Source organism: Celeribacter sp., assembly GCF_048266405.1.
In the GTDB taxonomy this organism is placed as follows: domain Bacteria; phylum Pseudomonadota; class Alphaproteobacteria; order Rhodobacterales; family Rhodobacteraceae; genus Celeribacter.
The window spans coordinates 1-43,046 of record NZ_JBLWZO010000018.1 but is presented as its reverse complement, the minus strand read 5'-3'; the positions used below and the strand labels follow the sequence as shown (position 1 = coordinate 43,046).

At 54.3% G+C, this 43,046-nt stretch carries 44 protein-coding genes and 1 tRNA gene; 20 read left to right on the top strand and 25 right to left on the bottom strand.

Features of this window, described 5'->3' with window-relative positions:
* Positions 1-27: 27 nt before the first annotated feature.
* Positions 28-104: transfer RNA gene (locus ACN0TS_RS17585), tRNA-Met, on the top strand.
* A gap of 486 nt (positions 105-590) precedes the next feature.
* Here ACN0TS_RS17585 and ACN0TS_RS17580 read toward each other — a convergent pair.
* The 11 genes from ACN0TS_RS17580 to ACN0TS_RS17530 all read right to left on the bottom strand — a co-directional run bounded on the left by ACN0TS_RS17580 (position 591) and on the right by ACN0TS_RS17530 (position 10,322).
* Positions 591-1,202 carry an RloB family protein gene (locus tag ACN0TS_RS17580; RefSeq protein WP_417260634.1) on the bottom strand — a complete coding sequence of 204 codons (612 nt, stop codon included), beginning with the start codon at positions 1,200-1,202 and terminating at the stop codon, positions 591-593.
* Positions 1,199-2,494, bottom strand: a complete 1,296-nt coding sequence (locus ACN0TS_RS17575) for an AAA family ATPase (protein ID WP_417260633.1) — start codon at positions 2,492-2,494, stop codon at positions 1,199-1,201. Before ACN0TS_RS17575 ends, ACN0TS_RS17580 begins: the two co-directional genes overlap by 4 nt.
* Before the next feature lie 393 nt (positions 2,495-2,887).
* Positions 2,888-4,036: a hypothetical protein gene (locus ACN0TS_RS17570; RefSeq protein WP_417260632.1), complete on the bottom strand. Its 1,149-nt coding sequence runs from the start codon at positions 4,034-4,036 to the stop codon at positions 2,888-2,890.
* A 186-nt stretch (positions 4,037-4,222) separates the two neighbouring features.
* Positions 4,223-4,456 (bottom strand): hypothetical protein, encoded by a 234-nt coding sequence (locus ACN0TS_RS17565; RefSeq protein ID WP_417260631.1) that lies wholly within the window; start codon positions 4,454-4,456, stop codon positions 4,223-4,225.
* 135 nt (positions 4,457-4,591) lie between these two features.
* Positions 4,592-4,840 (bottom strand): helix-turn-helix transcriptional regulator, encoded by a 249-nt coding sequence (locus tag ACN0TS_RS17560; RefSeq protein WP_417260630.1) that lies wholly within the window; start codon positions 4,838-4,840, stop codon positions 4,592-4,594.
* Between the two features lie 84 nt (positions 4,841-4,924).
* Complete coding sequence (locus tag ACN0TS_RS17555) at positions 4,925-5,650, bottom strand: hypothetical protein (protein WP_417260629.1); 726 nt, start codon at positions 5,648-5,650, stop codon at positions 4,925-4,927.
* Positions 5,651-5,851: 201 nt separating this feature from the next.
* Positions 5,852-7,039 carry a tyrosine-type recombinase/integrase gene (locus ACN0TS_RS17550; RefSeq protein ID WP_417260628.1) on the bottom strand — a complete coding sequence of 396 codons (1,188 nt, stop codon included), beginning with the start codon at positions 7,037-7,039 and terminating at the stop codon, positions 5,852-5,854.
* A gap of 178 nt (positions 7,040-7,217) precedes the next feature.
* A complete protein-coding gene (locus ACN0TS_RS17545) occupies positions 7,218-8,915 on the bottom strand; it encodes a recombinase family protein (protein ID WP_417260627.1) in 1,698 nt (565 codons plus the stop codon).
* Entirely contained in the window at positions 8,912-9,127 is a 216-nt protein-coding gene (locus ACN0TS_RS17540) for a hypothetical protein (RefSeq protein WP_417260626.1), read from the bottom strand. Before ACN0TS_RS17540 ends, ACN0TS_RS17545 begins: the two co-directional genes overlap by 4 nt.
* 192 nt (positions 9,128-9,319) lie before the next feature.
* Complete coding sequence (locus ACN0TS_RS17535) at positions 9,320-9,763, bottom strand: hypothetical protein (protein ID WP_417260625.1); 444 nt, start codon at positions 9,761-9,763, stop codon at positions 9,320-9,322.
* Positions 9,764-9,818: 55 nt separating this feature from the next.
* On the bottom strand, positions 9,819-10,322 hold the full coding sequence (locus ACN0TS_RS17530; protein WP_417260624.1) for a type II toxin-antitoxin system PemK/MazF family toxin: 504 nt from the start codon (positions 10,320-10,322) through the stop codon (positions 9,819-9,821).
* A gap of 219 nt (positions 10,323-10,541) precedes the next feature.
* Here ACN0TS_RS17530 and ACN0TS_RS17525 point away from each other — a divergent pair, with 219 nt between their 5' ends.
* Together ACN0TS_RS17525 and ACN0TS_RS17520 are read left to right on the top strand one after the other, a co-directional pair.
* Positions 10,542-10,889, top strand: a complete 348-nt coding sequence (locus ACN0TS_RS17525; RefSeq protein ID WP_417260623.1) for a thermonuclease family protein — start codon at positions 10,542-10,544, stop codon at positions 10,887-10,889.
* Between the two features lie 474 nt (positions 10,890-11,363).
* On the top strand, positions 11,364-11,720 hold the full coding sequence (locus ACN0TS_RS17520) for a TA system antitoxin ParD family protein (RefSeq protein ID WP_417260622.1): 357 nt from the start codon (positions 11,364-11,366) through the stop codon (positions 11,718-11,720).
* A 411-nt stretch (positions 11,721-12,131) separates the two neighbouring features.
* On the opposite strand, the gene ACN0TS_RS17515 is transcribed toward ACN0TS_RS17520, so the two are convergent.
* Positions 12,132-12,767 (bottom strand): cation transporter, encoded by a 636-nt coding sequence (locus ACN0TS_RS17515; RefSeq protein WP_417260621.1) that lies wholly within the window; start codon positions 12,765-12,767, stop codon positions 12,132-12,134.
* 73 nt (positions 12,768-12,840) lie between these two features.
* On the opposite strand from ACN0TS_RS17515, the gene ACN0TS_RS17510 reads away from it, so the two are divergent.
* A complete protein-coding gene (locus ACN0TS_RS17510) occupies positions 12,841-13,257 on the top strand; it encodes a MerR family transcriptional regulator (RefSeq protein ID WP_417260620.1) in 417 nt (138 codons plus the stop codon).
* 233 nt (positions 13,258-13,490) lie between these two features.
* On the opposite strand, the gene ACN0TS_RS17505 is transcribed toward ACN0TS_RS17510, so the two are convergent.
* From ACN0TS_RS17505 to ACN0TS_RS17495, 3 genes are all read right to left on the bottom strand, one after another.
* Positions 13,491-14,768, bottom strand: coding sequence for a hypothetical protein (locus ACN0TS_RS17505; protein ID WP_417260619.1), 1,278 nt, complete (start codon positions 14,766-14,768; stop codon positions 13,491-13,493).
* 493 nt (positions 14,769-15,261) lie between these two features.
* Positions 15,262-15,564 (bottom strand): helix-turn-helix domain-containing protein, encoded by a 303-nt coding sequence (locus ACN0TS_RS17500; RefSeq protein WP_417260618.1) that lies wholly within the window; start codon positions 15,562-15,564, stop codon positions 15,262-15,264.
* The gene (locus ACN0TS_RS17495) at positions 15,561-15,686 is read right to left on the bottom strand and encodes a hypothetical protein (protein ID WP_417260617.1); all 126 of its coding nucleotides are present in this window, start codon (positions 15,684-15,686) and stop codon (positions 15,561-15,563) included. The genes ACN0TS_RS17500 and ACN0TS_RS17495 overlap by 4 nt, the downstream gene beginning before the upstream one ends.
* 820 nt (positions 15,687-16,506) lie before the next feature.
* On the opposite strand from ACN0TS_RS17495, the gene ACN0TS_RS17490 reads away from it, so the two are divergent.
* Positions 16,507-17,460, top strand: a complete 954-nt coding sequence (locus ACN0TS_RS17490) for an HNH endonuclease (protein WP_417260616.1) — start codon at positions 16,507-16,509, stop codon at positions 17,458-17,460.
* A gap of 205 nt (positions 17,461-17,665) precedes the next feature.
* Here the strand turns inward: ACN0TS_RS17490 and ACN0TS_RS17485 are convergent, their stop codons facing one another.
* Both ACN0TS_RS17485 and ACN0TS_RS17480 read right to left on the bottom strand, forming a co-directional pair.
* On the bottom strand, positions 17,666-18,814 hold the full coding sequence (locus ACN0TS_RS17485) for a hypothetical protein (protein WP_417260615.1): 1,149 nt from the start codon (positions 18,812-18,814) through the stop codon (positions 17,666-17,668).
* A 312-nt stretch (positions 18,815-19,126) separates the two neighbouring features.
* Positions 19,127-19,492, bottom strand: coding sequence for a hypothetical protein (locus tag ACN0TS_RS17480; RefSeq protein WP_417260614.1), 366 nt, complete (start codon positions 19,490-19,492; stop codon positions 19,127-19,129).
* A 612-nt stretch (positions 19,493-20,104) separates the two neighbouring features.
* On the opposite strand from ACN0TS_RS17480, the gene ACN0TS_RS17475 reads away from it, so the two are divergent.
* The 3 genes from ACN0TS_RS17475 to ACN0TS_RS17465 all read left to right on the top strand — a co-directional run bounded on the left by ACN0TS_RS17475 (position 20,105) and on the right by ACN0TS_RS17465 (position 22,833).
* Positions 20,105-20,617 carry a hypothetical protein gene (locus tag ACN0TS_RS17475; protein ID WP_417260613.1) on the top strand — a complete coding sequence of 171 codons (513 nt, stop codon included), beginning with the start codon at positions 20,105-20,107 and terminating at the stop codon, positions 20,615-20,617.
* Positions 20,618-20,913: 296 nt separating this feature from the next.
* On the top strand, positions 20,914-22,254 hold the full coding sequence (locus ACN0TS_RS17470; protein ID WP_417260612.1) for a plasmid recombination protein: 1,341 nt from the start codon (positions 20,914-20,916) through the stop codon (positions 22,252-22,254).
* A 114-nt stretch (positions 22,255-22,368) separates the two neighbouring features.
* Positions 22,369-22,833, top strand: coding sequence for a hypothetical protein (locus ACN0TS_RS17465; RefSeq protein ID WP_417260611.1), 465 nt, complete (start codon positions 22,369-22,371; stop codon positions 22,831-22,833).
* 3 nt (positions 22,834-22,836) lie between these two features.
* On the opposite strand, the gene ACN0TS_RS17460 is transcribed toward ACN0TS_RS17465, so the two are convergent.
* From ACN0TS_RS17460 to ACN0TS_RS17435, 6 genes are all read right to left on the bottom strand, one after another.
* Positions 22,837-23,202, bottom strand: coding sequence for a hypothetical protein (locus ACN0TS_RS17460; protein WP_417260610.1), 366 nt, complete (start codon positions 23,200-23,202; stop codon positions 22,837-22,839).
* Between the two features lie 61 nt (positions 23,203-23,263).
* Positions 23,264-24,193 carry an SMP-30/gluconolactonase/LRE family protein gene (locus tag ACN0TS_RS17455; RefSeq protein ID WP_417260609.1) on the bottom strand — a complete coding sequence of 310 codons (930 nt, stop codon included), beginning with the start codon at positions 24,191-24,193 and terminating at the stop codon, positions 23,264-23,266.
* On the bottom strand, positions 24,190-25,128 hold the full coding sequence (locus tag ACN0TS_RS17450; protein ID WP_417260608.1) for an ABC transporter permease: 939 nt from the start codon (positions 25,126-25,128) through the stop codon (positions 24,190-24,192). Before ACN0TS_RS17450 ends, ACN0TS_RS17455 begins: the two co-directional genes overlap by 4 nt.
* A 5-nt stretch (positions 25,129-25,133) precedes the next feature.
* The gene (locus ACN0TS_RS17445) at positions 25,134-26,069 is read right to left on the bottom strand and encodes an ABC transporter permease (protein ID WP_417260607.1); all 936 of its coding nucleotides are present in this window, start codon (positions 26,067-26,069) and stop codon (positions 25,134-25,136) included.
* Positions 26,066-27,505, bottom strand: a complete 1,440-nt coding sequence (locus ACN0TS_RS17440) for a sugar ABC transporter ATP-binding protein (protein ID WP_417260606.1) — start codon at positions 27,503-27,505, stop codon at positions 26,066-26,068. The genes ACN0TS_RS17445 and ACN0TS_RS17440 overlap by 4 nt, the downstream gene beginning before the upstream one ends.
* Before the next feature lie 6 nt (positions 27,506-27,511).
* A complete protein-coding gene (locus tag ACN0TS_RS17435) occupies positions 27,512-28,516 on the bottom strand; it encodes an ABC transporter substrate-binding protein (RefSeq protein WP_417260605.1) in 1,005 nt (334 codons plus the stop codon).
* A gap of 234 nt (positions 28,517-28,750) precedes the next feature.
* Between ACN0TS_RS17435 and ACN0TS_RS17430 the strand changes: the two genes are divergently transcribed.
* From ACN0TS_RS17430 to ACN0TS_RS17400, 7 genes are all read left to right on the top strand, one after another.
* Positions 28,751-29,989 carry an ATP-binding protein gene (locus tag ACN0TS_RS17430; RefSeq protein WP_417260604.1) on the top strand — a complete coding sequence of 413 codons (1,239 nt, stop codon included), beginning with the start codon at positions 28,751-28,753 and terminating at the stop codon, positions 29,987-29,989.
* A complete protein-coding gene (locus ACN0TS_RS17425; RefSeq protein ID WP_417260603.1) occupies positions 29,986-30,705 on the top strand; it encodes a response regulator in 720 nt (239 codons plus the stop codon). The genes ACN0TS_RS17430 and ACN0TS_RS17425 overlap by 4 nt, the downstream gene beginning before the upstream one ends.
* 330 nt (positions 30,706-31,035) lie before the next feature.
* Positions 31,036-31,410, top strand: a complete 375-nt coding sequence (locus ACN0TS_RS17420) for a hypothetical protein (RefSeq protein WP_417260602.1) — start codon at positions 31,036-31,038, stop codon at positions 31,408-31,410.
* Positions 31,411-31,884: 474 nt separating this feature from the next.
* Positions 31,885-32,748: a hypothetical protein gene (locus tag ACN0TS_RS17415; protein WP_417260601.1), complete on the top strand. Its 864-nt coding sequence runs from the start codon at positions 31,885-31,887 to the stop codon at positions 32,746-32,748.
* 139 nt (positions 32,749-32,887) lie between these two features.
* Complete coding sequence (locus ACN0TS_RS17410; protein ID WP_417260600.1) at positions 32,888-33,139, top strand: helix-turn-helix transcriptional regulator; 252 nt, start codon at positions 32,888-32,890, stop codon at positions 33,137-33,139.
* Position 33,140: 1 nt separating this feature from the next.
* Positions 33,141-34,442: a type II toxin-antitoxin system HipA family toxin gene (locus ACN0TS_RS17405; protein WP_417260599.1), complete on the top strand. Its 1,302-nt coding sequence runs from the start codon at positions 33,141-33,143 to the stop codon at positions 34,440-34,442.
* 283 nt (positions 34,443-34,725) lie between these two features.
* Positions 34,726-34,908 carry a hypothetical protein gene (locus ACN0TS_RS17400; RefSeq protein WP_417260598.1) on the top strand — a complete coding sequence of 61 codons (183 nt, stop codon included), beginning with the start codon at positions 34,726-34,728 and terminating at the stop codon, positions 34,906-34,908.
* Between the two features lie 469 nt (positions 34,909-35,377).
* Here ACN0TS_RS17400 and ACN0TS_RS17395 read toward each other — a convergent pair whose 3' ends face one another.
* Positions 35,378-37,600, bottom strand: coding sequence for a choice-of-anchor F family protein (locus ACN0TS_RS17395; RefSeq protein WP_417260597.1), 2,223 nt, complete (start codon positions 37,598-37,600; stop codon positions 35,378-35,380).
* A 459-nt stretch (positions 37,601-38,059) separates the two neighbouring features.
* On the opposite strand from ACN0TS_RS17395, the gene ACN0TS_RS17390 reads away from it, so the two are divergent.
* Positions 38,060-38,998 (top strand): IS110 family transposase, encoded by a 939-nt coding sequence (locus ACN0TS_RS17390; RefSeq protein ID WP_417260596.1) that lies wholly within the window; start codon positions 38,060-38,062, stop codon positions 38,996-38,998.
* 64 nt (positions 38,999-39,062) lie between these two features.
* On the opposite strand, the gene ACN0TS_RS17385 is transcribed toward ACN0TS_RS17390, so the two are convergent.
* Positions 39,063-39,644 carry a hypothetical protein gene (locus ACN0TS_RS17385; protein ID WP_417260595.1) on the bottom strand — a complete coding sequence of 194 codons (582 nt, stop codon included), beginning with the start codon at positions 39,642-39,644 and terminating at the stop codon, positions 39,063-39,065.
* A gap of 115 nt (positions 39,645-39,759) precedes the next feature.
* Here ACN0TS_RS17385 and ACN0TS_RS17380 point away from each other — a divergent pair, with 115 nt between their 5' ends.
* The 4 genes from ACN0TS_RS17380 to ACN0TS_RS17365 all read left to right on the top strand — a co-directional run.
* On the top strand, positions 39,760-40,224 hold the full coding sequence (locus ACN0TS_RS17380; RefSeq protein ID WP_417260594.1) for a hypothetical protein: 465 nt from the start codon (positions 39,760-39,762) through the stop codon (positions 40,222-40,224).
* Between the two features lie 40 nt (positions 40,225-40,264).
* Positions 40,265-41,140 (top strand): ArdC family protein, encoded by an 876-nt coding sequence (locus ACN0TS_RS17375; protein WP_417260593.1) that lies wholly within the window; start codon positions 40,265-40,267, stop codon positions 41,138-41,140.
* A gap of 418 nt (positions 41,141-41,558) precedes the next feature.
* The gene (locus ACN0TS_RS17370; RefSeq protein WP_417260592.1) at positions 41,559-42,149 is read left to right on the top strand and encodes a hypothetical protein; all 591 of its coding nucleotides are present in this window, start codon (positions 41,559-41,561) and stop codon (positions 42,147-42,149) included.
* Positions 42,136-43,046, top strand: a 911-nt coding sequence (locus tag ACN0TS_RS17365) for a relaxase/mobilization nuclease domain-containing protein (protein ID WP_417260591.1), incomplete at its 3' end; no start/stop codon positions are given. The genes ACN0TS_RS17370 and ACN0TS_RS17365, both read left to right, overlap by 14 nt.

Sequence of the window (43,046 nt, the reverse complement as noted above, 5' to 3'; positions counted from 1 at the left end):
AAATAATATCCGGTTAAACAACCCTGTCGCGGGATGGAGCAGCCCGGTAGCTCGTCAGGCTCATAACCTGAAGGTCGTAGGTTCAAATCCTACTCCCGCAACCAAAATAATACAATAATATCAAATACTTACACGCCGCCTCTGGGTGGCCGTTTGCGTTGCGATTCCGCCACTGGAAGCACCGTGGAAGCATAAAGGGCGAACTCAAACGTGTGGCGAAAGGGCAACTTTGGGCGTGCCGCTAACGGCCCATACCGGACTTTCGTGCGGGGAGCGGCGGATGGCCGGTGCCCAGCCTGTCCACGACATTCGTTCAAGGCGCAGCATGGCGCCTTAAAAGGACCTAAAGTGCGAGAAAGCGACATTGGCCACGCCCGGGCGCCTGTCATGCCGATCTAGCTGCCCTTGAAGCGCAGTTGGTCTTTTAAGCTGTAACTCCCCGCTTTCCTGAAAGGCCTTCGTGTTTGATTTTTCTTCTGACGCTTCAAGAAACGAGTTCCTTTGGAAAAATGCTGCACTAGAGACAGAAGGGAATTATAAGTTCACTTCTTTAGAATTTATTCTTCAAAGTCTCCAGTCAGCTATACGAGTCATTTCTTTCTGATCTCTTTGGTCAGTAAATGCACTGTAGTAAGAGGCGCTGCGCCTCCATCTTCCTCCCGCCTCTTTAATAATTTTTCCGCCCTACTTTCCGCATCTTGATACCTTGGTATGAGGCTCGAAAAATCAGGCGTTTTGCCGCCATCCTTGGCGTATCCTGAGCATGTAGATTCACAATATTTTTGTGTTAGATCCCTATGTTCGTCTTTATCGTAACTCTCGAAATGGAGAATCAGCCAGACCTCGAAGCACGGATTCGAATATGCGACGTGAATCCCCAGTGCGGTGCACCTTTCCTGAACCATCGGTATGTCGTCATGATCATCTTCGTCAAAGACTACCCATACCTGGTCCTCATTCCCATTTTCTTTGATATAGCTGCGCTTATTTAACTCTCCGATTTTCTCCTCTGCATGCCGTAAAAGCGTCTTTGGCACACCCTTAGCTGGCTCGCAGATTAACTCGACCACCGCGGAGTTCACGGCCAACTCATAAGCCTTAAAATATAGAGGCTCGGTGTTTTTCCCCTCGCAAAACAAGAAAAATTTTTTCTTCCTACCTCTCGTGCCGACTGCTCTCTTCAGACTTCTTTGTCGCCTCATTCCATTTCCCCCGAGGAAGATGTGATGAAAACTTCAGCTGGAAGTTTAGGAGGTGTCGCCCCATAGCGTCCTTGCAAGTATGATTTCTCTATAGCCTCTTCCCGTCTGGCCTTGATCTCCGAAAGGGCAAAGTACTCTGATTCTCCAGTTATATTCTTCTCGGCGAACCAAATCTCATCACGCCTCAGGTTCGAGGTGTTCAAAAGGTTTGTATCGTGTGTCGTAGCGATTAGCTGCGCACCCTTCATGTTGATTCTGGGATCAACGAACAGCATCAGAATCGCCTCAACTGCGAAGGTATGAAGGCTGGCATCAATCTCATCGATAACCGCGATGTCGCCCTCATCCAAAACCTTAAAGATGTAGTTCATCATTAGCAGGAGGCGTCTAGTTCCAGCACTTTCTTGCTTGCCAGCGAAGTAAATAGACGCCCCATCTTTGGATCGGTGCCCGAGGCGCACTTCGTATTCCTTATCGTCTATTTCAGGTAATTCTTGGGATGGCTCCAGACCCTGATAAGCTGCGAGAATCTTTACAACTTCACCCACTACTTTCTTTTGCTCTTCGGGTATATCGTTTGCGTCCACCCTAAAATCACAAACACCGCTTCCAATAGCTTCTAAGAATTTAATGGCGCGAAGGTCAACTTCACCATTAGAGAAACTTTGATTGATGATCGTGGATGCCACAGATATTCTATTCAGAGAGAAGATATCCTCGAAGAAGTTAGAAACGGCGCCAAGTTCCTCATGGGAATTTTGAGATGCAACGGACAGAAAAAGAGAGGTTTTAGTGAGAAATGTTGCAAGTATTTTTTTGGCACCGCGCATTCCGGATCCAAAATCTATATTTTTTCCATCTCTCTCAAATAGCTTCCTTCGACGCCCCTCGGGATAGGCATAAAGCCACTCAGAAACTACTGCCTCTGCATCATGCGAGAAGCCATAGTCGTATCGAACTTTGTCCCTGAGAAAGCTCACCTCAAATTCAGTGGGCTTTTCGGCGTATGCAGGATCAAGGAGGTAGGGTGAGAAACTGATACCTTTGTTTCTCACTTTCTCTTGGTGAGAAACTTGTACCAAGAACTTCATATGCATGAATGCATCCAGGATATTGCTTTTTCCTGAAGCGTTGGCCCCGTATATTATAGCGCATGGCAGAACACCGTTTTGCCCGCCTGGATACTCAATTTCTCTTGGCGCGTGTGGACCACGCAGAGATGTCCCGACCATAGAAAGAGTCTGAGGATCCCGAATGGACTTAAAGTTTGTTACAGTAAAGGTGAGAAGCATGGATGAACCTCTGACGGCAGGCATGTAGCCTTTGAGTTATATTTTTGCAGAAAATCTGCAAATATTCTCTCAAGATGCTACGCGACTGTGAAGGAAGTGTCAAAGCCACTTCTGAAGCTTATGACCGTCTACCCGTGCGCGCATGGCTGCAGCTTGCGCGCAACCTGCCCAAGGAACAACGGGTTCCTGTGAGGCCAAGCGTGAAGCCGCATGTAGTGCAAAAGTCAGCTTAGAGTGTGTTCGTATCGGTCAATCAGCGAGCTCGGCTCGACTATCCGCAGAGGATCCGTGGGCAACGGGTGACGTAGTTCAGTGCGCCAACGACGGGTCCGCTTCCTGCGCATCGCGGTCATTCATGAGATGCGCAGCGAAAGTCGGCTCTCCGCCCATACTTCACGTCCACCGATACTTCCCGCCGGCCTTCTGCAACCTCTCCTCCAACGTCTTCGGATGTTCCTCGCTGTTGCGGCGCAAGGATTCGATGTGCTGGTCCATAAAGTCGTAGAACTCATCCGGCGGCACGTCTGAGATCGCCGCACGGGTGACGAACAAGCCCAAAAGCTGCTGATCCAGCTCCCGCATTTTGGCGGTGCGGTTGGCAAAGATCACGTCTGAGGGCTGCACGCCGATGCAATGCACGGACAGGTCTTGCATGATCGTGTCTTCAACGAGCCGCCATAGCTCGTGTACGGGCCAACGGGAGCGGTTGCTGTCATTTGTCGGGACGCAGTAGCGCATACGCTCCAAGGCATCCCGATAGGCGTCTCCGACTCTCTCCCGCACATCCGCCCAAGTGTGCATTTCAAAGCGGCCCCGGAGTTGTTCGCGCCCAAGCCGCAGCTCAAAGCGCCAGACTTGGCTTGTCAGGCGGTCTGAGAGGTCCAGCGGGTCTTGTCCGCATGCGGTGCGCTCCGCGTTCCAAATCGCAAGCCAGCCGTCCTTGGCCTTTTGAATGATCTCCCCGCGCTTGTCATAGATCCCCAGTTGGCGGTTATCGATATTTCCCGCGCGAAGCCCGGTCACGCGGCTCCCTGTGGCCTGTGTTACCGTTTCATCAACGCCTGTGTATTCTATGACCTTTGTGCCGGGTGGGGCGACAAGGGCAATGCGTTCTGGCTCAAACCACGGGGCCAGTATATCCACGGCGAAGTCTACACGGGAGACGCGCAGTTGGTGTTCTCCGTAGGGGATCGCCATGGCGGCCATAACCTCCCTAAAATGCTGTTCCGCATAATCGAGACCGCCCGTGGCAAGTCCAAGCGCCCGAAAGTCTACCGTGATGCCCGGATTGTTCGGGATGCGGTCTTCGGGGTCTTGGAACATCCAGACCGCGCCAAGCTCGCCTGTGTGGGTGTTGAATGTGCGCCCGCCCTTTTGGGTGACGGACAAAAGCACATCGCCAAAACGCAATTCAATGTCATGGCCGAACTCTTTGGCTTGGGCTTTCGCCAGCGCGAGCTCTTTGCGCAGTTCTGGCGTGATCTCGGATTTTATGTTGAACCTGAGGTCGTCAAAACCGCTATGGAGAATTTGTGCTGTCATCTACTCTCAACTTCGCTTTTGTAGTCGTGGAGGGGGGTGTTACATGACCCCCCTTTGCCTATCGGCTAATAGTTGGTGTTTCATTTGAGTGAACCGGATGAAGCGGGATGCGCTTTGTGCCTCCGGCGGGGCAGCTTTTGTTTTGGGGCCGGGCAGGGATGCCCGGCTCCGATCTTATGGGATGTTCTAGGCGCGCTGTGTGGCGTCTTTCGACATTTGGCGTGCAATCCAGATTTCCGCGCGTTCTGCACATTTGGCGGCGTTCAACAGATCGCCTTGGGCAAAGCTCGGTGTGGATTGCCAATCCCCTTGGCCGTTCTTGTAAGCGCGGGACAGATCGACGGAATAGAAACCGTCATTGTCCCAGATGGTTGCGGTGATAAGGCCCAGTTTGATTTTATGGGCGGGAGTTTTTGACATCGTGTCAGTTCCTTGTGAAAAGTTGAAAACGAAACGGGCGCGAGAACCTTTTGCCCCGCGCCCGCAAGAGCCTTCCGGCCCCAAAATCCCGTATGGCGCTGCCAGCCCCATACGGGCAAAACTCAAGTGAGAGGTTTAGGCGGCGCTGTATTGGCTGGTATTGCCGTGGCGGCGGGCCTCGCCCCATTCGAGAAGGTCGCGGCGGCGATAGCGCACGGAGCGCCCCGATTTGTAGAACTTCGGGCCATAGCCCGTGACGCGCCATTTCTGGATGGTGCGCACGCTCTGGCACAGAAAGTCAGCGGCTTTCTTCTCGTCGATAAACCCGTCCAGATAGTCCGTGGCCGGGCGATTATTGTCGTTTGCAGCGCACTGCTTAGTCATTGGATATGCTCCTTTAATATTGAATTTCATGGAGCAAACCTAACAACCCTCATCTGCGCCTTACGAGCGAAAGCGCTGGACGAATTATTGCTCGTTTTCGGAAACAATTCGTCCAGTAGATTTTTGCCTCGCAATGCAATCTTTCATTTCTCTTAAAATTCTGGAGCTTGGGTAATCGGGTTCGATGATATGAAACGCGCCAACACAGAAAATCGCAGCGGGCGTGATGGGGTCATTTGCCTCTGTGGCGTCGCGTGTGAAGGGGGCGTCTGTTGTGCGTGCCCAAAGGTCTTTGATGTTGGCAATCCAAAGGCGCAAACCGTGGTCGCGGTTTTGACCCCGTGGTTGGTTTGGCAAGTTCTCTATGGTTGTCATGAAAGCCAACTCCATGCCGCCTATGAGCCGTTCTAGGTCTGTTAAATCCAACGTAATAGCTTGGTCTGGGTCTAATAAGGGCACAAGCAAGCTGGGGCTGTCTGCTGGCGCGGTCTGCGTTATTGCGCGCGCGGCGTCGGTGTCGGCTTGTCGGGACAAGCCGTCGCGGATTTCCATCCGGGCTTCACTCGAAAGACCGGCCAACGAGGCTCGAAAGTTTTGTAAGCGTTTTTGGGTCGCGGTGAGTTCCCGTTTTAAGGCGCTGTTCCGGGGGCCACCTTTAAGTTTTGCTGCTTCCCAGCGGTAGACTGCCGCGCAGTGATCCAATTCTTGCCGGAAGGCTTCGTGATCCGTCGGGGCAAGTTCGGAGGCTTGGCATAGGCGCATGGTGTCGGCTGGGGAATAGGTCGGCTTGTAAAATTTTGAAAACGGCATGGGGCGACGCCTAATTTAATAATGTGGTTGAGCAACGGCTCATATAGCTACGTATCCTACCTAGGGAATTCACCCCCCCCGTAACGATACGTATCGTTACGTAGGGAAGGCAAAATGCCTCATAGGGATACGTATTTATATAGCTATCTAGGAGCGGAAAATCCCTAGGTAGATACATAACTACAGGCGTAAATCGTCGTGTTACTTTATTACCCTCAATGGGGCTGCTGCCTGAGGTCCACCAGAGACCAAAGCACTTAGGCGATTTGCGTTTTCTTCGGCGGCACGTCTTACCGGATCATCCGCCAAATGCGCGTAACGCATTGTCGTTTGAATTTGCGTATGTCCCAAAAGCCGCCCGACCATTTGGATTGGCATCCCAGATGATACGGCATTCGACGCATAGGTATGGCGCAGGTCGTGGATGCGCACATCGTTCAGACCTGCCCGCTCACGAATACGCCGCCACGGGTGTTGCAGGTCCGTGATGTGGCTGTTCTCCAACTTGCCTTCGATCACATAGGGATTGCCGGGCGTGCGGGGCAGGGCGGAGAGAACCGCCCGCGCAGCCGCAGGGAGCGGTATGCGCCGTGCGCCCGTCTTAGTGTCGGGTAGCTCCATTCCTGCATCGGTGATAAATCCCCATTGGAGTGTTTGTATCTCTTTGAGACGGCATCCGGTCAGGATTAAAAGGCGAAAGGCCGCGACCACATGCACGCTCTCCGAGCCGTCCAGTTCGACGGCGGAAAGCACCTCTCCGAGCCGTTGCAGCTCATATTGGCTTAGATAGCGCTCCCGCTTTTCTTCGCGATATTTGGGCACATGGCGGCACGGGTTTGACCCATCCGGGCGCAATCCCCAAATCTCTGCCATGTTGAACATCTTGGACAGCACTTGAAGCGTGCGGTTCGCTTGGTAGGGCGTCTGGCGATATTTGTGGTGCAGGGCGGCAATGTCTTTGCGTTCCACATCGATCACTTTGAAGCTGCCAATGGCGGGTTTGATGAACAACTCCAGCGCCCGGCGATATTCCTTTTGCGTTGTCGGTTTGCAGCGTTCTTCGGCATGTTCCTTGAAGAACCGATCACACAAAGACGCGACCGTGGGTGCGCGGCGTTCCTGCGCAATCTCTTCGGCGGGGTTCTCGCCCATGGCGACTTGCCCCATGACGTCCTTTGCCAAGCGCCGCGCTTCGTCCACCGTGATTTTGCCATGCCGCCCAAGGGAGACGCGCCGGGTGCGCCCACCTTTGCGATATTGCGCTTGATAGGTCTTGGCCCCGGACGGCATGACCCGCACGCCAAACCCTGCAATCTGGCTATCCCAGACGAAGTAATCTTTGGCCTCAGGTTTGAGGGCATCAATGGCGCGTTTGGTCAATTTTGGCATCTAACTATCTCTCTTACTAGCAACCTCGTGGAAGCACTGTGGAAGCAACTGGAAGCAAACCACGGCGTAAGAGATAGAAAGAGAAAGTTTGTCGCGTCAAATTAAAAACAACGATTACAATAAGATAGGGTAGGTGGGCGCATTCGGTCGCAACCCGTGCAAACTGGCAGGAGCCGCCTCATAACCTGAAGGTCGTAGGTTCAAATCCTACTCCCGCAACCAACTTTAGCGAACAATCACTAATATCCAAGCTCGCCTCTCCGGCGGGCTTTGTTTTGTTTAGCAACTCCAATAACTTACCACGAAGTTCAAGCGCGTGATGCTTCGCATCCTCGTCCCAGCTTACAACAACCGTGTCGATCAGATCGTGCAGTTCATCACTCGCGCGGCTCGCGACACCTTCGTTTGATAGTGTCTCAACGAGATCATCAACATGTGCGCGGTAGAGCGCGGGAAGGTCTTCGGGCAAGTCGAAGGTTTGAGGCACTATCGCATCTCGTTTGCTGCGTGCTTCTGCCAGTTCTGCATCGATCTTGTTGAGTTGCGCGATGACTGCGGATGAATAGTCTCCGTTCTCGACGGCCTTCAACAGATTTGCATGTCGCGTCTCCAATTGGCGCACCTGATGCGATTGTTGTTTGATCTGTTCATCGTATGCCTTTTGTTCAGCTTTCTTGTGCGCGAGAAACATCTCCCGGAATTCTTCATAGGCTTCATCCTGCATAAGGCCTGTTTTGAGGCCCGACAGGATTGCGGTCGCTGCGTCTGCTTCCTTTATTCCGGGCATTCCAGTGCAGACGGAAGGTCCCTTCTCTTTGGCGTTGGCGCAGTAGTAGCGGCGGGTCTTGCCACTGCCTGCAACAGTCAGGTTGCCGCCGCATTGCCCGCAGGTCAGCAGACCGGAGAGAAGATACTTCCGCCGGCGCATTCCTTGCGCAATAGACAATCCGTTTGGATCGGTTGCGGTCTTTTTGCTGCGCAGGCGCTGTTGGGACCGTTGCCGCTCTTTCACTGCGTCCCAGAGACCTTGTTCAATAATCCGCAGGTCGGGCACCTCGAAAACAGACCACATCTCGGGCGGGTTCGGTTTTGAAACCCGCTTTCCCGTCTCCGGGTGTTTGGAATAGCGCAGCCGGTTCCAAACTCGGCGCCCGATGTAGAGCTCGTTGTTGAGAATACCTGTGCCACGTTCTCGGTTGCCGTTGATGGTTGTCTGGCGCCAGTGGCCCGAACTTTTGTTCCGTCCGCGTGGGGCAGGTATGCCTTCGGCATTGAGGGCTGTGGCGATTTGGAGTGGCGATTTGCCGGACGCGTATTCCTTAAAGATCCGCTCGACCACGGCGGCCTCAGTCATATTGATCTCCAACTCGCCCTTGATGATATCTCCGGCGTCGTTGCGACGCGTGCGATACCCGTACGACAGACCTCCTGCGCTTTTGCCCGCTTCGACTTTACTGATGAGGCCGCGGTGCGTTTTGTGAGAAAGATCTTCAAGGAAGACCTGAGCAAAAGTACCTAATACGCCTATGTCGAAGATACCGAGTTTGCCGCGGTTAAGCTGGTGGAGTTCGCAGCCGGCGAAAGCAGCGGTTTTATAGAACGACATCAAGAATTCCAGATCCCGTCCCAAGCGATCGAGATGCTCGAACAGCACAATGTCGATTTGTCGGGACTTGACCGCTGTCATCAGGGCCTCATAGCCGGGGCGTCCTTTTGTTGCGCCACTTAGTGCCGTATCTTTGAATACTTGAACCACTGTCCAACCTTGGTGTTCGGCATATTTGCGGCACTCCCGTTCCTGATCTTCCGCTGACTTCGGGTTCTGCATGTCAGTCGAATAGCGGGCATAGATGGCAACGCGCATTTGATCGGTCATACAGAGTCTCCGTAAGCTGAAAAACTGAGGTCGGCTTGGGCGAGATATAAAACCATTTTGAGAAAATTATGGAAGGGGGGTCTTAATCTTGTCCAAATACTGGATAGAATTGGAGGTACTGAATCCGGCGTTTCTTCCTTCGTCTTGCCTTCCTGGGCGGTTCGTTTGGCAGCAACTTCGGCAATCAGGGTGATCAGGTTTGTGAGGGGCATGTGTATCTCCTTCGGCTGCGGACACTAAAAACCGGCAGACCGCCGAGATTTTGGCCCTCGTTTGTGATCGTTGAGCCCGTGCGGGGATGACCTGCACGGGCGTTTGTATGTTGTGCGGGCGCGCCGACATCTGTTGCAGCAGAAGGGTCGTCGGCGCGCCCTGACGCGGGTGTTCCGGCCCGCGTGTTCTGATCAGGCTGCGGTGTTGCGCAGCCCTTCCAATGCCTTCTCTGCTCGCAGGTAGTCGCGCACGCAAGAGAGGCTGGTGTAGAGTTCGACGATAACGGCGAGAGCGTTGGAAAGACGGTCTGCCTCTGGCGTCAGTCTCTCCTTCTCCCAGCTCGTCTCGTTCGAGACGTTCTCGGGGCTGTGATCGTAGTAGGTCTCGACGTAGGTGCCCTCGGCGATCTGCGCGTCGAGGACGCTCATCAGGTCTTCCAGCATTGCCAGAATGCCTTTGTCGAAGATCTTACCGGTCCTCAGCAAGGCGGCCAGCTTGCCGGCCTCTTGCTTGGGCTCGGGAGCCACGAGTTCGAGCACATCGTTGTCGATCCCTGTGGCGGCCATGCGAGCGAGAGAAAAGCAGGAGGCAGCCATGGCGGTGATGTCATCGGCGGATTTGAAGGGAATATCCATTGTTAAGTTCCTTTTGTTGATTTGAGATTGTGGTGGGGCACGAAAGTGCGGTTCCCTATCGGAAACCGCGCGCTTCGTTGTCCCGCCGCGTGAGCTTTGCGCGTCGTTCTTTACGCAGGTTGGCAGCGATGCCGGCTTCGGCCTGGATGTGCGCTCGGACAGTGTTCATCCGTTCTTCCAATGGCGGGTCGAGGCGACCGAGAAGGGTTCTCGGTTTGCCTTCCTCAATGAACCCTGAGTGATTGACGCTCACGGTGAGGCGGCGGGCGCAGACAAAGCGGGTGGGGCGGTCAAGGCCGGCCATGGCTTGTGATTGCGGCTGCTTGACGATCACTTCATAGCCGCGATTGGCGCGACGTTTGGATGTGGTGCCATAAGCGAGGGTGACGAACTTGCTGTCTCCGGTCTTGCGGACTTCCAGTACCAAACATGGCCGTCGTTTTGGCAAAGTGAGTTCGCCATCTGTGTTGATGGGAAAGCGAAACAGCACGACATCGCCGCGCTGGATTGTGTCTTGCCAGTTTGGTTCCGCGATTATCGAATGTGGGGAAAGAAACATCTGTGGTCTCCTGTGATGTGGGTGAAAATCGACACCAGCGGTGGAGAACCTCAAAGGCCGTCCGTTTTGCTGCGTGTCGCAAACAAGCGCGCAGCAAAACGGACGGCAAAATTTTACGGGAGAGCGCCGAGAGGGTGTCCCTCTCGGCAAAGTTGAAGGGGAGGGCGCTCACGAATTGCCAAGCCCAATTGAGGCCGTTACGAATACAGTATGTTACTCATGGCTTGTTCCCTCATTGCTGTCGTCGACGGAGACACCGTTAAGTGCGATGGCCAAAACATCCGCTTGATCGGCAATGGTGCGCCCTTCAAGTCTGGGTTTGATACACCTGAAACCTATCGGCCCAAATGTCAGCAAGAATTAGAGCTGGGCCGCGCTGCGACCGCGCGTATGCGCGAGCTTGTGCGCGATGCCGTTGGGATCGAGGACACTGGCAAGCACGACCGCTACGGGCGCGTCCTTGGGCGGCTTGTCCTTAAGAACGGAAAAACTGCTGGCGAAGTGCTCATTGAAGAAGGCTATGCGAAGCCGTGGTCGCCCAAGGCCAAGATTGATTGGTGCAGATAGAGGGCCATTTGGGCGGGCTATAAGACCCTTGATTGCCAAGCCTGATGGGGGGACACTCGCCTCGTTTAGCTGCCTACGTATTTTTTAAAGGTGAGGTTATGAAAAAACTCTTTATTGCGATTTTTATACTGGTGATTGGATCAACGACAGCATTTGCAGGCTCTGTTCGTTCGATTGATCCTGCTGCCCCGATTGGGGCTGTCGGCCAAGAAGGCACCAGTGAAAGCGCGAGTGCGTTTTGGGACCAGGCGTTCCCCTCTGCCCAGCAAGATGCCAAAGTTTGGGCGGTGGCTTGCTGCAAGGTTTGCAGAAAAGGCAAAGCTTGCGGAAACTCGTGTATCAATCGTTCATATACGTGTCGCAAAGGGCCTGGGTGCGCTTGCAATGGGTATTGAGGGATGAAGGGCCAGTATGCAGTCACTTTGACCTGAAGGTGGCAATTTGCTACTTTTAAGATCAAACAGGAGACAACTCATGGCCCGATCCGTCAAGCTCTCTGATGACATCATGGAGATTGTCAATCGCGAAGCTGACCTTCACAGCCGCTCCCTCGCTGGCCAAATTACCCATTGGATAAAAATTGGCCGAGCAATCGAGCGCTCGCGCAACTTCGATCATAACCGCATCACAGCAGCCCTTGATGGACGCCTTGATCCCAGCGAGTTGACTGAGGAGGAAGACGCCGTCTGGACGGAAGTCTTCATCGAGAAGATGGGTGAGCCCAGCGATGAAGAGAAGACCTTGTTTGCAGAGCGCCGCAGGCTCGGCATCGGCGTTGGCCTCGATGCCTCCGGCAATCTCATCTACGCGAAGCCAAGCGTCGCCGAATGACACAAAAGCTCATACGTATTGCCGGCCCTAACGGTGCCTGAAAATCCACGCTGTTCGAGACCCGCGTCGCTACCAGCCTCGCGGGTTCCTTTATCAATACCGACATCATTCAGCGCAACGAGATGGGCGACGCCTCTCCCAGCGCTTCATACGAAGCTGAAAAAATTGCCAAGGTCGGCTATGCGCAGGAAGTGACCTTTGCAAAGTTTGACCCGATTCCCGGCAGCGGACCTTCGTGCAGACAGCGGCGAACAGCAGCTATGAGCCCAAATTACCGATAATCTGTGGTGCGGCGAAAGTCGGCTTTGTCGGTCTAGCATATCTGCCGATCAGGAAAGACAACTGACCACAGGATTGCTGCTAGGGTCATAGCAGCAACCACCAGATCCAGAATGATGAGAAGATTTTGCATCATGCCTCCACGTGTCCGTGATCAATCATGTCCCGCCGCTCCGCGAGGGCTTGCCGAACAATCTGGAAAGCAGACGACAGGAATAAACCAGCCATGATGGTCGCAACGATCAGGTCAGGCCAGCCCGTTGCAGTGCCCCAGACACCTAAAGCCGCGAACATCACGGCGACGTTGCCGATGGCGTCATTGCGCGAGCAAAGCCAGACAGATCGCACATTGGCGTCCCCGTCCTTGTAGCGCACCAGCAAGGCCACACTGGCGAGGTTTGTGACCAATGCCAAAAAACCGACCGCGCCCATGATCTCAGCCGTGGGAACCCCGACATAGAAAACGCGGTAAACAGTCGATCCGAAGACCCAAAGTCCCATCAAAAAAAGGCTGAAACCTTTGAACAGAGCGGCATTCGTGCGGGCGCGCAAGGACGCACCGATGACGACTAAAGAGATGCCGTAGGTCATCGCATCCCCCGCAAAGTCGAGGGCGTCAGCTTGCAACGCTTGTGACTTCGCCAGGTGACCAGCCGTCATTTCAACCGCAAACATTGTCGCGTTGAGTGCAATGACGATCCAGAGCCGCCGTTTGTAATCATCAGAGACACCGTCAAATTTGGCGTCATGTCCGCAGCAACCTGTCATGGGGAATCCTCTTTCATATTTTGGTGATGATAGTGTAATGTCTCTAGCGACTAGAGGTTCAAGAGGTTTCTTCATGTTTTCTATCGGCGAGCTTTCAAAACGCACGAAGGTTAAGGTCCCAACCATCCGCTACTATGAGGAGATGGGGCTTCTGGCAGAAGCCGAACGCACGAGCGGGAATCAAAGACGTTATGATAAAGCCGGATTGGAACGGTTAAGTTTCATCCGCCACGCTCGTGATTTGGGCTTTTCGATTGAGGCAATCTCGTCGCTCATCGAATTGCAGGACCACCCTGACAGATCATGCGACGCCGCATCAAAGATCGCGTCTTCGCAACTTGCGGACGTGCGTGACAAGATCAAACGGCTTAAGCTTTTGGAAAAAGAACTCAAGCGTATTTCCAGCGGCTGCGATGGAAGCGGCCTAACAGAAAACTGTTATGTGTTGGCATCTTTGGCCGATCATGAGCTTTGTAGCAGAGAGCACTGATTGCGATTGCGGACATTGCAAGTCGCGAAGCCTATGACAGCAAAGTCCGCATTTTGCCAGTTCATGACCAGCGCCGCGAAGGTCTGCTATCTCAAATTCCTGGCGGAAGCTGTGAGTCCGCTATGGGCTGACAGCAGTCATTGCTTCTTGATCGAAAAAAATAGCCCAAAGTGGCCATTCCTGTTTCAGTCCGTGGTCAAAATGATAAGCTATGCCTCCGAATGGGGGGCATCTCAATTGAGCTGTTTCTCATAGCCACTTCTGTGGTGCCGAAGCAGCCATCCCTTAGCGACAACAGTCACTGTCTTTCTTCGGTGATCTGAGTCAGCTAACTCTGAAACTACTAGATCAGCTTGCTCGAGCCTTTGAACTTGACCTCTCATATATTGGGGTGAATTGAATCCAAATTCCTCATGATCTGAGGGGCTTATGGAGCCACCTTGATCGCAAATATCATCAAATAGTTTCCACGCTCGTGGAGGGACATTTAACGACTTCATATAGGCTTCACTTTGCTCCGCAAGCCAGATCTCAAAAAGCTGGTCGAGCTCGGATTCATCCTTGATGACCTGACCACTCTCGTCAAGCCATAGAGAAAAATCACCGCAAAATTTCAGAGTATCTCTAAGGTTTTCATGTAGTATTCTAAATGCATAGCCAAAGGATGTCGGTCCCACAGGAGGCAATGCATCGTCCGAGTTTTTGTACTCGTTGACACGAACTCGCACCAAGTCTTCAATCGAATTTCCACTTAGTGGTTTGACGTCTATAGGCTCTTGCAGCCTACCTTGTAAGCGTTGGCTGCTAGCAACACTTCGAACAATTCCTCTTGCTCCGCATACCACCCACTTCATTCCGTGCCTTGCGAACAAGTCATCACGCAGCGCTTCGAGCCTCTGACGAGCTACTTGTGAAGTATTTAGGATTTCAAGATTGTCGATGACGCAAACGATGCCACCTTTATCACTAAATGCTGCCTTGAGAAGGCGGTCGACGAGAGAAAAGAAACCATGAAGGTCAAACCCTTTCGACTCGTTAGGTGTTCTCCCACCTCCCATTCCCGCCGGGCCGATAGTGACTGAACCGTTTATAAATAATGGGTTTTCTAGCCACGCCTGAAGGGGCTTAAGGCCAAATTGGAGGTCGAGCCGCTGTTTTAACGTATTCTCGTTTTCAATAAAGTAGGATGCTATTGCCGCGTAGACGCTTCTTTTGAAGTCGAGCGCACTCTCTTCGGTCGTCAGCTGAAATGGTTCGGGGAGGAACAAGATGGAATCTTTACCGTCATGAAGAGTCTCATTATACAGTTGGAAGCCGCCGACCATTACTATACTGGTTTTCCCTACTCCGTTAGGGCCTTCAATAGTGGTAACCGTGTCGAAGCCAGAAATACGATTCTTGAGTCCTCGTAGTTCCGCATCTCTCCCGACCAGCAAGCGTTCGCCCTGAGCGTTTCCAGAAACAGGGTGTGTGTCGTACAAGTTTCTTTTGAAGCCAAAGTCTTTCCACATGGGCTATGCTTTCTTGGGGTTCGGAAAAATGTTTGAAAAACTATCGATACCAGGTTAATTGCGAGCTGTCCCTATATCAATATCTTAATACCGTTTTGGTGATTGATGCTCTGAGTTCAGTGCTGACTATTACTAGTTGCTGCCCATTGCCAAATGACCAAACCGACCTACGTCAGCAATCTATGCCGACCGTAGAACTATTGGGGCCAAAACTTTGCAAAGCCCACTTTCTATACATTAGTGCCATTGGAGCATTGTGCTGAGAAGGGCTGGGAGCGGTCATCGCGCAACCAAGTTTTCGCGTGATTTCGCTGGGGGACGGCACGGAGCTGACACTTGATTGGCTTCAGGCAATCAGGATTGCGATTGAGGGCGTTTTTCAATGTCGTGTCCGCAAATCGTGTTGGAAAATTTTCCGACTGGTCTTTGGATTTTCACATTTGGCCGAAATCGCTTCTAAAAACAGCGGAGCGGATCTTGCGGGCGTAAGGGGTCAGGTGATGGCCTCAATGCCCTTGCGGTCGATCACATCCAAAAGGCGCACAGAGGGCCCACTCGGAGAGCGGTTTCCTTGCTCCCATTGAGCGATCGTGTTGCTGCCAACATTGAGAAAGGCGGCAAAAACAGCCTGACTCATTCGTGTTTTCTTGCGGATGGCCTTGATGTCCTTCGCAGTAAAGGTCCGCGGTTCAGGCAAACATAGCTCGTCCATCACCCGCATGGTGATGTCGTCCATGGCGCCTACCGTATGCATATCTTTTGCCATGTCGTGTGCGATATCGAGTATCTCGCTCAATTATTCCACTCCAGTTCTGCGATTGACCCTTTGGCTTTCAGGGATTCGACTTGTTCGTCGGTTGTCTTGATCAAATCCGCGGCAACTAATGCCAGAGCTTGATACTCGCCTTCTTCGCCCATCGGGCAAACACCTTACCTTTGAATGCTCTCAACTCATTAGATCTATATCATAGTGATACAGTTTTCGTTGTACAAGTTTGCAGCGCTTACAACTTTCACCATCGCGTCATGCATAGATGTTGGCTGTTTTCTCTGTAACCGAAGCGTGAAGTGTCGATTGTCGCTTCATTCCCAACACGGTTTGCGGACACGACATTTTATAAAGAGGGATATCAGATCAAGCCTACCATCGGTGCGAGCTGAAGACCTGACGCCTACCCTGGATCAATGATTACGACCACACCAACACCACCGTTCATTGATCCCTGCATTAGTATAGGTTCCGTGAATGGCTGCTCCGGACCGTTCATAGTTCAATGTCGGAGACGCCGGACAGGGTGCAGGGATAGACGGCGAGTGTTCTCTGCCTTGGAGTGTCCAGAGAGGGAAAGCTCTCTCTTTGGTCCCAGCTGGATAGGCTGCCAGGGGGTGCAGGGGGGCTCGGCGAGTGCCCATTTGCGAGTGGGGATGAAAGGGGCGGGCGATACCCCACTTTCTCCGGCTGAGGGCCCCTTGAGGGTTTGGGAGAGTTGGGCGTCTCCCAAGGCCGCCGCAGGCGGCCCGGGTCCAGGGGCTGTGCCCCTGGCGAACGCGTAGCTCGAACGCAGAACCGAAGGGCCGGAGTGCGAGCTACTTAGTGAGTAAATGACCCGCGCTTTGAATTGGGCAGAAAGCTAACGGCCCACAACCGACCTTGGTCGCACCGGCAATTGCCAAAGATGCACAAAGCAATTGTAATCGTTAGAAAGGATTGATCTCTGATGCCCTGAAGGAGTGAATAATGATGACTGAGCTTGAAGGCGCACTGGCGAAGACGACGGGAAAGCACAGAGTTGCTTTGGACTGGTTCAGTGAGAACAAGGGAAAAATTATTACGTGGAGCGATATCCAGGAGTTCTCCGCGGACCAGAGCAGGTTAGTCAATCAAGCGAAAGGCATCTACAAACCAAAATACACTGATTATGCTTTGAGCCTCCGCACCATCCAGAACGGGCCCTATCCGGACAAGGATGTCGAGTACCGTCCAGATGGCAGCTGGGCTCTGCACTACTTCCAGGAAAACCAGAACCCGGATCAACGTGACCGCGAGGCCACCAACCGTGGCCTGATGAGATGCATGGAGGACCAGGTCCCGGTCGGAACCCTCGTGAAACGTAAACCTAAGCCGGGCGTAGCTTACGAAGTCCTTGGTCTCGGGCTGGTGACCAAATGGGAGAATGGGTTCTTCACTATCGAAGGCTTTTCCGACGCAGGTGAAGTACATGATACCGAACAACCGGACGCTGCCCGGTTACGTGCGACCAATGGTACGAACAGCGATACATTTGACTCTGATAATGATCTGGATTTGCGAGAGAAAACCTTGGCACAGGTTGCCAGGCGGAGAGGCCAGGCGGCCTTCAGGGCGGCCCTCCTAGAAGCCTATGGTGGCAAGTGCTGTGTAACGAGTTGCACCCTCAAGGACGCACTGGAAGCCGCTCATATCGCCCCCTACCGTGGCGACCACTCACATCATGTTCAGAATGGTCTTCTCTTGCGGGCCGACATCCACACGCTCTTCGATTTAGGGTTGTTGGTCATCACAGATGACTACCGTGTAAAGCTATCGAAGGCAGCTCTAGAAGATGATAGCTACGCCAATCTTGAAGGCACGCAGCTATTATTGCCCGGTAATCAGGCGCACTATCCAAGTCTGGATGCACTCGGGCGTCACCGAAAATGGGCTGGAGTTTAATTGCTGGGGGGCGTTGCCGGACCAGCTAAACATGGCACGATGTAGCCTGCTTCATGCAAGGTCAGCTTGCGGCCCAAAGCCGCCTTTGGGTGATGCGAATAATTCTGCGATGCGGCATTCGCATTGCGGCCATTCACTGGTGAACCGAAAAACAAAAAAGGCTGCGGAAGCATTCCCCGCAGCCTTCGATCTTAGAACCATCATGCTATTCCGTAGACTTGTCTCCTCGTTGCTCCGCATAAGCTTCAAGCATCATTTTAGTGTACTCAATAGTACTGGAAGTGTGCTCGCCCAAGCCGGGCCACGCGAATGGCAACTCCCCCATACACATCGATTGCTCAACCTGGACACCAAGAAGCTCAGCAACTGCCAGAGCCGTTTCTGGTTCCTTGTGCTCGGGCCACAGATACTCATGAAAGCTGATCCAGACATCATTGTCCTCGTCGACGCCTATGTCTGCGAGCAAGGCACCCAAACGCTCACTTGAATTTGCTGCGTCCTCGACGAGTGCACTTCTGATCAACAGCGTAATCTTGTCGGCGTCGAGATCCAACTTCGGTCTTTTATCTACAATTTCTACTATCAGATCAGGTCTCCCCTGAATATCAGTATCTGAAATTGGCTTGGGTGGGATGTCACCTTCGTCCAACCATGAAGCAGTCATGTGAATATCAAGAGGCGAAGCATTGCAGTTTGGGCAGTGCCAAAGGTTCTTGGCGATTTGTTTGCCGGATATCGAAGCGTCGCAATGGTAGCAGTACCAGATATCTGAATCTGCTTTGGTTATTGGATGGCGGACGCGACCGTCTTTATCGGGCTTGGTAGACCTTCTCGGCCAATCCGATGCAATACCGGCGCGAATTTGTAGGGAACGCGTGAGCGCAACCTCAAGAACCTGCTGTTGAAAGTCTGACTCGTAAATGAGCTCATCGTCTTCAATCTGCTTAGCGATTTCAAGACAAGGTGCTTTGTTTGGTGCTTCCGGCACGTGTAGGTTCCAACCTGTGCTATACATGAGGACGTCGCCCAAAGACTCAGTGATTTGGTATTTATGTCCGTTGAGCGTTCCTTCTTGAACACCCATGTTGAAAATAGAGGCTTCAAGATGTGACGGATGGTCTGATCCAGTATCCTCGTCCATAGGAAGCGAATTATTTAACAGTCTTTCGACTTTTTCTAGCTGGTCTTGAGTTGGGTTCCACTCGGCTTCGTAAGCCTTTGTAAGGCCATTCCAATGAGCCAACCCTAGCTCTTTGGCAACAAAGTCACGTGCTTGATGCAAGGGGAGCTCCCGAGCTCGTGCATAGTGCTTTGAAAGCTCTTTCAACTTTCTCAATGAGTTTGTCTGTTTCATGATCCATATCCAAACTGGATCCGAAAAGGTGCCCGCTGCTCTTCGGACCCTGCCAATGGCATGGTATCCAAAAAAAGATCGCGTCGCTAAGCTTCGCATGGCGGGCACACCGGCCTACGCGTTAGGCCGTCACTACCATCAATGATTTGACAAAGAAGGTCAAGTTGCTTTGTCAGTTCGGCCCATAGGAGACATTTGCCACCCATCCGTGCTGCTGCGGTGCGGCTGTCAAACCGGCCGTTCACTGCAAGCGCAAATCCCGACGCCATCGAACTCACACACTAAGCACAAAGTGCCTGTTTTTAGCGGACGTTACGAGAAGTCAGTGCCACCGTCAGGGTTGATGACATAAGAGAAGGTCACCTCATTTGAGTTGTCGGTACGCCTGGCATCCTTAACATCAATGATGTGCACACATGCAAAGTTTCCGAATTTATTTTCAAGACACACAATTTGCCCCTCTTCTGGGGTGACGGACCTACTCGAGTAGTCAAATGCTGTTGCGTCCTTAATGTCAGATATCTGACCAGCACCTTTTGCTATAGCGACGCTTTTGACGTCCGAAGAGTAATTGTAGAAATGGATGCTCGTGTCGCTGGCCTTGCTGAAATGTAGGGTAAATTCAGTTTCTTCCCGACCAATCCTAAAATCGCCGTTGTTAGAAGTGTAGTCGAACATGTTCCGGCATCGAAGTCGTCTATCGGCATAGTGCGGCTTAAATGGCCAATAGATCGAAAAAACGGTGGTCAGACCACCAATGAGGACGACAGGAGGCTCCAATGGGAACTCCCAACCTACGATTTCCGCGTACCACCAGACGGATGAAAGAAGGATAAAGAGTGATCCCAAACAGATCAGTGTCGTTTTCTGACCTCGTTGAAACCTATAGAGTGTATTGTGCAGCATCGCATCTTCATAGCGGCACTGAGCATCTCATTCAAAACCAAATTTGGCTCAATGCTGAATCAGGTGCAGCGCACCATCTGATGTCTGATTTCAGTACCGGCCCATAGTGGGCATTAAGCACTATTTCAGGATGCTGCGGTGCGGCCCGTCGAACCGGGATGTTCGCTGCAACTGCAAAGCCTTTGATGGTCGAATTCACACAATGAGGACAAAGCTTCCGCTGGACCAAAGTTAGCTCTTGATGGAAGGTTGACGGAAACATTTTCGGAGAATTCTATATACATGCGATCCTCAGAAGGTTGGGTAAAGGCAAGGCGATACGTGTGTGAGCAGTTGCAAGACTGTGGTGTCGAGTGGTTTTGTAGCTCGTTTCTAATAGACCAGATGACAGAGCAAAGCCAATCAAACGGAAGCTTCGCAACGAAAGACTTGATACTTCTTATAAATAAGCACAGCGGCTCTAATTTCGCCGAATGGCCTAAGGGTCCAAAGAAACCAGATCAATTTCGGAGGCTTCCCCTTAAGGGGCTCTGGAAAGCTCATACGGTGCCACAAAGCTTAGCTGAATATTACCATAATATCAGGCAAGAGATTGATAAAAATAGTATTTACGGGGAGTGGGACAGATGTCTCTTGAAGCACGATGGTGAATTCATGGACGAGCGTCGTGCATGGAAGTTGGCACAGCTTGCGGCCATCCAAGGGATCACTAATCGTGGGAAACGCAATAATCTGACTTCAGGTCATTGGTTAATCTTCTCAAACACACCGAGTGGGGTGTTTTTCCTTTGCAGAGCTCACCACCAAGAAGATGATCAGGTGATATTTGATAGAGCTCAAAGGGCAGCCCAGGATTTTCCAAGTATGAAGTTTCCTTTTTGCCAGTCAAAACTGTGAAAGTTTCTTTTCAATCTTCTCTTGAACCGAAAAATACGGCGGTGTGCAGTTTTTTGCACACCAACTCCGGCACAAACGTTCGCTATACACTGGCGGATGAGTGTCCGCTTTCTTCACGCAGTCCAATTTAGTTTGCGGGCGCAGCGAAGGTCCGCAATCCGCCCTTTTCGGCGAAGGACCAAAGCAAGATTTGCGATTTTCTCCCTCCCTTCCCCCGAAACTTTCCTTCCTGCCAAATTAGTCTCTCGGAAGCTTTGTATCCATTTCCTCGTCTCCACCACTAAGGAGATGAGAAAATGGATGGCTCACCTTTTGATACCCGCTTCCCGGTTGTCCTGCGTTTTGAGGGCATAGGGCCGGAAAACCTTGCCGGGTATGAGAAGCACCGCAAGCGGGTAGGGGGCGATACCGGCCATATTCTGGAACATCCGCCAGCGCCAAACCGCTTGCTGATCGGAGATGAAGATTGGGCGGCGAAAGCCTTGGCCGAGATCACTGAGATGAAGGTGCAGAATTTCGCGGCGGAGCTGAAAGCTCTGGAGCAGCGCAAGCGCAAAAAAGACATCCAGAACCGTCTGGCGGAAGGGCCGCACAATCCTTGGCGGCCTACGCGGCACGGCCCGATGCGCGAAGCCATTTTGACCGTCAATAAGGAGTGGTTCAATGCCGACCCTGCTGCGGTTTTCGATGAAGGGATCGACCAGAACCAGAGGATTGCCGATTTCGAGCGGTTGGCTGTCGAATGGTTGAAAGAGCAGTTCGGCGAGGATGTCATTCACGCCCGCGCGGACCTCGATGAAGAGGCCTACCACATCCACGCTGTGATTATGCCGCGTGTGCGCGTGGAGATGACACGCAAGGACAGGAAGACCGGAGAAAAGAAAGTCATTGCCACGCGGCTGATGTTGCAGCCTTCGAAGTTCGATGTGATCGAAGACTATGAGCTCGCGCAAGACAGCGTTGGTGAATGGTTTTCCCAGATCGGTCTTGTTCGTGGTGAGAGGCGCAAAGCGGCCTTCCGTGAGGCCGTGGCCAAGGGCGAAACCCCGCCGCCGAAGCGCGTTCATACAAGGACGCGGGACTGGCGGCGGAAAAAGGATGTCGAACTCGCAAAGCGCGAGCGCGACCTTGAGGCTCGAACTTCAATCGTAAACGAACGCGCCGTAGCCGTGGAAGAAAAAGCCGCCGAGGCCAATGCGATTATTGAAATCACCGAAGCGATTGCACAGGGCGTGGTGGAGCCCGCAACTCAGGGTGAAACCGCCAAAGTCATTCCGGTTAAAGGATACGAGAAAGACAAAGTGTTCTTGCGAGCGCAGAGACACGCGCAGCGCTCCCCCAAGGGGGCATCCCGCGTTGCGAGGGCATTCCGGAGCGGATGGGCGGCGATGTTCGAGAGGGCTCGCAAAGACGCGTTTGCACGGGTCAATGAAGACTTCCGTGCAGCGGCCAAAACTCTCGACGAGGTGAAAGCCTTGCTGGCCAGGGTTGGTGGCTCGTTGGGAGCCGATATGTCTGGCAATGTCGGAGCGCTTTCGGATCTCGCGCAGCGCCTGAAAAAGGCGATCGCCGCAGGACGGATTTCACATGAAAGGCGCAAAAAAGAACGCAATAAAAACAATGAGAACAGAGATTAATGCAAAATTTTTCGGGAAAGTATTTTTGCGCTGACAAGGTCGGAACCACTTCTTTTTTACAGCGTGCAAGCAATTCCGCAGTACGCATCAATCCTTAAAGGAAAGGAGCTAAATATGAGCAACAAACGTCAGCATTCCCAAACGCAGCCCTCCCCAATTGCTGCTGGCGCTTTCTCTAAGAATCCACGCCGCATGATTCAGAAAATCCAGTCTGGCGCGGTCATAAAGGACGCAATGAAAGAGCTAAGCCGCGCGATGGATTTCGCCAACGCCGTTGGCGAGAACTTCGCTGCGGTGCTGCCCGACCTCAATGAGCAGACCCGCATAGAGGTTTTCTCGGCGCTGGCGTGCAATGCATCCTCGAAAGATCGTCGCGCAATTACGGAGCACCCGCAGTGTCCTGCTGTGGTCAAAGAAATTGTGGAGAAGCACGATGCGAAAAAGGCGGAGGAAGCAAGGGCAGACAAGGCCAAGCGCGAAGCGGAGCGCAAGAAAAAAGATCGCGCCAAGTACGAGGAGTTGCGCAAGCAGTTCGGAGACAGTCCTGCCAAGGACGGCGAGGCCGGGGCGGACGAGTGAGCCTCACTCTTGTGGAACGCCGGATCTTCCGGCTCCCCCCCACGCCACGATCAAAAAAGTTCGCCAAAGTCCAATTCCCCCTCCCGCAACCAGTTTTAGCGAATGACCATTCGCTTCTAAGCCCGCCCCCAAGGCGGGCTTTGTTTTGTTCAGCATCTCCAATAACTTACCACGCAGTTCAAGCGTGTGATGCTCCGCATCCCCGTCCCAGCTTACAACAACCGTATCAATCAGCTCATGCAGTTCATCCGCAGCTGAGCCCGCTACGGCCTCGTCGCTGAGTGTGCCTACGAGATCCTCTACATAAGCGCGATAGAGCGCGGATGAATAGTCTCTACGATATAAAGACATAGCGACTAAAAATTGCATAACTCGAAAAGGGCAGGTCTTCCTTGTTTGAGTAACGCGACCGCACTGCCCCTCCTTAGATCTACATCCGCGTCCACGGCTCCGCGCCCTGTTCATTCACAAAGACGCAATACACTGATGTTGTTGCCGTGATGAACAGGCGGTGTCCGTCGTGACCGCCAAAGCACAGGTTGGCCACTGTTTCTGGGACCAAAATCTTGCCAAGAAGTGCCCCGTCTGAGGCAAAGCAATGCACGCCGTCTGCCGCTGAGGTCCAAACGTTGCCTGCGGTATCGACCCGCAATCCATCGGGAAAACCACAATCGAGCGAGGCAAAAACGCCGCGATCCTTGAGCGAGCCACCCTCGACATCAAACTGTCTGAGGACCGGAGCAACTGTCTCATCGTGGCTCCTGCCGCTTTCGGCGACATAGAGCCGTTTCTCGTCGGGAGAGAAGGCCAAGCCGTTGGGTTGGGTGAAATCAGACGCGACGACAGTGAGTTCCCCCGTGACGGGATCAAGGCGGAACACGTTGTGTGCGACCTGTTCAGGGTCGGCTTGATACCCCTCAAAGTTCGACAGGATGCCATAGGTCGGATCGGTAAACCAAACCGCTCCATCCGAAGTTACGACCACATCATTGGGCGAATTCAATCGCTTGCCATCATAGCTGTCGGCTAGGACCGTGAGTGATCCGTCATATTCTGTGCGCACCACATCGCGGTATCCGTGGCGGCAACCGATCAGTCGTCCCTGACGGTCCCGCGTGTTGCCATTGTTAAATCCGCTTGCCTCGCGGTACACGCTGACGCCGTCGCGCGCGCTCCAACGCATCACACGTTGCGAGGGGATGTCCGAGAATAAAAGGCACTCATGGTCCCCGAACCAAACAGGCCCTTCGGTCCATGTGAAGCCGGTGGCAATGGTCTCAAGGCGGGATAGCGGATGCACCAACGCATGAAAACGATCATCGAGTGCCAGAAGATGTGGTGGCAAAAGGGCTTCGGTCATGTACGAGGTCTCCGTGTGCTAGCGGCAACAACAATGCCAATGATAATCAGGCCGGTCAGCATCATCCTGACGCCTACGCCAAAGCCGTAAGAGTTGAGCATCGAGACCACGAGGAACATGAACAACGATGCGCCCCAGACGCCAGGGACGTTTGAATCCCCGCCCGCAATGGAGCTGCCGCCAATGACGACGACCGCGATGGAGGTGAGGAGGTACTCCTGCCCCATGTTAAGTGCCGCTCCGCCTGAGAAACTTGCGAGAAAATACCCAGCAATCGAGGCGAAGACCGCTACGGTCACATAGGTGGTTGCACGCACCAACTCGACAGGAATGCCTGCCAGACGTGCAGCGCGCAGGTTTTGCCCTGAGGCCAACAGCCACCGTCCGAAGTTGGAGCGCTCAAGCACGACCCAGACGATCACCGACAGGATCAGACCGACCCACGCGACATTGGGCACGCCAATGGTGCGGCCCGTCGCAAATTCGGCCAGACCTGCAGGTGGCTTAATCCGCAATCCGCGGTTCGACCAAATGGCAATGGATTGAAAAATGAGCGAGGCGGCGAGGGTCGCAATGATGGGCGGCAGGCGCAGCAGGTAGATCAGAGCGAAGTTTGCGCCCCCTGCGGCGATCCCTACGCCGATAGCCACAACGAACCCAAGCACAGCCGTATTGGGGTCGGAGCCCATGGCTTTGAGCGACAGTGTGCCCGCCAAGGTCATCACGGCGGGGATGGACAGGTCCACATTGCCTGGCCCGAGAGTGATGACCAACATCTGGCCAAGCCCCACGATGGCGGCGAAAGCGCCAAAGGACAGCGCGGCATAGGCGAGGTCGGATGCGCCGCTGCCTTGGGTCAGGATCATAACAAGAATAAAGGCTGCGGCTGCGGCGGCCCATGACCAAATCCACGGACGCGAAAGAAGCATTTTCATCTGGGTTATCCTTCTTGGCCGTCACGACGGGTGAATATGAGACGCGCCGTGAGCACGAGGATCAAAATGGCTCCCTGTGCGCCGATTTGCCAGTCAGAGCTCAGACGCAGGAAGGAGAGAAACGAGGAGGCGAGGGCGAGTGTCAGAGCGCCGATGACGGCCCCTACAGGGCTGACCTTGCCGCCAACAAATTCGCCGCCGCCTAGGATCACACCCGCAATGGACAATAGTGTATAGCGCAATGCGATATTGGCGTCGGCAGAGGTCGTCAGACCGACCAGAGCCATGCCTGCGAGCACACCGAAGAACCCCGCCAAGCCGTAGGCGAGTGCTTTGAGCCGCAAGATGGGCCAGCCTGCACGCGCCACGGAAGAAGCATTGCCCCCCACGCCACGCAGGACGGTTCCGATGCCCGTGCTGATGATGAGGTAATGGGTCACAGCGGCGATCAAAATCGCGGCGACAACGGCCATAGGCAGGAGTGGCGGCTTCACTGTCATGAGGCTGCGGATCCACGGCGGCGCGGTGCCACCAGGCGAGGGGAGGATCGACAGTGCAATCCCGCCCCAGACAAAGGACATGCCCAAGGTGACAACGATTGCAGGCAGATCAAAGCGATGGATCAAGACTCCAAGGGCGGCGTAGGCCGCGATCAGACCCGCGAGGATCAACACACCTAAGACGGGCGTGTCGTGCAGAAATGTCGCCGTGACGCAGGCCACGAGGCTCACAAATGCGCCAAGCGACAAGTCAATGTCATTCACCATGATGATCATCATCTGCGCCAACGTGGCCAAGGCAATAGGCACCGCAAGATTGAACAACAGGTTGACGCCGAAATAGCTCATGGCGCGCGGTTGGAGGTAGAAGGTTGCGGCTAAAAGTACCGTCAGGGACAGCACAGGCAAAAGGATGCGGTAACGCGCGAAAAGACGGATCATGCGTCTACCCCCTGCATTTCAAATGAAGCTTCGAGGATGCTTTCCTCGGTGATGCCCGCGCCGGTCAATTCGGCGGAAATCTCTCCGTCACGGAATACGAACACGCGGTCGCATTGGCAGACCTCTTCGGTCTCGGTTGAATACCATAGGAAGGTGCGGCCTTGCTCGGACTCGGATCGGATCATGGCGTAAACGTCCTGCTTGGTGCCCACATCGACGCCGCGCATGGGATCATCCATGACAACCACAGGAGCCTCCGAGGCCAGTGCGCGCGCGAAAAGCACCTTTTGTTGGTTGCCGCCTGAGAGCGACAGAATGTTGTTGTTTACATCGTCTGTACGAATGCCGATGCGGGATTTCCAATCAGCGGCGACGGCCGCCTCTGCCTCGCGGTCCACTAGGCCGCGTTTGGCGATTTGCGGCAGGATGGAAATCGTCGCGTTGCGCAAAATGGACCACAGCGGCAAAATGCCATCGCGTCCACGGTCGCCCGCGACAAAGACCATGCCTGCCCCTTTGCCGGGCCGCCATGAGGAGCTGTGCTCGAAGTAGAGCCGCGCAAGGGCTTCGGCCTGTCCGTGGCCTGCGAGACCTGCAAGACCCACGATCTCGCCTTTGCCCGCGGTCAATCCCGTGGCGCTATTGAGAATGTCGCCGCCGAAGTCGGTGCTGCGCACAGCTTTCTCCGTTGCCGGTCCTGCGACATGTCCCATGGCCTCGACCAGTGAGCTGCGAGAAAATTCAGCGGTTGGGCGGGAGGTAACCACCTTGCCGTCTTTCATCACAACAATGGTCGAGGCCACGTCAAATATCTCGCCCATCATGTGAGAGATGAACAAGATTGCGCCGCCTTGGGCGCAGAATGTTTTGATATGGGTGAGCAATTGCTCAGCGATGCCCGCGTCGAGCGAGGAGGTCGGCTCATCAAGAATGACGAGTTTCGCCTCCGAGCCGCGTGGGGCGAAACCGATTGCGATTTCGACCATTTGCCGCTCGGCAATTGTCAGCTGATCCACGGTGACATCAGGATCAATGCCGTGGTTCGGAAATACGGTATCGAGGCTCGCAAGGATCTCGGCGCGCGCCCGACGACGCCAACCAATCCCTTTGAGGCTCGTATGTGAGATGCGCAGGTTCTCTGCGACGGTGAGGTTCGGACAGAGCGACAGCTCTTGGAACACCGACCGCACGCCCGCGTCGAGCGCACGTGATGCGCCTGAGGCGGGAAAGGCAACAGTGCCACCCGATGGCGTGAGCCCGCCATTTATCAGATTAACAAGCGTAGATTTCCCTGCGCCGTTGTGACCGACCAGCCCGAGACATTCCCCTGCGCTGATCGAAAGGCTCACACCGTCAAGGGCCCTGACCGCACCGAAGTGCTTTTCGGCATTGGTCAGGGCCACAAGGGGTGTGCCGTTAGTGGTGGCACTGTTCATGGTCGCTTACATCGCTCCGTCGATGACGGCTTTGGCATCTTCAAGGGTATAGGTTGTGTTCGCAACCGAGCCCTCTGGTGTCGCTGCGAGCGTTTCGGCCAACGTGTCTTGGGTCACTTGCAAGAACGGAACGCTCAGGTCTTTCGACACCTCTGCGCCATCAAGGATTTGTTGTGCTACCCAGAAGGCAAGCGATGCAACACCCGGTGCGATGGAGAGCGACAGGGTTTCATAGCCGGTCGCCTCGTGCTGCTCAGCCCACCACGCCATCTCGTCCTGACGGTTGCCAAGAACGATCAGAGGTGTTTCACGACCTGCGGCGGCAAAGGCCTGCGCTGTGCCGTAACCGTCACCGCCTTGGGTGGCGACACCGACGATGTCGGGCAGCGAGGGCAGGATGCCTGCGACAGCTTTTTGGGCCACGTCTTGCGCCCAGTCACCGTGGACAGAGCCGACGATTTCGAACTGTGGGAATTGTTCGACACCTTTGTGGATACCTGCGGAAATTTCGTCGTCCACAAAGACACCGGCAAGGCCGCGCAGCTCAAGCAGGTTGCCGCCATCTGGAATACGGCTTGCAAGATATTCGACCTGCAAACGACCCATTTCCTCAAAGTCCACCGCGATGCGCCATGCGCATGGCTCGGTCACGATCCCATCAAAGGACACGACGACAACGCCCGCGTCACAGGCTTCTTTGATGGCGCCATTCAGGGCGGTTGGCGATGCGGCGTTAACCACGATTGCATCATACCCCTGAAGGATCATGTTCTGGATCTGGGCAGCTTGTTCGGTTGCTTGGTTTTCAGACGTTGTAAAGGCGTCGGCTGCGGCAACAACACCATCGGCGACAGCGGCTTTTGCGACGTCATCAAAGGATTGCAACATGGCCTGACGCCATGAGTTTCCCGCGTAGTTGTTCGACAATGCGATGCGTTTGTCGGATGTATCGGCGTAAACGCCGGTTGCAGCCATAGACAATGCGGCCGCGCTCAACAGCAATGATTTCATTTGGGTCTCCTCCCCATTTCGGCGCGCCAGCTTGGTCACGCCCTGCGTACACAGTTCACCTTTCGCAGGTGATTTGCGTGGGCGTATGGTTGGCATTTGACGATGATGTGTAAAGCAGGCAAGCCGCAAATCTGTTGCGGGTTCCCGCACATTAGATGCGGGCATGGGTATGTTCACACCACCACTTTCGCGTTAAACACAGGGTCGGAGCACATAAGTTTTGCGGAGGCGCGGATGAACGACGTATCAAACCCCGTTACAAACCCCGCGCCACTCTCGCGACAAGAAAGTGAAATGTTCCTGCGGATTTCAAACCATTTGGCGCGGGAGACAGAGATTCAATCCGCGCTGTCGGCTGTGGCCGAGGAAATAACGCGGGTTCTGCCGTTTACGCATTTTGATATCTGTTTGCTCGACGGCCATGATTGGCTTGTGTCTTACGAAGTTGGCATCAAAACCCGATGGTCGCGACGGCGCACACGCCTCACCTTTTCACCGATCCGCGACCTTTTGTTGGGCAAAATTGACAGCATGATTTGCGCCAATGCGATGGAAGATCCGCGCCAAACCTTTAAAGGGGCGGCGAGCGAGCCGATCTTCAATCACAACCTGCGCTCACGTGTGCATGTCGGGATGAAGGTGATGGGGCAATTGATAGGTACGCTCAACATTTCCCATAGCGAGGCCAATCTCTTTGATGAGGGCACATTGGAATTCGCCCGCCACCTTGGTGATCTGCTCGCCCCCTATTTTCACGCGCTTCATGCCATTGAGGGTGCCCAACGCGACGCCCGCGCCCGTTCAGAGATACAGACGCGCGAGGAGGGGTTGCGCCTTGGGGCGTCAAGCCTGACGCAGACCCTCGAACAAGAACGGCAACGGATCGGGATGGATTTGCACGACCAAACCCTTGCCGACCTCACGCGCCTCTTGCGTGAGGTGATAAACGGGAAGGGGCCGTTGGATCGTCAATATGTGGGAGAGTCGCTGAGCGCATGTATTCAGGATTTGCGCCAGATCATTGATGAGGCCGTTCCCTCGCAGTTGCAATTGTTTGGCTTTCGCCATGCGATTACCGCCCACCTCGAAAAGGCCGCGCGGGGCAGCCAGAACGGCGGCGTCCCTTTGACCACCGAGGTTGTGGACAACACGCGCGTGGATATCGCCGCGATGCACCCGACAGTGCGCACCGCCGTCTTTCGGATCACACAAGAAGCCATTAACAATGCGGTCCGCCATGCGGCGGCCTCTCGGATCGAAGTGACTATCGGGGACGACGCCGATGGCGCATTGCAGATTTGCGTGTCGGATAATGGCCGCGGCTTTTTACGCCACGCCGACAGCCGCCAATCAGGATTGATACATATGGAAACGCGGGCACGTCTCATTCTGGCCGAACTCGATATTAACGGGCAGGACGGAACCCGCGTTACATTGACCGTACCAGCCTCATCACAAGGTGCCAGACCATGAAGCTCTTGATCGTAGAAGATGACCAGTTCCACGCGAACTTCATGTTGGAAACTGTGGGAGACACTCTACCTGAAGTCAGCGAAATCACCCATGTCGCAGACGGCAATAAGGGCGAAGAGGAGGCCATGTCGGGTGAATACCCCGCTGTGATTCTCGATCTGCAAATGCCTGGGCGAAATGGGGTCGAGGCGGCGCGGACCATTTGGGCGCACCGTCCCGATACGCGGATTTTGTTTTGGTCGAATTATGCCGATGAGGCTTATCTGCGCGGCATAACCACCATCGTTCCCGAGAATAGCGCCTACGGTTACGTGCTTAAAACCACGTCGATCAATCGTCTTGGTCTGGCATTGCGGGCTGTCTTGATCGAGGGACAGATCATCGTCGATCGTGAGGTGAACAGCTTCCAAAAACGTGCCGCAACCCCGCGCACAGGTTTGACGGAAAGCGAATTTGAGGTGCTTGTAGATCTTGCTCTTGGCCTGACGGACAAGTTGATCGCCGACCGCCGTGCCATGTCATTACGCTCCGTGCAAAACCGCCTGTTGTCGCTGTATCAAAAACTAGAGGTCGAGGACGAAGGGGCCGCGTATAACAAGCGCACACGTGCCGTCAATCGTGCGCTTTTGAACCGTATGCTGAACGTCGAGACACTGATAGCCGCCGAGCGCGAGCTGGCCCCCTGGATAGCAAAACAAATGTCGCGCCGCAGCTAGGCCGCAGTCAAAGCACCTTGCCTTCCCTCTTCGAGGGAGGTTGCGAGCCTACTGACAAGCCCCATTGCGCTGCACAAGTGCGCCGTGTGGTGTGACCCGACAGGGTGCCGTTTTCCTGACTGGGATTGCGTGGTTCGTTGGTGTCTGCCGCTTGACAAAAGCACGACCACTTTGAACGATTACCCTCAATGCAATCCGCCCAAGATGGAGATTTTGAGATTGAAATTCAGCCTATGTGTTTTGCTTGCCGCATTCATACCGTCAATTGCGATGGCACAAAACTTTTCCAGCGGAATAGGGACTAGACCCTCCTGTCGCGATAGTGGAGGAGTGGCCTGTTCCGGAATTGAGGGATGGGTAAACGTAAGCACCATCTGTTACGAAGAAAGCGAATGTGATTATCAGGGGTTTACCTGTAAATCGAACTACACCGCCTATAAAGAGGCCTATGACGAGCTGCGTGACCAATACAATGAACTTCTCGACGAAGACATCGAGGTTCGCGGCAAATGCAACGAATTGCTTGAGCGTCACAAGGGCGCGGTGGAGCATATTGAGAACTTAGAACATCGCCTTGAGGAGGCGCAGTACGAGCTTGATGTGGTGTATTACGACCTGCAAAGGTCGCGAGATGCGTATGATACGCTTCAAAGCTGCGTGAAGAGCCTCGGTCGCTTCGATAATCCACAAGACTGCCTGCAATAACGCCCCAAAGGCAGAAAATCTTGCGGCAGGGTGGGATGCGCGTTTTGAACCGCGACACAGGTTCGCGCGAGGCGCATTGCGGCTCGAAGCACAACAAACGCAGATCGGGACTGATAGGCGTGATAGGAGCACGATATGCCCAACGCGTCCGAATATCTCTATGTCATTGAAGTTAAATGGAGGCGAGTACCGGAATCGAACCGGTGTACACGGATTTGCAATCCAGAAAGAGCGCAAGCAAAAACAACGACTTAGGGATTCAAAATGCCCCCTGACAAAAAGTGAACAAAAAACGAAAGTTTCAAAGCCAAATTCGGCGGTTCAAAACGAAAAAGGCCCCGTCACAGCGGCAACTGTGAACCGGGGCCAAATAGAAAAAGCCTGTCAGCTTTCACCGAACATTAGCACGGGCCAATGCCTTACCGCAAACGCTCAGTCCGCTTTTTCCCGGCCTCTAACTGGCGAGGTGGTCCAATGAGCTGGCGCATCGCGAATGAATGCGCCGAGCGCCGCTTTGGCAGCGCTGCGCGCAAACAGATCATCATGTTCCTGGCCGACAAGGCGAGCGATGACGGCTCCGGCATCTGGTGTTCCAAGGGGACGATCCAGCGCCACACAGAGCTCAGCGAGAGCACGGTGAAGCGCACCATCATCGACTTCCTGCGCGAAGGCATCCTGATCGAGACAGGGCGGCGGCAGTGCAAGAACGGCTACACCGTCATTTACCGCATCGTTCTGGAGCGCGTCGCCGCGCTCGAACCCACAGCCGAGCCCGACATTGAGACGGGGGTCACTGTGAACCCCGCCCAGCCTGAACCCGGTACGGGGTCCACGGTGAACGGGGTACGGGGTTCACGGTGGACCCCAAACCATCCTAAAACCATCCATAAACCACCAACGCGCAGGCGCGAGGCGGCGGAGGAGGTTGAAGATTTTGAATCTGAGAAGATCTTGGCAGCCTATCCCGAAGACAGGATCCGAGACCGGCGGACCAGTCTGCGCCTGATCGCTGCGGCCCTGAAGGCCGGGGTAGAGCCCGATGATCTGAAGCAGGCGGTCAAAGCCTATGCGAAGGAAAGCGAAGGCTATACGCGCAGCAAGGTCTGTTTCTCGGACAATTGGTTCAAGATGCGCCGATGGGAGAAGGGGCTTACTCAGGTAAAGGTGGACCGAGATAAGGCGCGAGAGGCCGCAACCAAAGGGCGCGCCAGCCTCGCCGAATGGATCCACGAGCGCCATCCCCTCTGCCGCCACATCACAAACCGGCAGATCGAGGACTTGATCGCGTCAAGGATGGTGACGCCTGAGCAGGTTCGATCTGCGGGGCTGCAGGCGTGAGAGTTGTTGCGCAATTTGAGATAAGGCTAATGATGAGGTTTAGTTATATGATGCCTAAGCCATATACGCCATTTATGGCGTGGAGATCATATTGACAATTTATGATTTATAGGTCATATATGGCGACAGGAGAACCCTCATGAAGCACCTCGTTCGTACATCAAAAAATTTGGGCCACGCAATACGCGAGGCTCGAAAGGCAAAGAACCTGACCCAGAAGGATCTCGCCTCGATGAGCGGTGTCTGGCAAGAGACAATTTCCAAGATCGAGAACGGTAGTGGGGGTGCCAAGCTGGAAACGGTATTCGATTTGATCGCGGCCTTGGACCTCGAAATCACGGTGACCGAGCGCAGCAAAGGCACACCAGACGGGCTAGAGGACATTTTCTGACATGGGCCGCAAGCGCAGCTACACACCGTTGAACGTCTTTCTAAACTCGCGGCTCGTGGGTCAATTGGTACGTGAGCCCTCAGGCGGCGTCAGTTTCGCCTATGCACGTGACTGGCTCGACTGGGAGCACCGGATGCCGGTCTCTTTGTCGTTGCCATTGCAGGAGAACCGGTACAGCGGCGCACCTGTGATGGCCGTCTTTGACAACCTGTTGCCTGACAGTGACCTCATCCGTCGAAGGGTCGCGGAACGTGTCGGGGCCGAAGGCGTCGATGCCTTCAGCTTGCTGTCACAAATTGGGCGCGATTGCATTGGTGCGCTGCAGTTTCTGCCCGAAGGGCAAGAGCCCCAGCCAATGTCCGAGCTGACTGGAGAGCCTGTTGACGAGGTGCAGATCGGGGCCATTCTGAGCGACCTCGATCTTGCGCCACTGGGGATCCGCCGCGAGAATGACTTCCGAATTTCTGTCGCTGGTGCACAGGAAAAAACCGCGCTGCTTCGTAAAGATGGCCAGTGGATTGAGCCAACCGGCACGACGCCAACCACGCACATCATAAAGCCGCAAATTGGTAGACTGCCCAACGGTATGGACCTGTCCGACAGCGTTGAAAACGAATACCTGTGCCTGAAGTTGATGGAAGCGTTTGGGCTTCGGGCGGCGAATGTCGAAATGGCTCAGTTTGGCGACAAGAAAGCCTTGGTGGTTGAGCGTTTTGATCGGCGCTGGACGTCTGATGGCCGCTTGATCCGTTTGCCGCAGGAGGACTGCTGCCAAGCACTGTCCGTTGTGCCAACGCAAAAGTACCAGAACGAGGGCGGCCCAGGGATCTCGGACATCATGGATCTTTTGTTGGGAAGTGATGATCCCAACAAAGACCGGTACGACTTTTTCAAAGCAAACGTCCTGTTCTGGTTGCTGGGGGCGACAGACGGGCACGGTAAGAATTTCAGCATCAGCCTCTTGCCCGGCGGGCGGTTCCGCATGACGCCGCTCTATGACGTCCTGACGGTGCAACCGACGGTCGACGCCCGGCAGATCGAGCGAAAGTACTTCAAACTGGCCATGAATTTCGGGAACTCAAACCACTACAAGGTTTCGAATATCGTTGGTCGGCACATCGTGGAGACCGGAGTTCAATCCGGCTTATCCCGCGCTGTCGTACAGGGCATGTTCGAAGAGCTGCAGGAGACTTCGCACGCGATCATTGAGACTACGTTCAATCAGCTTCCGGAGGGTTTCCCGGAGGCGTTGCTTTCTTCGGTCGACGGCGCGCTGAAGGCTAGGTTGCATCTGTTGAGCTAAAGTTAGTTGGACCTGCCTGGTGCGAGAGCGCGACTATTCTGGTTCAAACCAAATCAGGTTATGTTGTCGTGCCAAACTCAGGACTTCAACGCCGTGTTTCCAACTGCTGAACATAAGCGGGCAGCCGTAGCAGACGCGGCGCAAGCCCCGCTTCAACAGGAATATTCCCCTGCGCCAGCGCATTCCTCGCGACCCAATATTTCAACTGACATCTCCTTGGTGCCCACGTTGGTCATGTTCATCGAAACACTCTAAATGAGGATCAAACAATGGCTACTCAAACTTGAAACTGAACGTCAAATCCTGTGAAAAAGACGGCAAGAACTTCTGGGACCGCTGCGGCGTGCTCTTCGTCAATACCAACGGCCGCAGTAACATCACGTCGATCAACGTCAAACACAGCATGTTCCCCGACGTCGAAATGGTCGCCTTCTCACGCCGCGACGACGATCCGGTTGCCGAGTGACCGGTGCGCGGGGGCGGGTTTCCCGCCCCGGAAAAACCGAAGCAGAGTGTGGATCGCTGTCAATTGGACTTCAATAAGTATCCGATGTCGCATCGATGCAACTCCTAAGATCGGACCTTCGCTGCAAGTGCAAAATCGGCAGTTGGTGGAACTGGTGCTCTGCGGGACAAAGCTGCCGTTTGTATAATGGATGCCAATGGCAGGTCTCAGCTCGAAGGCGACATTGATGCCAAGCGCAGCATTATGTGGAGCATCGTCACGGAGGGCGGAAACCGGTCATTCGTTGCAGGTATTCAACGTTCCCTCAACTCAAGAAATGCAGACATTTACAAAATTGAACGCCCTAAGCACGTAAATAGGTCGTATCACCGAAACCCCTCCCTGCGCTTTGTTTTCACAGACTTGAGGTTTCGCAATCAAAACAGCGCCTGAATTCAGGCGCTGCTCTTTTTTTAGCCTCGTGACAGGTTTAGAATGCGAACCGCATAACGACTTGAAGGGCGTGGCTTTCGTGGTTCTCCCCGAAGGCCCCATGATAGCCGCCGTGCAGGGTTGTCTTCGACGAGGATGTCGCACCGAGCGTGGTGGAGAAGCCCAACTCAAGATCAACCCATTGGTCATCAAAGCCGTCCACGGGAACGGAGGTAGCTGGAAGGCCGGCAAAACCTGTCCCGATCAATTGATCGTCCCCAGAGGCCTTCGTCAGCGACAGAGCGCCTGTCAGAACAGTCTCCCGACTGGACTGAGGCAGGGCATACGCGCCCTCGACGCCGATCGATGCGATGGTGACTTCACCGTCTTGATCGCCAATAGAGAGGTTCCATGCACCGGCACCGGTTTCATCGAAGCCGTCAGTCTTTTGCTTGTAATACTCAAGCGACGCCCGCGGCCCGTAGGTAAATGCTCCGTTCTGAACCATGTATTGCGCGTTGAGGGCCGCGAAAATCTGAGACCCGTCAGTTTTGCCCTTTGCTGTCTCGCCCATCACATTGCGAGTGCTTTCAAAAGACAGATCCTGATAGCCGAGCATGGCGCTGATGCTGCCGCCTTTTCCGAAGGCTTTTCGACCAAAAACGGCAATGGATAGCGCATCCGCGTCAACAGACCCCAAATCGCTCTGCGCATCAGCCGATCCCGTGCCCGCGCCGATCATAACACCAACGCCCAATGTCGGATCAAGCCGCCATTCCGCGCCTGCGGCGAAGGAATAGCTGTCGATGTCATAGCCTACGCCGTCAATCGTGCGGTCATAGCTCGCTGTTCCGCCCTGAATGGAGACAAATCCTGTGGCACCCTCTCCGATCGACCAACCGTTGGGTAGGCCTTTCGTGGACAAGGTCGCCCCAGACGCGCTTCGCGCAGTCCCTCCTTCGGGTAGGGCCGCCGTCATTGCGCGCCCCAATTCATATGACAATGAACTGTAACTTCCCAAGAAGCTGAAACCGACGCTTTCCAAGGCAGTCTGCCGTTCTGCATCATCCTCGATGTCGAGAATTTCACCAATTGCGGCCTCATAGGTTCCCGCATTTCCTATATCGAGATAGGGCACTTGGGCGGCCCCATCCAGCATGCCTGCGACTTTGAACTGATACTCGGTGGCGGCCTCCGCGACGATTTCCGCGAAGATCGGCGCGAGGCGCAGGGTGACTTGGTCGCCGTCCACATCACCAAGCTCGATCATGAAGTTCAGGTTCATGTTCCGCAGGTCTTCGATGATATCGACACTCAAAAGGTCATTGCTTTCCATGAGCGCGACGATCTCGTCGGGAACGTCGTCCCCTGGAGTATAGGCGAGACTACCGAGACCAACGCCAAGCGTATCGGCAAGGTTTTGCAGTTTGTCGTCGAGTTCAGGCCCCGCAAGACCCAGAGTGCCATAGACCCACGCTCCGGTGCTGACGTTATGCCACGCAACGAGTTTAGGCTCGTCGGCCTCTTCGTCAAAGCTCGACATATCAAAGAAGAACCCGTCAGGCACCTGACTGTCATCAAGAAAACCAGTCCCGAACAATTCGTCATATTTGGCGTTGCCGGTCATCTCGCCAAGCTTGATGAGCGCCTCTTCAAATTGATCTGTGTCCATCACGGCTTTATCGCCGCCATCAAAAAAGCCGGTGTCCCCTTCGTTCCCGCCATTGCCGAAGAGCCCGTCAGGCAGGTTGAAATTACCGTCGGCAAATTGGAGATCGAACAGGGCCTGATAAGCAGGGTCGGTTGCATCAAAGGCGGTGAAGGCATCACCCGTCCCTGTGCCGAGTTCGAGGGTGTAACCAATCATCCGCGCCCCTGTGAGGTTCGAGGTTTTGCCGTAGACATAATATTCGGTAACGTCGCCGGTGCTTTGCGTGCTCAGGCTGATGTCCATGCCGTCCGCTCCTGTGAGGCGGGTCTTGACCCGCTTGCCTGAGCCGCGTTCCGCGTCGCAGCCCTCAAGAGCAGGATTGTTGGCCATAAGACAATTGGTAATGCCGTTCGGATTGGCGGTGTTGCCGTATTCCGCGCCAAGGTCTTCTGTGAATGACTGGATGCCCGGATCAAGAATTCCCTCCGCAGGATCGGCAAAAACATAGCCATCCCCCGTGACGCCAATCACAGGGATTTCATCGAAGGCACCAGCAAACGCTGGTGTTGCCATGAGCGCAAAAATCGCAATCGGTGCGCAGCTTTGAAGTTTAAGTGTTTTAAGAGACATATTTTCCCTCCCCGAGAAATGCCCCGAATGCGGGGCGCAGGAAACAACGCAATCACCTGACTACGTATTCATATATTACCATGCGTTTCTTCGGGGAGATATGATCCAAGTCATGCTGTGAATATTGAAAAATATAGTCGCGCACGCATCGCATCGACGTTTCGGGTAACCAGACGGATCAATCAGCGTTGCGCTATCGAACCTGTAGCAGAATGCAGGCTTCTGGTCCGCGCGACTGTTGCGCAGACCCGATACACCCAATCCTCACCCCTTATGTATCGGAAGTTTGCTATCGTTATCCCGATCCGGCGTTTTGCAAGATATCGGATCGGGAAGGTGTACGCCGTTAGCCCCTTGTGGTGCGACCACGTAATCTAGACTGGCGACCCTTCTCTTTCTTCAAACTCGAACAGTTGATTGGGGCGTATGACCCCGGAGCATAAGAAAGAGATTTAGAATATGGCACAGAATACGGATTTTGTCGGCCTTGATGTCGGTAAGTTTGAGATTTTTGTATATGTTAGCAAAACTGGCGCGGCTTTTTCGGTGTCAAATACACCAGCGGGTCATAGCAGTCTTCAGCGCAAGTTAGGTCCAGTTGACGGCCAAATTATCGCTCTGGAGCCCACAGGCGGTTATGAATGGACCATATGGGAAGCGTTAGATGCTGCTGGGTACGATGTCAGGCAAGTTTGCGCAGCACATGTTCGTGCATTTTCCCGTGCGACAGGTGCTTTGGCGAAAACGGATCCAATTGATGCTCGTTTAATTGCAGATTTCATTGCTTTCAGACCAACCTCTGGCCGCAAACTGCCAGCGAAAAAGCTTCGTTATCTCAGTGTCTTGAGCACGAAACGCCGTCAATTGGTGGAATTGCGCAAACGCTTGAAGTGTCAGATCAAGCAGCATGACAACGGTTTGATGGTTGCCTTGGATGTAGAACTTTTGGAGCTCCTGTCTCGACAGATTAGGGGGCTGGAAGATGCGATACAGGCACAAATCATGGATGACCCCCAAATGAAACAACATGCCAAGATACTGCGATCCATTCCAGGAATAGGTCCCGTATTATGCGCGGCCTTAATCGGAGAAATGCCGGAATTGGGCACGATAGGGGATAAGCAAATTGCGGCACTTGCCGGAGTGGCACCGATCAACCGAGATAGCGGTCGAATGGATGGGCGGCGCTCAATAAAGGGAGGCCGATACGTCATTCGGAGTTTGCTTTATCAGGCAGCATTGGTCGCATCGACGCACAATAAAACCCTCAAAGTGTTTGCCAATCGGCTAAAAGAAAAAGGAAAACCGCACAAAGTTGTCTTGATCGCGGTGGCACGCAAACTGCTCATGATTGCAAATACCCTCATGGCTAAAAACCAATTATGGCGAACAACATAAATACAGTTGCTAGTTTTTCTTATCAAGGCAGTCATCATCCACTTGGCACGAGGTCTGCATCACCTCATATGCTCCAATCATGGACATGAACGTCTTTTCCTGAATGACCTTTGAGAATGTCGATCGCGAGCTTTTCGTGCCTTTCGTCAGCAACGCGCACCCACAGGAGAATGCCCCCCTTCTCAATCTGGTCTGCGTAATAGTCTTTATGATGCTGTTGAACCCTCCGCGCCAAGAGAACCCCGATCGCTGCAGCAGGCAACCCCACAATCGCAACAGCTGCCGCGGTGCCCGCGGCCGTCGCTCCTGCCGCCGCCATCGCCGCCATAGCTATGTATGAGGGAATGAAGAACGCGCCACCGACAACCATACCCTCCAACTCTCCAATGGCCTCTTCTGACACAAAGGCAGCGCGTGGTACATGCGGGTCGTCTTCTATGTCTTTAGTGCTAAGATAAGCAGCACCAAATTTTTCCTTCAAGGCGTTTTCACTGCCCAGAACGCTCAAGTCAAAGCGACTGAAACCAACCATACGAAGGTCATAAAACGCTTTTTGAAAGCTATCAAAGGTCTCAAACACACCTACGGCCTCAGGCACTTTAATGACCATTGTACCTTTGTCGTGTTCATCAATTTCGTTTGTCATCTCCATCTCCAATCAAAGTTTTGTGTCCTGTCGACCGAATTATACGCGCACTCTGATCAATGCACCTTGACTGGCGTCAATGGATCGCCCTACTCGATTCAGACTGAGAAGATGTGTGATAATCAGCAAATTTTCCGTCGGGAACGGAAAATACCTGATGTCAGGTCACATAAGGCCATCCAAAATCTATTCTTTTGAATTACGTTTGCCCACCAGCTGCCGTTCGGCTGAACGGCTGGATCCAGCAGCCAAAGGTGTTTTCCTGACACCAAAGGAATCACTGGGCCACCAAACCCCAATTGGAGTTGTTGCGAGCTGGCGCTTCGTCCGCGTCTTGATTGTCGGCGAGGGGTGCGGAGAAAGTGCGGTCTCGGTTCTGGTCGAATCCACACTCGCGAACGATTGCTTCGGTGTCACGGGCTGCGTCGCCACGACAGGCTTGCTGCATCTGCGAGATAATGCTGCGGCAGCGAAACGCGAAAACCCAAGGCCCGCTTTGTCTCGCACGCGGACGTTTCAGGCCACCAAAATGCTGCGACATGCTCAAATGGCAAGCTCGACGGGCCGCACCGCAGAATGACAGAGACAAGCTACAGGAACACCGCAAGTGTCCCGCGAGCTTGTCCAGGTTACAAGTTTATGCCCATGTCACCGACACCATTATTGCAGAGATTGAGGCAGGCACGCAGCCATGGCGCAAGCCGTGGACTGGGAGCGCGTCCGGCATTGCCTTGCCGACCCGACACAATGGCGAGGAGTATCGCGGGATTAACATCTTGATGCTCTGGGTCATGGCGGCCAAGCATGGGTATGTGTCCAGCCGCTGGATGACCTACAAACAGGCGCAGGAACTTGGCGGTCAGGTCCGCAAAGGTGAGACGTCGTCGACCGTGGTCAAATACGGAACGTTCATCCGTGAAAACGAATTGGGCATCGAGGAGGAGCTGCCCTATGCGCGCGCCTATCGCGTGTTCAACGCGGATCAGATCGAGGGTTTGCCCGAGGACTACTACATCCGCCCTGAGGCCCCGCGCGACCTTGGGACGGCGGCAGACCCTGAACTTGAAGCGTTTTTCAGCCGAACTGGGGCAGAGATCCTCACCAGTGATGACCCGCGCGCCTACTACAGCCCCGCCAAAGATCACATCCACATGCCGCCGATTGCCACGTTTCACAATGCGGCAGGCTACTATGGGACACTGGCCCATGAGCTTATCCACTGGACTGGCAGCGAAAAGCGGCTGGAGCGGATCGAGAAATTTGCGAACCGCGAAGCCTATGCCTTTGAGGAGCTGGTGGCAGAGATCGGTGCCTGTTTCCTTGGGGCTCAGATTGGTGTCGCGCCGGAGTTTGGTCAAAGCGCCGCCTATGTTGAAGGGTGGTTGAAAGCGCTCAAAGAAGACAAACGGGCGATTTTTCGCGCGGCGTCCGAGGCGCAGAAGGCAGCCGATTTTGTCTTAGCAGCCGCAGGTCAATCGAAAGCGGCCGCAGCATGAACGGCCCCGCAATCCTGCCCCCGATGACGTGCCGCCAATGCGGCGCGTCAAACCCAGTGATCTTTCCCGCGCCGATTATCGTGAAAGGCAGTTGCACCTGTATTTGCTTGGATTGTGCAGAGGCCCGTTCGTGGCTGGATCCGGACGGAAACTTAAAACCTGGTGTTGAGCATTAAACGTCTGCGCCCCGCCTCATGTGGCGGGGCGCAGACGTTGGGGGATGAGATGGAAAATTGTGGCCCGTGCTGCTGAGCACGGACCGCCCAACAACCCTGTCGCAGCCTGTGGCTGCTCCAAACGGAATACAGGTAGTTGATTCAATATTACAATAATGAATCAATTATGGCGAAATGCCATAACGGGGCTGCCTGTATGAAACTGGTATGAAACTGGCAAGAAATAGGGGTGATTACTTCACATGGGACGACCGCGCGCACCACGGCACAAACGACTGACGCAGAACCAGCGTTTTGCCATCGTGAGCAAGCGAGCGGAGGGGCTGCCGATCGAGGATCTGGCCCGCGAATTTGGCGTCACGACCCGCACCATCTTCTACACGTTGAAGGCTGATCAAAGCCGTAAACTTGATGCGCGCGTGCGCTCTGAATTGGTGAATGTCCGGCTCACGCCAAAGGAGCTTGCGGGCTTTGATGCGGTGTTGACGCGGCATGATATCACCAGCCGTGCCGAGGGGCTGCGGCGGTTGATCCATGCCTCAAACGATCTCTTCGTTCCTGATGATGAACTGGCCAATCAGATGCAGGCGCTCTCGGCCTCGCTCAATCGCACCGGCAACAACATCAACCAGATTGCACAGCGCCTGAACGAGGCGAAGCGCCAGGGTAAAACGACACCCTATGGCAATTCTGCCCATGCCCAAGTGCGTGCCTTGGCGGGATTGATCTTCAACATCGCAGATCAGGTTCAGGACATGGCGCAGCGCCGCCGAAGCGCGCTGTCCGGTGAGGTTGCTCGTGTTCTGGGAGGCTTTGCCGATGGCTCGCAATAGTGCCGTTTCCGCCGCGCAGGAGGCCTTCTTCGATCGCGACTGGAGCCGCATTCGTGGCAACGTTCCACGCGCCCGCGCCAAGCAGATGGCGCGCGCAGCCATGGGGCATTCCCCCGCGATTTTCAAAGCCATTCGCGATGGAGGAACGCACACCAAATCGCAGCTGCGCAACCAGCTGGAATACCTGACTACCAAGTCGAGCTTCATCATCGACAGCCGTGGCACCTATGACGGCCAAAGTGTTTTGTCAGCCAAAGAGATTGAACAGGTCACGCGTCGGTTTTCAGCGCAGTGGAATGAGGGGTTTCATCCCAAGTTGGGGCATACCTCGCATCTCTTGATGGCCTTTCCGATTGGCACGCGCGGCGAGGATGTTGCCGATATCACGCGCGAGATTTTCGAGCGGTTCTTTCAGGGCGAAGGCAGCCACTTCGACTACATCGCGGCCGTGCATGAGGATCGGGATCACCCGCATGCACACATCGTTCTGAACCGGCGCAGCAAGGACGGGGAGTTCTTCTTTCTGAAAGAAGGGCACCACTTCAACTACGACAGGTTTCGCGAGGCGATGGTGGAGGTGTCGGACCGCTACGGGCTGCGGCTTGAGGCGACGCGAAAGCTGGAGCGTGGGGTGACGACGAAGAGGCCAAACGATGTGGACCAACGTCGTGCAGAAGCCACGGGAAAGCACCTAACCGAACGTGAGCGCGTGGGGCCAGAGCTCGAACGCGCATTGGCTGAAGTCGCCCAGAACGCGCGGCTCTATCGCGGCCTAGCGGCTGAGGCCTCGCGTGAGAAACAGCATGACATTGCCGCTGCCTTGGACAAGGCCGCGACGCTTTTGGCGCAGGGCAAACCGATTGAAGCAGATGGAAAGGTATATGGCATGGCCGAAGA

Bases quoted from the DNA above. Each gene is read 5' to 3' on its own strand.
- ACN0TS_RS17580 (WP_417260634.1), bottom strand. From the start codon at position 1,202: ATGAGGCGACAAAGAAGTCTGAAGAGAGCAGTCGGCACGAGAGGTAGG.
- ACN0TS_RS17575 (WP_417260633.1), bottom strand. From the start codon at position 2,494: ATGCTTCTCACCTTTACTGTAACAAACTTTAAGTCCATTCGGGATCCT.
- ACN0TS_RS17570 (WP_417260632.1), bottom strand. From the start codon at position 4,036: ATGACAGCACAAATTCTCCATAGCGGTTTTGACGACCTCAGGTTCAAC.
- ACN0TS_RS17565 (WP_417260631.1), bottom strand. From the start codon at position 4,456: ATGTCAAAAACTCCCGCCCATAAAATCAAACTGGGCCTTATCACCGCA.
- ACN0TS_RS17560 (WP_417260630.1), bottom strand. From the start codon at position 4,840: ATGACTAAGCAGTGCGCTGCAAACGACAATAATCGCCCGGCCACGGAC.
- ACN0TS_RS17555 (WP_417260629.1), bottom strand. From the start codon at position 5,650: ATGCCGTTTTCAAAATTTTACAAGCCGACCTATTCCCCAGCCGACACC.
- ACN0TS_RS17550 (WP_417260628.1), bottom strand. From the start codon at position 7,039: ATGCCAAAATTGACCAAACGCGCCATTGATGCCCTCAAACCTGAGGCC.
- ACN0TS_RS17545 (WP_417260627.1), bottom strand. From the start codon at position 8,915: ATGACCGATCAAATGCGCGTTGCCATCTATGCCCGCTATTCGACTGAC.
- ACN0TS_RS17540 (WP_417260626.1), bottom strand. From the start codon at position 9,127: ATGCCCCTCACAAACCTGATCACCCTGATTGCCGAAGTTGCTGCCAAA.
- ACN0TS_RS17535 (WP_417260625.1), bottom strand. From the start codon at position 9,763: ATGGATATTCCCTTCAAATCCGCCGATGACATCACCGCCATGGCTGCC.
- ACN0TS_RS17530 (WP_417260624.1), bottom strand. From the start codon at position 10,322: ATGTTTCTTTCCCCACATTCGATAATCGCGGAACCAAACTGGCAAGAC.
- ACN0TS_RS17525 (WP_417260623.1), top strand. From the start codon at position 10,542: ATGGCTTGTTCCCTCATTGCTGTCGTCGACGGAGACACCGTTAAGTGC.
- ACN0TS_RS17520 (WP_417260622.1), top strand. From the start codon at position 11,364: ATGGCCCGATCCGTCAAGCTCTCTGATGACATCATGGAGATTGTCAAT.
- ACN0TS_RS17515 (WP_417260621.1), bottom strand. From the start codon at position 12,767: ATGACAGGTTGCTGCGGACATGACGCCAAATTTGACGGTGTCTCTGAT.
- ACN0TS_RS17510 (WP_417260620.1), top strand. From the start codon at position 12,841: ATGTTTTCTATCGGCGAGCTTTCAAAACGCACGAAGGTTAAGGTCCCA.
- ACN0TS_RS17505 (WP_417260619.1), bottom strand. From the start codon at position 14,768: ATGTGGAAAGACTTTGGCTTCAAAAGAAACTTGTACGACACACACCCT.
- ACN0TS_RS17495 (WP_417260617.1), bottom strand. From the start codon at position 15,686: ATGGGCGAAGAAGGCGAGTATCAAGCTCTGGCATTAGTTGCCGCGGAT.
- ACN0TS_RS17490 (WP_417260616.1), top strand. From the start codon at position 16,507: ATGATGACTGAGCTTGAAGGCGCACTGGCGAAGACGACGGGAAAGCAC.
- ACN0TS_RS17485 (WP_417260615.1), bottom strand. From the start codon at position 18,814: ATGAAACAGACAAACTCATTGAGAAAGTTGAAAGAGCTTTCAAAGCAC.
- ACN0TS_RS17480 (WP_417260614.1), bottom strand. From the start codon at position 19,492: ATGTTCGACTACACTTCTAACAACGGCGATTTTAGGATTGGTCGGGAA.
- ACN0TS_RS17475 (WP_417260613.1), top strand. From the start codon at position 20,105: ATGACAGAGCAAAGCCAATCAAACGGAAGCTTCGCAACGAAAGACTTG.
- ACN0TS_RS17470 (WP_417260612.1), top strand. From the start codon at position 20,914: ATGGATGGCTCACCTTTTGATACCCGCTTCCCGGTTGTCCTGCGTTTT.
- ACN0TS_RS17465 (WP_417260611.1), top strand. From the start codon at position 22,369: ATGAGCAACAAACGTCAGCATTCCCAAACGCAGCCCTCCCCAATTGCT.
- ACN0TS_RS17460 (WP_417260610.1), bottom strand. From the start codon at position 23,202: ATGCAATTTTTAGTCGCTATGTCTTTATATCGTAGAGACTATTCATCC.
- ACN0TS_RS17455 (WP_417260609.1), bottom strand. From the start codon at position 24,193: ATGACCGAAGCCCTTTTGCCACCACATCTTCTGGCACTCGATGATCGT.
- ACN0TS_RS17450 (WP_417260608.1), bottom strand. From the start codon at position 25,128: ATGAAAATGCTTCTTTCGCGTCCGTGGATTTGGTCATGGGCCGCCGCA.
- ACN0TS_RS17445 (WP_417260607.1), bottom strand. From the start codon at position 26,069: ATGATCCGTCTTTTCGCGCGTTACCGCATCCTTTTGCCTGTGCTGTCC.
- ACN0TS_RS17440 (WP_417260606.1), bottom strand. From the start codon at position 27,505: ATGAACAGTGCCACCACTAACGGCACACCCCTTGTGGCCCTGACCAAT.
- ACN0TS_RS17435 (WP_417260605.1), bottom strand. From the start codon at position 28,516: ATGAAATCATTGCTGTTGAGCGCGGCCGCATTGTCTATGGCTGCAACC.
- ACN0TS_RS17430 (WP_417260604.1), top strand. From the start codon at position 28,751: ATGAACGACGTATCAAACCCCGTTACAAACCCCGCGCCACTCTCGCGA.
- ACN0TS_RS17425 (WP_417260603.1), top strand. From the start codon at position 29,986: ATGAAGCTCTTGATCGTAGAAGATGACCAGTTCCACGCGAACTTCATG.
- ACN0TS_RS17415 (WP_417260601.1), top strand. From the start codon at position 31,885: ATGAGCTGGCGCATCGCGAATGAATGCGCCGAGCGCCGCTTTGGCAGC.
- ACN0TS_RS17410 (WP_417260600.1), top strand. From the start codon at position 32,888: ATGAAGCACCTCGTTCGTACATCAAAAAATTTGGGCCACGCAATACGC.
- ACN0TS_RS17405 (WP_417260599.1), top strand. From the start codon at position 33,141: ATGGGCCGCAAGCGCAGCTACACACCGTTGAACGTCTTTCTAAACTCG.
- ACN0TS_RS17395 (WP_417260597.1), bottom strand. From the start codon at position 37,600: ATGTCTCTTAAAACACTTAAACTTCAAAGCTGCGCACCGATTGCGATT.
- ACN0TS_RS17390 (WP_417260596.1), top strand. From the start codon at position 38,060: ATGGCACAGAATACGGATTTTGTCGGCCTTGATGTCGGTAAGTTTGAG.
- ACN0TS_RS17385 (WP_417260595.1), bottom strand. From the start codon at position 39,644: ATGACAAACGAAATTGATGAACACGACAAAGGTACAATGGTCATTAAA.
- ACN0TS_RS17370 (WP_417260592.1), top strand. From the start codon at position 41,559: ATGGGACGACCGCGCGCACCACGGCACAAACGACTGACGCAGAACCAG.